The sequence below is a fragment of the Adonisia turfae CCMR0081 genome (assembly GCF_011009555.1).
Lineage (GTDB): Bacteria > Cyanobacteriota > Cyanobacteriia > Phormidesmidales > Phormidesmidaceae > Leptothoe > Leptothoe turfae.
In genome coordinates, this window is sequence record NZ_QXHD01000004.1 from 4,593,528 (window position 1) to 4,651,198 (window position 57,671).

General features: G+C 47.0%; 49 protein-coding genes and 5 pseudogenes (1 of these 54 only partly in view). 19 read left to right on the plus strand and 35 right to left on the minus strand.

Features of this window, described 5'->3' with window-relative positions; translation table 11 throughout:
- Window positions 1-577, minus strand: a 577-nt coding sequence (locus tag DXZ20_RS37730; RefSeq protein ID WP_250565897.1) for a hypothetical protein, incomplete at its 3' end; no start/stop codon positions are given.
- A gap of 112 nt (window positions 578-689) precedes the next feature.
- Window positions 690-1,601, minus strand: a complete 912-nt coding sequence (locus DXZ20_RS23745; RefSeq protein ID WP_163659271.1) for a polysaccharide pyruvyl transferase family protein — start codon at window positions 1,599-1,601, stop codon at window positions 690-692.
- Between the two features lie 676 nt (window positions 1,602-2,277).
- On the opposite strand from DXZ20_RS23745, the gene DXZ20_RS23750 reads away from it, so the two are divergent.
- From DXZ20_RS23750 to DXZ20_RS23770, 5 genes are all read left to right on the plus strand, one after another.
- Window positions 2,278-3,525, plus strand: coding sequence for a response regulator (locus DXZ20_RS23750; RefSeq protein ID WP_250565898.1), 1,248 nt, complete (start codon window positions 2,278-2,280; stop codon window positions 3,523-3,525).
- A gap of 21 nt (window positions 3,526-3,546) precedes the next feature.
- Window positions 3,547-4,647: a chemotaxis protein CheW gene (locus tag DXZ20_RS23755; RefSeq protein ID WP_250565899.1), complete on the plus strand. Its 1,101-nt coding sequence runs from the start codon at window positions 3,547-3,549 to the stop codon at window positions 4,645-4,647.
- Window positions 4,648-4,721: 74 nt separating this feature from the next.
- Entirely contained in the window at window positions 4,722-6,080 is a 1,359-nt protein-coding gene (locus tag DXZ20_RS23760; protein ID WP_163701323.1) for a methyl-accepting chemotaxis protein, read from the plus strand.
- A gap of 65 nt (window positions 6,081-6,145) precedes the next feature.
- A complete protein-coding gene (locus DXZ20_RS23765; protein ID WP_163701326.1) occupies window positions 6,146-8,665 on the plus strand; it encodes a hybrid sensor histidine kinase/response regulator in 2,520 nt (839 codons plus the stop codon).
- 2 nt (window positions 8,666-8,667) lie between these two features.
- Window positions 8,668-9,081: a response regulator gene (locus tag DXZ20_RS23770; RefSeq protein ID WP_163659268.1), complete on the plus strand. Its 414-nt coding sequence runs from the start codon at window positions 8,668-8,670 to the stop codon at window positions 9,079-9,081.
- Window positions 9,082-9,895: 814 nt separating this feature from the next.
- On the opposite strand, the gene DXZ20_RS23775 is transcribed toward DXZ20_RS23770, so the two are convergent.
- Window positions 9,896-10,273 (minus strand): hypothetical protein, encoded by a 378-nt coding sequence (locus DXZ20_RS23775; protein ID WP_163701328.1) that lies wholly within the window; start codon window positions 10,271-10,273, stop codon window positions 9,896-9,898.
- A gap of 362 nt (window positions 10,274-10,635) precedes the next feature.
- On the opposite strand from DXZ20_RS23775, the gene DXZ20_RS23780 reads away from it, so the two are divergent.
- On the plus strand, window positions 10,636-11,655 hold the full coding sequence (locus DXZ20_RS23780; protein ID WP_250565900.1) for a glycosyltransferase: 1,020 nt from the start codon (window positions 10,636-10,638) through the stop codon (window positions 11,653-11,655).
- 117 nt (window positions 11,656-11,772) lie between these two features.
- Here DXZ20_RS23780 and DXZ20_RS23785 read toward each other — a convergent pair whose 3' ends face one another.
- Window positions 11,773-11,850, minus strand: a complete 78-nt coding sequence (locus DXZ20_RS23785; protein WP_348918292.1) for a hypothetical protein — start codon at window positions 11,848-11,850, stop codon at window positions 11,773-11,775.
- A gap of 44 nt (window positions 11,851-11,894) precedes the next feature.
- Window positions 11,895-12,144 (minus strand): annotated as a pseudogene (locus DXZ20_RS23790) (type III glutamate--ammonia ligase); the annotation flags it as partial.
- Window positions 12,145-12,440: 296 nt separating this feature from the next.
- On the opposite strand from DXZ20_RS23790, the gene DXZ20_RS23795 reads away from it, so the two are divergent.
- A complete protein-coding gene (locus tag DXZ20_RS23795; protein WP_163701330.1) occupies window positions 12,441-13,154 on the plus strand; it encodes a type 1 glutamine amidotransferase in 714 nt (237 codons plus the stop codon).
- Window positions 13,155-13,159: 5 nt separating this feature from the next.
- Here the strand turns inward: DXZ20_RS23795 and DXZ20_RS23800 are convergent, their stop codons facing one another.
- Complete coding sequence (locus tag DXZ20_RS23800) at window positions 13,160-13,663, minus strand: anthrone oxygenase family protein (protein ID WP_163701333.1); 504 nt, start codon at window positions 13,661-13,663, stop codon at window positions 13,160-13,162.
- 60 nt (window positions 13,664-13,723) lie between these two features.
- Between DXZ20_RS23800 and DXZ20_RS23805 the strand changes: the two genes are divergently transcribed.
- Complete coding sequence (locus DXZ20_RS23805; RefSeq protein ID WP_163701336.1) at window positions 13,724-13,918, plus strand: hypothetical protein; 195 nt, start codon at window positions 13,724-13,726, stop codon at window positions 13,916-13,918.
- Here the strand turns inward: DXZ20_RS23805 and DXZ20_RS23810 are convergent.
- Window positions 13,915-14,169 (minus strand): annotated as a pseudogene (locus DXZ20_RS23810) (glutamine synthetase); the annotation flags it as partial. The gene DXZ20_RS23805 and the pseudogene DXZ20_RS23810 sit on opposite strands and share 4 nt — an antisense overlap.
- A 404-nt stretch (window positions 14,170-14,573) precedes the next feature.
- On the opposite strand from DXZ20_RS23810, the gene DXZ20_RS23815 reads away from it, so the two are divergent.
- On the plus strand, window positions 14,574-15,056 hold the full coding sequence (locus tag DXZ20_RS23815; RefSeq protein ID WP_163666664.1) for a DEP domain-containing protein: 483 nt from the start codon (window positions 14,574-14,576) through the stop codon (window positions 15,054-15,056).
- Between the two features lie 241 nt (window positions 15,057-15,297).
- Here the strand turns inward: DXZ20_RS23815 and DXZ20_RS23820 are convergent, their stop codons facing one another.
- The 12 genes and pseudogenes from DXZ20_RS23820 to DXZ20_RS23870 all read right to left on the minus strand — a co-directional run.
- Entirely contained in the window at window positions 15,298-16,155 is an 858-nt protein-coding gene (locus DXZ20_RS23820; RefSeq protein WP_163666662.1) for a TIM barrel protein, read from the minus strand.
- Between the two features lie 28 nt (window positions 16,156-16,183).
- The gene (locus tag DXZ20_RS23825) at window positions 16,184-17,449 is read right to left on the minus strand and encodes a M20 family metallo-hydrolase (RefSeq protein WP_163701338.1); all 1,266 of its coding nucleotides are present in this window, start codon (window positions 17,447-17,449) and stop codon (window positions 16,184-16,186) included.
- 166 nt (window positions 17,450-17,615) lie between these two features.
- The gene (locus tag DXZ20_RS23830) at window positions 17,616-18,221 is read right to left on the minus strand and encodes a heme-binding protein (RefSeq protein ID WP_163666657.1); all 606 of its coding nucleotides are present in this window, start codon (window positions 18,219-18,221) and stop codon (window positions 17,616-17,618) included.
- 30 nt (window positions 18,222-18,251) lie between these two features.
- Window positions 18,252-19,655: an AtzE family amidohydrolase gene (locus DXZ20_RS23835; RefSeq protein ID WP_163701341.1), complete on the minus strand. Its 1,404-nt coding sequence runs from the start codon at window positions 19,653-19,655 to the stop codon at window positions 18,252-18,254.
- Window positions 19,652-19,870, minus strand: a complete 219-nt coding sequence (locus DXZ20_RS23840; RefSeq protein ID WP_163701344.1) for a DUF4089 domain-containing protein — start codon at window positions 19,868-19,870, stop codon at window positions 19,652-19,654. Before DXZ20_RS23840 ends, DXZ20_RS23835 begins: the two co-directional genes overlap by 4 nt.
- 186 nt (window positions 19,871-20,056) lie before the next feature.
- Complete coding sequence (locus DXZ20_RS23845; protein ID WP_163701347.1) at window positions 20,057-22,240, minus strand: glycoside hydrolase family 9 protein; 2,184 nt, start codon at window positions 22,238-22,240, stop codon at window positions 20,057-20,059.
- A gap of 597 nt (window positions 22,241-22,837) precedes the next feature.
- Window positions 22,838-23,245: a sterol desaturase family protein gene (locus tag DXZ20_RS37735; protein ID WP_250565901.1), complete on the minus strand. Its 408-nt coding sequence runs from the start codon at window positions 23,243-23,245 to the stop codon at window positions 22,838-22,840.
- Window positions 23,242-23,697: a sterol desaturase family protein gene (locus DXZ20_RS37740; protein ID WP_250565902.1), complete on the minus strand. Its 456-nt coding sequence runs from the start codon at window positions 23,695-23,697 to the stop codon at window positions 23,242-23,244. Before DXZ20_RS37740 ends, DXZ20_RS37735 begins: the two co-directional genes overlap by 4 nt.
- A gap of 102 nt (window positions 23,698-23,799) precedes the next feature.
- Window positions 23,800-24,381: a TetR/AcrR family transcriptional regulator gene (locus tag DXZ20_RS23855; RefSeq protein ID WP_163666648.1), complete on the minus strand. Its 582-nt coding sequence runs from the start codon at window positions 24,379-24,381 to the stop codon at window positions 23,800-23,802.
- Window positions 24,382-24,566: 185 nt separating this feature from the next.
- On the minus strand, window positions 24,567-24,812 hold the full coding sequence (locus DXZ20_RS23860; RefSeq protein ID WP_163666646.1) for a hypothetical protein: 246 nt from the start codon (window positions 24,810-24,812) through the stop codon (window positions 24,567-24,569).
- 70 nt (window positions 24,813-24,882) lie between these two features.
- The gene (locus DXZ20_RS23865; protein ID WP_163666644.1) at window positions 24,883-25,062 is read right to left on the minus strand and encodes an NblA/ycf18 family protein; all 180 of its coding nucleotides are present in this window, start codon (window positions 25,060-25,062) and stop codon (window positions 24,883-24,885) included.
- A 725-nt stretch (window positions 25,063-25,787) separates the two neighbouring features.
- Window positions 25,788-26,363 (minus strand): annotated as a pseudogene (locus tag DXZ20_RS23870) (homogentisate 1,2-dioxygenase); the annotation flags it as partial.
- On the opposite strand from DXZ20_RS23870, the gene DXZ20_RS23875 reads away from it, so the two are divergent.
- The 4 genes and pseudogenes from DXZ20_RS23875 to DXZ20_RS23885 all read left to right on the plus strand — a co-directional run bounded on the left by DXZ20_RS23875 (window position 26,311) and on the right by DXZ20_RS23885 (window position 28,659).
- The gene (locus tag DXZ20_RS23875; RefSeq protein WP_250565903.1) at window positions 26,311-26,970 is read left to right on the plus strand and encodes a hypothetical protein; all 660 of its coding nucleotides are present in this window, start codon (window positions 26,311-26,313) and stop codon (window positions 26,968-26,970) included. The pseudogene DXZ20_RS23870 and the gene DXZ20_RS23875 overlap by 53 nt on opposite strands.
- 12 nt (window positions 26,971-26,982) lie before the next feature.
- Window positions 26,983-27,183 (plus strand): annotated as a pseudogene (locus DXZ20_RS37745) (fumarylacetoacetase); the annotation flags it as partial.
- Between the two features lie 66 nt (window positions 27,184-27,249).
- Window positions 27,250-27,393 carry a hypothetical protein gene (locus DXZ20_RS23880; protein ID WP_250565499.1) on the plus strand — a complete coding sequence of 48 codons (144 nt, stop codon included), beginning with the start codon at window positions 27,250-27,252 and terminating at the stop codon, window positions 27,391-27,393.
- A gap of 132 nt (window positions 27,394-27,525) precedes the next feature.
- The gene (locus DXZ20_RS23885) at window positions 27,526-28,659 is read left to right on the plus strand and encodes a Glu/Leu/Phe/Val family dehydrogenase (RefSeq protein WP_250565904.1); all 1,134 of its coding nucleotides are present in this window, start codon (window positions 27,526-27,528) and stop codon (window positions 28,657-28,659) included.
- Window positions 28,660-29,005: 346 nt separating this feature from the next.
- On the opposite strand, the pseudogene DXZ20_RS23890 reads toward DXZ20_RS23885, so the two are convergent.
- Window positions 29,006-29,794, minus strand: a pseudogene (locus DXZ20_RS23890) (aminotransferase class I/II-fold pyridoxal phosphate-dependent enzyme); the annotation flags it as partial.
- Window positions 29,795-30,111: 317 nt separating this feature from the next.
- Here DXZ20_RS23890 and DXZ20_RS23895 point away from each other — a divergent pair.
- Genes DXZ20_RS23895 through DXZ20_RS23910 form a run of 4 tightly spaced genes read left to right on the plus strand, consistent with a single transcriptional unit; the run spans window position 30,112 to window position 34,058 of the window.
- Window positions 30,112-30,771 (plus strand): thiamine pyrophosphate-binding protein, encoded by a 660-nt coding sequence (locus DXZ20_RS23895; RefSeq protein ID WP_163701350.1) that lies wholly within the window; start codon window positions 30,112-30,114, stop codon window positions 30,769-30,771.
- 41 nt (window positions 30,772-30,812) lie between these two features.
- Window positions 30,813-31,496: a 2OG-Fe dioxygenase family protein gene (locus tag DXZ20_RS23900; RefSeq protein ID WP_163666641.1), complete on the plus strand. Its 684-nt coding sequence runs from the start codon at window positions 30,813-30,815 to the stop codon at window positions 31,494-31,496.
- Between the two features lie 13 nt (window positions 31,497-31,509).
- Entirely contained in the window at window positions 31,510-32,793 is a 1,284-nt protein-coding gene (locus tag DXZ20_RS23905; RefSeq protein WP_163701352.1) for a cysteine desulfurase-like protein, read from the plus strand.
- 29 nt (window positions 32,794-32,822) lie between these two features.
- Window positions 32,823-34,058 (plus strand): threonine ammonia-lyase, encoded by a 1,236-nt coding sequence (locus DXZ20_RS23910; RefSeq protein ID WP_163701355.1) that lies wholly within the window; start codon window positions 32,823-32,825, stop codon window positions 34,056-34,058.
- Window positions 34,059-34,108: 50 nt separating this feature from the next.
- On the opposite strand, the gene DXZ20_RS23915 is transcribed toward DXZ20_RS23910, so the two are convergent.
- The 15 genes from DXZ20_RS23915 to DXZ20_RS23985 form a co-directional block, all read right to left on the minus strand.
- A complete protein-coding gene (locus DXZ20_RS23915) occupies window positions 34,109-34,732 on the minus strand; it encodes an RraA family protein (protein WP_163701359.1) in 624 nt (207 codons plus the stop codon).
- Window positions 34,733-34,829: 97 nt separating this feature from the next.
- Window positions 34,830-37,436 carry a CHAT domain-containing protein gene (locus tag DXZ20_RS23920; RefSeq protein WP_163701362.1) on the minus strand — a complete coding sequence of 869 codons (2,607 nt, stop codon included), beginning with the start codon at window positions 37,434-37,436 and terminating at the stop codon, window positions 34,830-34,832.
- A 25-nt stretch (window positions 37,437-37,461) separates the two neighbouring features.
- Window positions 37,462-40,083, minus strand: a complete 2,622-nt coding sequence (locus DXZ20_RS23925) for a two-partner secretion domain-containing protein (RefSeq protein WP_163701364.1) — start codon at window positions 40,081-40,083, stop codon at window positions 37,462-37,464.
- Window positions 40,084-40,231: 148 nt separating this feature from the next.
- The gene (gene cysK, locus DXZ20_RS23930; RefSeq protein ID WP_163701367.1) at window positions 40,232-41,230 is read right to left on the minus strand and encodes a cysteine synthase A; all 999 of its coding nucleotides are present in this window, start codon (window positions 41,228-41,230) and stop codon (window positions 40,232-40,234) included.
- A 354-nt stretch (window positions 41,231-41,584) separates the two neighbouring features.
- Window positions 41,585-42,100 carry a phenolic acid decarboxylase gene (locus tag DXZ20_RS23935; protein ID WP_163701369.1) on the minus strand — a complete coding sequence of 172 codons (516 nt, stop codon included), beginning with the start codon at window positions 42,098-42,100 and terminating at the stop codon, window positions 41,585-41,587.
- 39 nt (window positions 42,101-42,139) lie between these two features.
- On the minus strand, window positions 42,140-43,843 hold the full coding sequence (locus tag DXZ20_RS23940; RefSeq protein ID WP_163666627.1) for an HAL/PAL/TAL family ammonia-lyase: 1,704 nt from the start codon (window positions 43,841-43,843) through the stop codon (window positions 42,140-42,142).
- Between the two features lie 87 nt (window positions 43,844-43,930).
- On the minus strand, window positions 43,931-44,566 hold the full coding sequence (locus DXZ20_RS23945) for a peroxiredoxin (RefSeq protein WP_163666625.1): 636 nt from the start codon (window positions 44,564-44,566) through the stop codon (window positions 43,931-43,933).
- A 329-nt stretch (window positions 44,567-44,895) separates the two neighbouring features.
- A complete protein-coding gene (locus tag DXZ20_RS23950) occupies window positions 44,896-46,074 on the minus strand; it encodes an acyl-CoA dehydrogenase family protein (RefSeq protein ID WP_163701373.1) in 1,179 nt (392 codons plus the stop codon).
- A gap of 319 nt (window positions 46,075-46,393) precedes the next feature.
- On the minus strand, window positions 46,394-46,741 hold the full coding sequence (locus tag DXZ20_RS23955) for a peptidoglycan-binding domain-containing protein (RefSeq protein WP_163666621.1): 348 nt from the start codon (window positions 46,739-46,741) through the stop codon (window positions 46,394-46,396).
- A 438-nt stretch (window positions 46,742-47,179) separates the two neighbouring features.
- The gene (locus DXZ20_RS23960; protein ID WP_163701376.1) at window positions 47,180-47,917 is read right to left on the minus strand and encodes a DUF928 domain-containing protein; all 738 of its coding nucleotides are present in this window, start codon (window positions 47,915-47,917) and stop codon (window positions 47,180-47,182) included.
- Between the two features lie 80 nt (window positions 47,918-47,997).
- Window positions 47,998-50,418, minus strand: coding sequence for a CHASE2 domain-containing protein (locus tag DXZ20_RS23965; RefSeq protein ID WP_163701379.1), 2,421 nt, complete (start codon window positions 50,416-50,418; stop codon window positions 47,998-48,000).
- A 179-nt stretch (window positions 50,419-50,597) separates the two neighbouring features.
- Window positions 50,598-51,557, minus strand: coding sequence for a DUF1822 family protein (locus tag DXZ20_RS23970; protein ID WP_163701381.1), 960 nt, complete (start codon window positions 51,555-51,557; stop codon window positions 50,598-50,600).
- Window positions 51,558-51,621: 64 nt separating this feature from the next.
- Window positions 51,622-52,278 carry a sigma-70 family RNA polymerase sigma factor gene (locus DXZ20_RS23975; RefSeq protein ID WP_163701384.1) on the minus strand — a complete coding sequence of 219 codons (657 nt, stop codon included), beginning with the start codon at window positions 52,276-52,278 and terminating at the stop codon, window positions 51,622-51,624.
- A 303-nt stretch (window positions 52,279-52,581) separates the two neighbouring features.
- Window positions 52,582-52,938, minus strand: coding sequence for a response regulator (locus DXZ20_RS23980; protein WP_163701386.1), 357 nt, complete (start codon window positions 52,936-52,938; stop codon window positions 52,582-52,584).
- 995 nt (window positions 52,939-53,933) lie between these two features.
- The gene (locus tag DXZ20_RS23985; protein WP_163701389.1) at window positions 53,934-54,278 is read right to left on the minus strand and encodes a DUF1622 domain-containing protein; all 345 of its coding nucleotides are present in this window, start codon (window positions 54,276-54,278) and stop codon (window positions 53,934-53,936) included.
- A 70-nt stretch (window positions 54,279-54,348) separates the two neighbouring features.
- On the opposite strand from DXZ20_RS23985, the gene glgX reads away from it, so the two are divergent.
- The gene (gene glgX / locus DXZ20_RS23990; RefSeq protein ID WP_163701393.1) at window positions 54,349-56,439 is read left to right on the plus strand and encodes a glycogen debranching protein GlgX; all 2,091 of its coding nucleotides are present in this window, start codon (window positions 54,349-54,351) and stop codon (window positions 56,437-56,439) included.
- Window positions 56,440-56,532: 93 nt separating this feature from the next.
- Window positions 56,533-57,671 carry the 5' portion of a hypothetical protein gene (locus DXZ20_RS23995; RefSeq protein WP_163701395.1) on the plus strand. 355 nt of this gene lie beyond the right edge of the window, so the window shows 1,139 of its 1,494 coding nt (coding positions 1-1,139); the start codon lies at window positions 56,533-56,535; the stop codon falls past the right edge of the window.

Genomic DNA, 57,671 nt, shown 5'->3' on the forward strand with positions numbered 1-57,671 from the left:
CAGGCGCAAAGTTAGGACGCTGCCTCAGGAAAAATAGATCATTTGGAGCATTGTCCAGAATGAAATAGCGAAAGGTAACCGTCTGATTAGGATTTACAACGCCCCCCGTAAAGTTCACAAAGTCTCGCACATCCGTAACTTCATCAACCACTGAAAAGGCATTGGAGCGTGGCCTAACACTGGGAATACCTTGGGCAAAGGATAAACCATCTTCCTCAGGGCTAGGCACCCGAAACTGTTCCTGTAGCTCATGGTCAAAAAACACCCAAGGCGTGTTAGTGCGGTTGGTCACCACTGACTCTAGACGAAACCCGATCAACCCCTCCCTACGTAGTCCTTCAATGGATAAGAACAGATCTATATTAGGCCCCGTAACATCTTGAAAAATTCTTAAGGCATCAGACGTTCTTTCTCCCCTTGTAATTCTAAAATCACCTGTAACTTCCCTGAATGTTAGATTTTCTAAAACAAGGGTGGCGGCTTCGGCTGGAGCCGCCCACAGCCCTAACGTTACAAGCAGAGCAACCGTTAGCCCCCGCTTGCGCGGAACATACTGGGAAAAGGCGATGAGAGACATATTTTAAAGGGAAAATTCTGCTTTGCCTTTAGTCTAGCTAAACAGAATCAATTCATGTTGATTTTCCTGATGTCAGCCTTTCTTCCCTGTGTTAAGCAACCCGCCTAACAATTTACCAAGCTATAGGTTGCTTTAGAGAACTTAATGCTTCTTCTAATTTCATAGTCAATCGCTCAATGGTATTGTCCGTACTCAAAACCGGTCGACCATGTTTAATCACCCTGGCTAACGTATCTGCCGCAGACGGGGACAGAAGTTTTGTCGGCTGAGATGACAATATCTGCTGTCCCCACTTAGCCCGCAGCCATCCTGCCTGTAATGACGAGCGCAATCCCCTCGCATAGTTTGGATAGTCTGGAAGGGGTAACAATCTCTGGGGACGATAGGGCACAGCGATTGAGGCGCACCAGTCTTGCCATTTAAAACTCAGAATTCTGGGGCTGGTAATCATAGGAATCCAAGCCGTTCTGAGAGCATCGGCCACAATCGCCCCATGCATTGCTTCCGCTAGTAAAACATCAATACAGCTAATGGCCTCTAAGACCTGTTCTATGGGCCAACGAGGATCAATGTAACCAATACCCACCTCTTCACATCGGGATTTCCAGATGCCATCGGCAAAATTAGCATGGTGAATATGGGGCATAAACCCATGGGAAAACACTTTTTTGCCGATGGGAGAGAAGCAACGACGCACCAGGATGCCTCCATCTGTAATTGCTTTTTGGCGAGGTAGTTTTAGACGACGGGCCGATAACGGCCCCCGAACGCAGGCAATGTGCCAATGGGGCGGAATTTCGGTCAGAGGCTGTTCATAGCCTGCACCGCTACTAAATATAATCAGACGCTGTGCATGGGCCGTGCGCTCTGGCAATCGATGATTCAATAATGTCCCTGTACCAATAAATTGGGTGGATTCATCATCATCAAAAAAATTTGGTAGGAGTTGGGGCCACAACCACCTATTCAGCTCATCACCAAAATTAGGTTGGCCATCCCGTCGTTGGTAATAAAAGATTTTCATAGGCTATGGCTATTTTCGCATGCTTGATCCCTGTACACTCCCTTGGTTAAGTTTTTTTTAGGTTAAATTATCACACCTACTTTCCATGTTCATCTTTTAATTTAGTGGGCACTTTAACCATATCAAATCAACAATGAGATTAAACATTTTCATCTTAATCTTGTTGTTAACTAATAATTAATGTCAAGCTAAATTGATCGCTTGTTCGAATGCTTTACCATCTAAATCACTGCCAAAATGGTCGATATGTTCATCAGTTTGTTGGCAACATAAGATCATTTTTATCCTCTTCTAGATCCTAGGCGAGAGAAAATTAATGCGTTAGTTTGACGCTGATTAAGTCCTGCGCTTCACCCTTTATAAACCGTGAACAACACGTTTGATTTTTGGGGTTCGCCCCCATCTCCTAAAAGCTTTGGGGACGGGTCCAGTCTCCTCGGCTTAACTCCTCGAACCGAAATTTGAACGCTCGCCAAATGTCCAAAACCGGAAAAGAAACCCCAATGTCTGATAGCTAATGAGAACCCATTGCTTACTTGGACCGTGCGATTTTTAACTGGCCGCATTGATAGTTATCGTAGATTCACGTACGTAGAGACTCTGATTGCAGATCATGGCAATGGCTACGCCATAAAAAGATTTTAGAATCTTCCAAATTTTCCATAGGAGAGGATTGATGCTTCACTTTAAACCTAAACAGCTAGGCGATTCAATCTTAGAATTGCAACATAGTAATTTTAGTGGAGTTGCCTATGTAGAGCTACTGCCAAATGTTCTCCAGAAGAAACATCCTACTGTTTTAGTGTTGCATAATGGAGAACTTACGTATTGTGGGTTCTCACTACCTGATCCAACGAACTTTTCCAAAGCGCTGGGGCAACAGTTCGATTTAGAAATCATGGCAACGGCTTTACAGCTTGCCCAGAAAAGAATTGATGATCAGACCTCTATACGTAAATATCTAGAACTTTTTATTCGACTTAAGTTATTTGCCTGGGACGATATCGAAAGATATATGCGCAAGCAAGTCATCTTAACCCTAGAACAAATCTTTCCCTACGCTGGCAAGATCGTATTAAATAGGTCTGTTGCCGTGGATCTTACCTATGGAGACGATGGTCATGGATTTACGTGGGATCAGCTTGAACTGGAGTTCATGCAGCGACAACAGGTATGGGCGTCCCTAGCGGATGTAATTCCAGCAGCCAATGCCATTCCTTATCAGCTTAACCATAGTCGCCAAACGATCACCGATGATTGGGCCAAGCAACATGTACCCCAATGGATAGATGGTCAGCGCACGCTGTATGATATTGCCCACCACATCAATCTAGATCCCCTGGAACTTGCCCATAAGTATCGCAAACTTGTTCAAATGGACTGGATTACGTTTGAACAAGAGAAGTATCTGGCTGCGCTTCAAAAGCCTCAGAAAACAGTTATTAATCAACCTCCGACAACGAATGAGTCGCAGAAAGTTAATGTTAATTCTTTAGAAAAGAGTACACATAGTCCCGCCATTCCTACCGCTAACGCAGTCGCTGAGAATCGGCCTACGATTCTCAGTGTTGATGACAGCTTAGTGGTACAAACCATGATTAAACGGGCTATTGGCGAGCAATATAATGTGCTATTGGCGAGCAATGCCATGGATGCTCTTAGCCTATTAAATAAGGAAAAAATCGAACTAATGCTGTTGGATGTAACGATGCCTGACATTGATGGACTAGAACTTTGTCGAACCGTACGCAGCATTGGTCGATTTCGGGATCTGCCAATTGTGATGCTCACTGCTAAAGATGGAATGTTTAATAAAATCAGAGGGCAAATTGTTGGCTCAACCCATTATTTGACCAAACCAGTTGATCGTCCAAAACTGTTGGAGGTTTTGACAAAGTATGCTCCCATTACGGTGATGTCATAACACTTTTATCGTTAAATAGCTATGATGGACAACCAATCCTACTTGTTTTTTGAACTTGATGATTTGCAGTATGGCATTGAAACCTCTCAAGTTCGAGAGATTTTGAAACTTCCCGAATTAACACCGATTGCCGATGCGCCAGGCGATATTATTGGTATTCTGAATTTTCGAGGCAAAATTCTGCCGATTATGCATCTCGCGAAGCGCTTAGGGCAGGGCAGTCCCCTTTGTCAGCTTAGTGACAGTATTATTGTTATTGAGTGGCAAGGTTTGCAGGTTGGTATGGTGGTCAACCAGGTTTATGATGTTCAGTCTTTGTCGCCATCTATCATTGAAGCGGTTCCCACCTATGAGTTGAGGGAGCATGCCCATACGGCATTTGCTGCAGGTATTGCTAAGGTCAATGATAGTCTGATCACATTGTTGAACCCAGAGACATTAATTCGCCAAACGGATGCAGTAGAGACCATAGCCTTAGAGTCTAAACTGGATGATGTCGAGTCTGACGGTACGACGGCTTATCCAAATGAGCAGGTATTTGAAGCCCAACAGATGCCTATTATCACCAACTTTTTCTCACTGTATTGTCCGAATATTTCGTCAGAGGAACGGCAGATTTTTCGCCAGAGGGCCGATGCCCTCGTCCATTCCCTAGAAAGCTCTGGGGCTGATATTAATAAGTTGTTGCCTTTGGCCGTATTCAGATTAGAGGAGGAATACTTTGGCCTAGATCTGCAACGGGTGCGGGAATTTATTAATGTGCGCAATGTCAGGGCCATTCCCTGTTGCCCTCCCCACATTATGGGCAACATTAATTTGCGCGGAGAAGTGATGACCTTAATTGATATTCGAGGGGCGTTGAATATCTCTCAGGCAGTGGACGAAGTGCCTAAGGCTGTTGTGATTGAGGTTGATGATATTGCTGCTGGTATAACGGTTGATCAAGTGCTGGATGTAATCTATATTCCCCCATCAGACATTGCTTCTATGCCTGCAGCGTTACCTCAGCATTCTCAAGTATTTTTCCAAGGGGCCACACGCTACCGTGAGAAAAACTTGAGTATTCTTGACCTCCCTAAGCTCTTTTCGGATGGGGGGTTAATTGTTGATCAAGCAGCCTAGCAAGCCCCTGGTGCTACCGACCACTCTCAACGTTCTTGACCAATTTATTTGCAATCTAACTTAGGATCGATCCCATGAGAATTACTGCACAGCTCAAATACAGTATTATCGGACTGGCTGTTTTGACCGCAGGTGTAACCATCTTTGAAAATGTTCGAACTCAGGAGGGTGAGTTTGATGGTTCTATGGTAAACAAAGCAGGTATTGTTCGCGGAGCTAGCCAAAGACTTGTTAAACTGGAAATCCATGGCCAACCCAGTGATGAACTGATCACTAAAATCGATACTCATATTGATGGTCTGCTCAACGGTTCTGAAGAGCTGAAGCTGCATAAGCAGAAGGATAAGACGTTTGTCGATGCTATGGAAAAGGTTGATGCCAACTGGGAGGTATTAAAGGCAGATGTTCTTGAATATCGTAGAGATCCTAGTCAAAAGACTCAGTTGATCAAAGACAGTGAAACCTTCTTTGAAGACACTGATAAAGCTGTACAGGCAGCGGAGAACATTACGGTGGCGCACATTAAAGAAGTAGGTAACACGCAGTTGGCGTTTTTTATCTTTGACATTGCGGTACTGGGCTTTATTTTCTGGCTTGTTTTGCGGACAGCGAAACTACTGCAAACCTCGATTGCATCGGTGGCTAACAGTTCTTCAGATATTGCGGCAACGGTTGAAGCGCAGGAACAGGCTGTCACAGAACAGACCTCATCGGTAACCCAAACCACCTCTACCATTGAGGACCTGGGTGCGGCGTCACTCCAGGCGGCTCAAAAGGCGGATACCTCTGCTGACGGTGCCCGTGAAGCCCTGACCCTATCGGAAACTGGAAGCCAGGCGGTGGAAAACACGGTACAGGAGATTGAGGAGCTACAGTCTAAGGTGGGTGCGATCGCAGATCAGATTATGCAGCTGAGTGAACAAACCGACCAGATTTCGATCATTTCAAACCTGGTGGCGGACGTGGCAGACCAAACGAACATGTTAGCCCTAAATGCAGCGGTAGAGGCAGCCCGAGCCGGTGAACAAGGAAAGGGTTTCGCGGTGGTTGCGGGTGAAATTCGAAAGCTGGCAGACCAAAGTCGTGACTCAGCCAGTAAGATTGGTACCCTGGTAGAAGCGATTCAGTCCTCCATTAACAGCACGGTAATGGTGACAGACGAAGGGACGAAAACAGCAAAAGCAGGTATTGAAACCGCAAAAGATACCGCCAATGTCTTTAATCAGATTGCAGAAGCGATTAACGAAGTCTATAACAACTCTCAACAGATCGCCCAAACTGCAAAACGGCAGGCGGTTGGTGTACAGCAGGCTGTCTCTGCGATGAACACCATTAACTTGGGAGCAAAAGAGACCGTTAGTGCAGTGAGTAAAGTACAAGACTCCACCGAAACACTGAAAACGATTGCCAAAGAACTACAGGTCGCAATCTAACCTTCTGTTGTGGGGTAGAGAGATTAATCATCTCACCCCATCTACCCCATTCATCAAGAAATATCATGTTTATCGAAGATGAAGAACTGCGAACGCTCTATCGAGACGCAAGTAAAGACCATTTAGACAACTTAGAAGCTGGGTTTCTACATTTAGAAAAAAATCCAGATGATCTAAATAATCTAAAAAATCTATTGCGGGCTGCCCACTCGTTAAAGGGAGACTCCCGCATGTTAGGTGTCCAGGAAGCGGAAACTTTAACACATCAATTAGAGGAACTCTTAAGTGGTGTCGAAAAAGGGGAACGAGATGTCACACCTGCCTTCTGTGATTGTCTCTATCAGGGGTTAGACGCCATCCGCAAAATTGCCCATGAGGCCTTTACGGGGGAAGCGTCAAATGTCAGTGTGTTTCATGTGATGGCTCAGCTGATCAATGCTGGAGAAGCCTCTGAGCCAATCACCATTGCCCCTGCTGCTGAGGAGCGGGCCATGCTGGAATGGATGCCCACCAATGCGCCCCCACAGCCTGACTATAACGACTCTGTTGCCGTCATCACGCCTCCTGTCATAGAAGAGGAAGAGACGACCTTAGGCATGGGCGCTAATCTTGAGCACTCTGTCCTCAAACGACCTACTCCAGACGAAACCAGTGTTGTTATTCCCCCTCCGCCAACCATAGAAGAGGAGACAGCCTTAGAAGAGGAGACGGCCTTAGCCATAGGTGCTGACGCCCCCCCTATCTCCAGATCGCTAACTCCAGACGACCCCCAAGAAAGCACTCAGCAGCCATCTCAGTCTGAGACGATGTCACATGAGGGCTATCACATTGACACTATTCGGGTTGAAGCCACTAAGCTTGATACCTTAATGACCCAAGCCAGTGAGTTAGCTGTGACCAAACGACGGATTACTCGTCGGATGGATGATATTGATCAAGTGCTTCTGTTCTGGGAGAACTGGGTTCGTGATAGTTTAAAGCAAAAATTAACGTTGAATAGTCTGGAGAATGCACAATCAACAGACCAAGCCCTAAATTCGATACAGGCCTTACAACAAACCACAGACGAGCGTCTAGATCAACTAGGCGATCTCTTAAAGCAGCTCAGAAATACCTCCTATGAAGACTCTGCCCAGTTAGAGACCCTCTCTAATGATTTAGAATCAGGGATTCTCAAACTGCGCCAGGTGCCATTGTCCAGTATGTTTAACCTTTTCCCTCGTATGGTCAGGGATTTGGCAAGACAGCAGAGAAAGAGCATTAATTTAGTCATTGAGGGAGAAGATATTCAGGCAGATAAACGGATCTTAGAAGAGATGAAGGCACCGTTGAGCCATCTTATCCGTAATGCCATTGACCATGGAATTGAGGCTCCAAGCGAGCGCATTGCCATGGATAAGGTTTCTATGGCTACAATTTGCATCAAGGCTCGACAGCGAAATAATCGCCTTGAAATTGAAGTCATTGATGATGGTCGTGGTCTTAGTTTAGAAAGCATTAAACGTACAGCTCTGCGCCGGGGACTCTATACCGAAGCCCAGTTGGACAAGATGGGCGATGAGGAACTTCAATACTTGATCTTCACGCCTGGATTTTCCACTCGAACGGTTGTCACTGAAATTTCTGGTCGGGGTGTGGGATTAGATGTTGTACGGGTTAATGTGGAGCGCCTGAAGGGAACTATTCAAGTGGATTCCACCCCTGGTCAAGGCTGTACATTTCGATTCACCATCAACACCAGTTTAGCCACAGAATCGGCCTTGATTGTTGAAGCTAACCAGGCATCCTATGCCATTCCTGTTGAATCTATTGAAAACATGATGCGGGTTATCCCCCAGGATATCTTCACCCTTGATGGCAATCCGGCAATTACATTTCGAGAGAATCCATTGTCTGTTGCCTGGTTGACAGATCTGTTGGGATTGCCTGTATCAGTAGCTACCCAACCTCAGCTGAATAGCGTTAACCCATCAGTCCCCTGTGTTGTCCTTAAAGTTGGACCTAGCCAATTAGGCATATTTGTTGATAACCTAATCGATCAACAGGATATTGTGTTGAAGCCCCATAGCAAACTCCTTAAACAAGTACGCAATATTTCTGGCGCAACTATTTTGGGATCAGGGGAAGTCTGTATGGTACTCAGCCCCCAGGACCTGATTAAATCTTCCAGAGGTGAGAAAATCGGCGCTAAGGTTACTGATTGGGAGCCTATAGCGGTTAAACCGAAAGTCCTGCTAGTGGAAGACTCGATTCCGATTCGTACCCAGGTAAGACGGATTCTCGAAGGGGCGGGCTATCAGGTAACAACAGCGGTCGATGGTCTTGATGGCTTCAATAAACTACAAACAGGAGATTCCTATGATGCTGTGGTGTCTGATGTGGAAATGCCCAATCTCAGTGGCCTGGAATTAACGACCCGTATTCGTCAGGAGGCACAATATGAAAAATTGCCCATTATCTTAGTTACAACATTGGCTAAAGATGAAGATAAACAGCGTGGTGCTGACGCTGGAGCCAATGCCTACATCACCAAAGGTGATTTTGACCAAAGTCTACTTCTCACTACTCTTAGGAGTTTAATTTAACCATGGCTAACCCCATTAAAGTTGTTTTAGTTGAAGATTCTGCCATTGCCTTACAAATTCTACAGCGGTTAATCGATTCATCACCCGAGGTAGATGTTGTTGGTACCGCTCAAGATGGCTCTGATGGCTTGAAAGTAATTGCTCAAACAATGCCAGATGTTATCTGTACCGACCTACAGATGCCCAAAATGGATGGTCTAGAGTTTACGAAAAAAGTCATGTCTGAATTTCCTCGACCGATTCTGGTGGTAAGTAATACTGTACACCCAGGCGATGTAGACAATATCTATAACTTAATGCAGGCAGGAGCACTAGACTTTTTTCCAAAGCCCACTTCCGGATCAGCCACAGACTATGAAAGACTTAAAAATTCGTTGATTACTAAAATCAAAGTCTTAGCAAGTAAGAGAGTGTAATCTTGGCTCTGGGTGTTTAGTTTCAGCCTGGTCCCCTGGTTCTTCTGTTGGGAAGAATCAGGGGACCAGGCGATTCTAGTCTATGTTCTCTTCCAGAGGACTGTTGTTGTGGCAATGTGCAATATAATGTACACACATCTCGGCAGAGAGTTCAGAATCCTGCATTACCCCCCTAAAGCCCTCCGGGCATGGGCTAAAGCTAAGGTAAGGGGTGAAACTCCAGTCCTCCCCCTTACCAAGCAGGGTCGTTTCATGTTCACCAGAGAAAATCTGTAAGGCTTATTACTTCGTTCATACTGAATCGAAATATGATCGGAGGGAGCCAAAACCGGTTGCTTGGGGTCCCTCCGAGTTCCCCAAACCCCCATGGTTAGGGCCGGGAGGCCGCCCTAAGACCCAGCCGCCTAGGTTGTCCTCAATGGCATTAACTTAAGGGTTACGGCGGGGTCGATTAATCAGGTTATCGCATTGTTGTTTGGCCCACTTCCAAGTAGGGCATGTCTTTCCTCAAATGAGCTTTCAATACCTTCAAATTTTCCGTCTAGACAATGAAATAGCCCTGCCCTTACCAAGGGGGAGTTAGAGGGGGTGAGGCAACCACGAATGCTAGTTTCCAGTACTTGTAGGGAAGGTTTAATCTGAAAAATGCTGGCTTCGGACAAGTCTGTTGGATCGATGCATTCCCTAGATCAGCAACAGCAAAAATCCAGAACGATTGACAGCCGTTCTGGACATAAACTAATGGAGAGCTATCTGACGCTATGGGAGTTAGGAGCAACCTAATGTAATTTATTTTGCTACCTAGCTTTGATTACTAAACTTGTAGGGCTTGCTCAATCTGGCGTAGCTTAATACGAGCTAGACCTAAATTTGCTTTTTCTCGATCCATCACCATGTAAAAGAAGACACCTTCAAGGGCTTCACAAATGCGAATTAAGTGATACTGATTCTTCAAGCTGATGAGAATATCTTCGATGGGTGATGTGATTCCTAGACCCTCACGGGCTCTGTTTTTAGCCTTAATCACTTCAGAGTTGAGGGCAATTGCTTGCTCTAGCTGCATTGAGGAGAATGTAGCTTCATCTTTACTAACCTGACCTAGGGAAAATCCTGTAGACCAATCTCCAATAGCAGCTCCGATCGCACCATCGACAGATAGTGAGCTTTGAATAGACTCTTTGACGTTATTCATTTTAACCAACAACCTTAGTAACAATAATGTTGATGTTGTACAAGCTGAACATGCTTGAGCTGACCCTAAGATTCCCGAACAAGGCTTAGGTGTTTCATTTGTCTTAGATCTTGCACTCATGTTGGTGATGGGACAATAACCCACGCTGGGTTCAAAACCCAGCGCTAATCAAGGGCTGTCTGCTGAAGCGACAACTTGGCTGTGGGGCTCTGGATATAGACCTTTTACCGATCACTCAACCCCTACTCTTCGAGAAGTCTTACGCCTATAGTGGATTTTGATGGGATTAGCCGTGCGACTTTGAGTCCACAGTGGGCTAACTGATAAAATTATCGTAACCATTTACAAATTCCTGGGGAAGTTTGAAGAATTCTGCGTCTGTTGATATTTGCTTTTACATTCCGACGACATTTTGGCCTACTCAGTTACCCTTCTCAAGTGCTGAGAACTGGTCGGGATTTGGGTTAGGGATTTATGCCTGGACTGTACAGACGTATCTCAAACTACGGGAAGCAGGGGTTGCCTGTCGGCTAACTGATCAACTGCCTGAGGAGGGCATTGTTCTCTTTCATGCCAATGCCACTCGGGGAGGGAATATTCGCCCCGGTGCCCATCGGTTGCTTATTTGTTTGAAGGCAGAGGCAACGTTATGCGCTCAGGCCCAATTCCATGTGGTACAAAATCCTTGTGAGGCAGTTGGATGGTTAGGTTGTTATTTCATACCCCATTGGCCGCAACCTGGACTACAGCCTCGTTTGGCAGAGCGAAAAAATCGGTTTGAAACTATTGCATTTTTAGGACATCGCAACAGTTTAGCTGCTGAGCTCATGGAACCAGAGTGGGAGAAACAGCTACAGCAGCGCGGCCTGAACTGGCTACCTGTAATTAATACTAATGTGTGGGATAGCCATCAAGCCGTGGATACTCGCTGGAATGATTATCGAAACATTGATGCGATTGTGGCGGTGCGTCAGTTTAATCTGAAGCGTCCTGGCTATCGTCGTAAGCCTGCCACTAAACTTTATAATGCCTGGTTAGCGGGTGTTCCAGCCATAGTGGGTCGAGAGCTGGCCTACCAAACGGTGGGTACTGCTGGTGTGAACTATTTAGAAGCTAACTCTATGGCAGAACTGTTGTCTTGTTTAGATAGACTGCGACAAGATAGCTTACTGCGGGCAAGGATTGTCAAAAAAGGACAAATCCGCTCCATTCACTATACTCCAGAAGTGATTACTCAGCGATGGCAACAGTTTTTGAATGAGGTGGCGATACCAGCTTACCAGGCCTGGTGTAGCTGTTCTGACTGGCGACGTCAGGTGCAATATGGGCAGGCTAGGTTAAGGAATTATGGCGATCGCATCACCCGTCGTCTAAATCTCTAACCAGTCATTTTCTATACCTTCCTCAAATGCCAGCCGCGGGGTTGTAGAAAGTTAGCGATGCCCAGGGTGGAAAGTGTAGAGCCGAACCCATGACCGTCATCCCATGGGTAACATTAGTTAACACCGTAGGGGCAAAATACCAACCAGGGCAATGGCCTTGGCCACATCCATGGGTGCACCGCCACCCACCGCCACAATGCTGTCAGCTTGATGGTGGTGATAGGTCTCCAGCCCAGCTATTCCATGTAGTTCACCAACGTAGAAATCAGATCAAACTGGCGCATAAGATTGATCTGATCGTAGCAAGGACGTTCTGCAACATCCTTCTCATCGGCAATCACACTTTTCTACGGAAGCGATCTGGGTAGCTGGCACCAGCTTTGCCCGGGTACCGCCCAACAGGTCAGTATATGAAACCAGAAAAAATTTAATGCCCAGCTCTTTTGCTTTTTCGACCAGTGTTTGCGTCTGCGTCTGCGTTCCTACCATAATCTGAGGATCCATAGGCTATGCTCCCTCAGTAAAACAGCAGTAATAGGCAGCTTTTGTAGCTGTGGCTACCATCTGATGAAGCATCACACTTAATCAAGCTGCTTGACCTATAAATCATAGCGATTACAAGAGTTCAGCCTTGATAAATAGCTGTCGCTTATCATAACAAATGTAACAATAGTGACTATTCATTTAGTCAACTTGAGGACAGTTTGATATGGGTAATATCGCTAGCATGGCTTTTAGCTAACCGCCTGTTGGCATCAAACTATAGGTTGAAGATTGCGATCGCAATGAAAATTCTAGTTATTCAAAACAGTGTTCGAGATCCCATTGGCATTTTAGGAGACCATTTAATCTATCAGGGTGCTGAACTGACCACCTGGTTCCCAGAACAGCAACCCAACTTACCTGAAGGAGCGTTTTCAGGGCTAATTATCCTGGGGGGACATATGAATGCCCATGAGGATGACAAGTATCCTCATTTACAGCAGGTGGTTACTCTGATTCATCAATTTCACGCTGAGAACAAGCCCACCATGGGTGTGTGTCTGGGGTCTCAGTTAATTGCCCGAGCCTTTGGTTCTCAGGTATATCCCCACAGTACACCAGAATTGGGATTTTCTCCGTTGGCGGTGGTGACAGATGCCGTCACAGAGCCCTGGCTAAAAAATTGCCCTGTCAATCTGCACATTATGCAGTGGCACTTCGACACATTTGATCTGCCAGGGCCAGCAACATTGTTAATGACCAACGATATTTGTAAGCATCAAGCCTATCGCATCGGCACCAATATCTATGGGTTTCAGTTTCACCTGGAAGTTACCCCAGAGATTATTGTGGATTGGCTAACGGCGAAAAGTGACTGGATTGATACCCACTATCCCAATCTAGACCAGCAAATACAGAAACAGATAAACATCCATACTGACAATGCTGCCACCTTTGCAGAACAGGTTGCTTACCATTGGCTTACACTGTTTCCTGATGCTGTTTCCAAATGGTGAAGGGTTCAAAGTTGAAAGAGGACAACCATCAACAAGATTGAAGTCAGGCTCGCTAATAGGGTTCGGCTTACGTTCCATTGATTCCAACGAGGTTCAAAGTGCAGACGGGCGGTTCTGAGCGCCGTTCCCTCCATGGCATCGATCTGTAGCATTTGGAGTTTGTTATTTAGCGGGACGTTAATTGTGAATGTGGGTAATTGGACGCCAAGGATATAGAGCAGCGGAGTTACAAGCAACAGCATACTCTGCATGCCATCCAGTTGCCCAATACCCAATCCGGCAGCGGCCAACAACGCTACGATTGAACCAACCCAGGTGGCGACAAATATCGGCTGGTTATTTTGGATAACTCCGTCGATCACTTGAAAAGCCCGGATAAACTCCCGATCATTTAACGTTTTAATTCCTGGCATAACGACTGAGGCAAACGCAAAAAGGAAGCCTGCCACGAGAGAACATAACAATGTTGCCAAGAGTAAGATAATTTGGAAGCTAGCTGTGGTTGACATGGGTTGAGTCTCCTAATTTGAGGGGTCGCTATAGTGATATTTCGGAAACTATATAGGGAGATGAAATCGCAACAGAGTAAAAAATTTTTGATAGATGATGCGATCGCGCCACTCCCAGAAATTTCCTCGACAGTTTCAGCTTATGGAAACTGCCGAGGTGGGGCTGTCTATTTCTTGCGGGACTATCACAATCTTGCGGCGGATGGCCAACATCCTTTGGAGGGCCAGCATATTAGTTTACGAACCCACTCTTAAGGTAGGCAGTAAAGATAGTTTTCTACATCCCAATCACTGGTGGTAGCCAGGAAGCGTATCCACTCATCTCGTTTGTATTCGTCAAAGAGACGATACATTTCACCGGGCAATGCCGACTTAATGACCTCATCATCGGCAAGCCGTTCTAAGGCCTCCCCAAAACACATGGGTAGCTTCTTCAGATAAGGATTCACCATCGAATCCACTGCCCGATATTCAAACCGTCCCGGTGCAGAAACTCTCAGACAACAGGGGGAAAACGGCTTCCAGAGAATCCACTTTCATCTGATTTTGTTGGGCAGTTGGTGAGTCGTTTAAGTCCCCTGTTTCATGGAGAATTTGAAACAGGCATCTACCCCGATGAGTGGTATTAGCTTTCGAGGCTGAGTCTACCCGATGTAACGCGGGAAATGTGTAACGCATGGAAATGAGATCGCACCACCCGCCGTCTCAACCTCTAAAGCTTCCACCAAACCATGGCCCACTCCCCTGATCGGCATCACCCAAGTCACTCAGCTACTCTCAGAAAAGTCTTATGAAAAATTCAGTTTTTGGTCAGATGGCACTCAGCCGCTGGCGACATGTTTGTAATCGGGGGGCAACAGTTTTCAGTCTCAGAAACTGTCACTAGATTAATTTTTATAGATTTCCAATTATGACGAGGCCTGATCACATGGTGATAGATAGGAAAGTTGAAGTTGTTGCTGTGGCATACTTGAATCTCAACATTCGCTATAGTGAAGCTGAAGCATTAGTCTCAGCATGGCATAAACAATATCCTCAATATGATTACCAGACATTAGTTCAATGGATTTTGGCTGGGGATGTCACTTATGTTGATGGGCAACTTAAGTTGGCCGCCTACGCAACGTCAGAAGATTTAAAACAACTCGTTATTCAGATGCGAAGTGCGGCTGGAGTTAGTATTAAAGACCGTCGGCATAACCTCACGACGTATCGAAAGTGTTTTGTTGGGTCTGAAGCTGTCCAATGGTTAATGGGTAACTTGGGTCTGACTCTCGATGAAGCTGTACGTGTAGGACAGCGCTTGTTAAAGCGCGGCATTATTCATCACGTTGTCGATGAGCAAGACTTCAAGAACGACTATTTGTTTTATCGCTTTTATGCAGATGAGTAATACTGATGCTTAAGGAAGCACACCCCTAGCGGCTGCACCATGACCACCCTAGTTTCCCTGTTTTTGAGCAATCACTGCAATTGGGCCATCACCTGATGGTCCTTCATTTCACCGGATGGGGATGCCTCTGCCTTAGCAAAAATATTAACGATAGAGCCAGTTGAATTTCCTCGTGTTGAAATAGAAAATGCTCCTGGTTGGTCTCAAAATGAATTGAGTGTTAGTCTTTAATAGGTGCTTATCACTGCCAATTTGCAAACCGCTGTCGTTGTCGTTGTGCCATCCAACAGGTGATTTCCCACACATCGGCAACGGGCATGTTCGTATACGGTAAGGTCTGCATGTAACCGTCGTAGAGAAACTCTGGCATCATTGTCGTTTGTGCCATACCTCTTATCCGTTGTTTCTCCCAGATTAAACTCCACCATCGTTCATGGGCCGTAAGCGCTTCTTGGTATTCTGGTGCGCGAGGATCAGAAACCTGGGCATGTTGAGGATAACCAACCCGACACTGGATATGCTGCGCCCGTTCAGCACACAGTTCCAAAATAGACCATTCTGTATCAATCAGGCGTTCACAAACAACACACCAGTGGCTAAAGTCACAGGTGAGCTTCATTGAAGGATATTCTTTTAACAGGTCGCGAGTCGTCCAAGGATTGTACAGTGAACGACTGCGATGGGTTTCAAAACTGACGATACAGCCAGAAGTGTGCTCTAATTCCAGGGCACGTCCAAAAAAGTCTACATTTTGCTGCCAGGACCAGGCATCATAACCACACATGGTGGAGACAAACAGCGCTCCCATATCCTGGGCATGGTCAATCACCCATTTCAAGTCACCCAGATGATCGTCGATGCTGCGGTCGGGGCGAGGTATCCACCAGTCTTTGGGGTCGTTCGAATCGCTCCCCGTGGTAGCTTCTGCGATAAAAACCAAATCATTATCCTGAAGCAGCTGCCGGAGTTGTTGTTGTTGCTGCTTGTCTTGTGGAATAGGTCCTTCGATACCGTCAAAGCCGTCGTTGAGGGTTTGTTGCACCAGTAGGTCTAGGTCAGTTGGCCCGGTCCACCATGAGCGTAAGATGAGAAGTTTCACAACAGTCTTGTGTTAAAAAAAGAGATATTTATATCGCCAGCTGTAACAACACTTGCAATAACACATTTGCCCCATTCTCTAAATCTTTAGGAGCTGTGTATTCTTTTACATTATGGCTAATGCCATGGGCGCTAGGAACAAAAATCATAGCCGTAGGAGCCATGGGCGCAATTAACCCGGCATCATGACCGGCTCCACTGGGCATGGATTTGACCGATAGTCCTAATCCCTCAGCTGTTTTTGTTACTAGGTCAATTATGCCAGCGTCAAAGACAACGGGTTCAAAGCAAGCTAAAGAACGACTGGTAATTTTCAGCCCCTCTGCCTTGGCGATGGCAGCGATTTTAGTATTCATTCGGGCTTCAGCGTCTTTTAAACAGGTTTCATCGGTGTTGCGCAAATCAACGGTGAGGCTAGCTTCTTGGGCAATTACATTGATCAAGCCAGGTTTTACTTGCATGGAACCGACAGTAGCCACTTGATTACCCCCCATGTCCAGGGCAAGATTGCGGGCAGCGATTGCGATCGCACTTGCCCCATAGCCTGCATCATGGCGCAAATGCATCGGCGTAGTACCGGCATGGTTCGACACACCCTTCACGGTGTACTCTTTCCAGGACATCCCCTGAACACCAGTCACTGCACCAATCTGGAAACCTTCTAATTCCAGTACTGGCCCCTGCTCGATGTGCAATTCCACAAATGCTTTTACCGGTTGACTACCGCAGGGCACTGTTCCGACATAGCCAATCCGTTCTAAATTTTCGCCAACGGTAGTACCGTCAACTCCCACTGAGGTCAGAGCGTTTTCTACCGGGAAGCCACCGCTAAATACCCAGCTACCCATCATATCGGGCTGAAATCGGGCTCCTTCTTCATTGGTAAAAAAGGCCACTGCGATCGGATGACGGGTTAGAATGTTGTTTTCATTCAGGGTGGCGATGATTTCTAACCCAGCCAGTACCCCAAAATTGCCATCGTAACGGCCCCCCGTTGCCACCGTATCGATGTGGGAGCCGGTCATCACTGGAGGGCCAGCTTCTAGACCGGCACGGGTGGCGACAACGTTGCCGATCTGGTCAATGGTGATGGTCAGTCCTAGCTCTCTCATCCAGCTAACAACCAGGTCTCGACCAGCTTTGTCTTCGTCGGTGAGAGCAAGACGACAGACACCGCCATCTGAGATCGCACCAATTTGAGCTAGCTGATCTAACCGTTGGAGAAGACGCTCCTTGTTGATACGTAAATCAGCGAGGGAGAATGAACTTGTAAGAGAAGAGAGCTGAGAAACCATTGTATAAGCTTAGTCCTGACGAATGATCAACATTACTAAATTTGCCTAAATCTTATCGAAGAATTATGGTTATTCAACTTATTGAAGGGGATCTGGAATAACAACCGTAAACTGCTAATCTGGTTTCTGAAAATCTTCAGTTACCTCATTGCCTAAAGCCAGCTCTCTAATTCCGCTCTACCGGAATCTGAATATCACTCCGCTTTAACCCATCTGGAATAAACGGTCCATCATAGAAAAACCGTCGCGGCGGCCCCACCACCTCATACTCCGGATGCGCCGTCAGCCAATCCTGTAACTGCTGTACACCCCGCGTATACACCCCATAGCCATAACCACCCCGCAATCCAATACTTACCACCGTCATCGGCAATATATCCTCCACCCGCACATTCTGCGCCACCTCTTTCGGTACCACATCCAAACTGCGATACAAAAACGAAACTGCCGCATCTCCGTCTGAAATAGTGCCTGTCTGTAGCGTCGCCGTCGGATACCGCGTCTCCACCGGAGCTGTCATCGAAATATCATTGTCGCTAATGTGACGAAATAACGGCGAAAACCCACGAGATGCCGCCTTACCTAAGTCGCCCCGCACCTGCACCGTCGCCGCTCGGTAGGCCGGATACTGCTTAATTTCAATCTCACCCTTCGCCGTAGGGGGTGGAAACCCCTCTGGCAAAGGCGCAGATGCGGCCCGATAGCCCCAGACAAACAGCGCTCCTAAGCCAACGATTATCCCAACAATTAGCAGTCCCTGACTTGGTTTCATAATATTGGGGCTAATAACTGAATCAAAGAACTACTCTAGCGCAGATGTCATCGCCAGGGGAGCTTGAGTGATGCCAGCCTGTTCCAGGGCCACCGCTGCTGTAAAGAGAGACTGCTCATCATAGGGACGGGCAATCAGCTGCACACCCACGGGTAACTCTCCAGGTAGGTGAACGGGAACGGAAAGGACTGGTAAACCAATAAATGATAAAGGCTGAGTATAAAATCCTAGATGGGGGCGTACCAAGACCGTCTCACCGTCTAGCTCCATGGTGGTTTGCTCAATGAGAGGAGCCGGGCAGGGTGTTGTTGGTGCTACAATCAGGTCCACGGTTTTGAATAGTTCACGGACCTGGTCTCGATACCAACGCCGAAAACGTTGGGCTTGAATATACCAGCTACTGGGGATTAATGCCCCTGCTAAAAAGCGATCGCACGTCGCTGAATCAAAGTCTTGTGGCTGAGTTTGTAAGCGAGATAAATGCAGCTGACTCCCTTCGCTGGCGGTAATCAAATAGGCTGCAGCTCTGGCTCGTGCGGCTTCTGGGATCGTCACAGTACGGGTGACATTGAGGGCCGTGACGACCTTGTCTAAGGCCTGGGCAACGGTGGGGGCCATGCCTTTGGCAAAGTGATCGGTTGCGATCGCAACCCGCATTCCAGCCATATCGCCTGACAAATCAGGGATAATCTCCGGACGATCCGTACAAATAGGGTCTCGTGCATCTGGGCCTTGCAATATTTGAAAGGCATTGGCAACATCTGCAACAGAACGGCCAAACGGGCCAATATGATCGAGACTGCTAGAGAACAAAAAAGCCCCTGCCCGCGATAACCGACCATAGGTGGGCTTCAGGCCATATACACCACATAAAGCCGCAGGCACCCGAATGGAACCATTCGTGTCAGACCCTAGGGTTAACGGCACTAAACCGGCAGCGACAGCAGCAGCAGATCCACCCGATGACCCGCCCGAGATGCGCGTCAAGTCATGGGGATTTGGGGTGGCATCATAGTGCTCGTTGACCGTGACAAATCCATAGGCGTACTCATCCATATTGAGGGCTCCCACCAGAATTGCCCCTGCCGCTTTGAGGCGAGCAACAGCGGTTGCATCCTGGGTGGCTGGTAAATTGGCCTGATTAATTTTGGAACCAGCTAAGGTAACAGTGCCAGCAATGTCAAAGAGATTTTTAACCGCAAAGGGAACACCGGCTAAGGGACCTACCGGTTCTCCTGTTGCCTGTTTACGATCTAGTGTAGCGGCAGCCTCTAATGCTGACGATGCTAGGACTGTCGTAAAACAATTCAAGCGTTCATTCTGGGTTTGAATACGCTCCAGGGTAGCTGTTACCACCTCTTGGGCTGTGATTACTCCCCGTTGGAAATGGGCAGTAATTTCTGCGGCGGTTGATGTGATTGCTGATGGGGTCATGGTTCAAACCTTGGCGCAGACTCAAGATTATCAGGTAATGGAAAGTCTAAGACGGGCTGCGCAATAGTGTGAACACGCTCAAAGTTTTCGACCACACTAGCCATCTGTTCTGGCGGAATAGCTAAATTTAACAGCTGTGCTGATTGTCGCACGTAGGTGGCTGCATCAAAAGGACTGTTGAATTGATCGGTTGCTTCTGGAGAGGGTGTGGCCATGGGGGCTGAACAAAAATCATATGTCACCTATTATCTCTTAAATTATACATGGCAACTCTTATGAATGTTCCATGATACGGAACCAATGCTTTCTCATACGTTTTATCCACAATCAGACTAATCCTTGAGAGACCTTTCTATAGAAAGGTCTCTCAAGGAAAAGAGACTTTTGAATTGTTAATCGATCTAACCAATCATTACTTCTGGCAAAGCAGCGAGTGCCGTATCATTGAGCGGCTCACCACCGTATAGGCTGTATGACCGAGCCACTGCCCCCGTAAATCCAGCATTGTAATCAAGGGCAACTTCATTAGTAATATAATTTGTCCGTTCATCAATGTAGCTGTAGTCATTGGGTGAACTGGGTCCGCCGACTAATGCGCCATACAAGATATGTTCGTTAGGAGCGCTACTATTGATGTCAGTTGTGCCTGAAGCACCTCGGTGGTGGGGGTTCAGGGCAAAATCATCACCAAAGCCAACTTGATAGCTGAAGTTGTTGGGATTATTACCTAAAATATAGTCAACCTGCCCTTGCGCAAAATTGCTGTAACGGTTGTCATAGTCATTGACGGTGTCACTATAAATTCCGGCTAAAAAGGCCGTGTTGGCACTATACCGTAGTGAACCCCATTGATCGAGCCAGGCAAGCCCTCCCTCTGTATAGGTAATTCCATTCCCATTCCGATTACTCCAGTAGTCAAGCCATGTCTCAGCATCGTTGCGATATTGGCTATTTCCGGTCTCCTGTGCTAGTAAAACAGCTGTCCCGTAAGATTTATTATCCCAACTTTGGGTCCATTGTTTATTCACTCCTTTGTAAGAGTCTTTGGCTTTAGATAAATACCCCGATTCGCCAGCTTTTACCAACCAGGCGGCACCCCAGGCAAGTTCATCTTCATAGCCACTCCAGGAATTGTAGTAGTTTGCGGCATCGGGAATAGAGTCAGAGTATTTGCCACGATAGGTATCAGCAAAGTCATAAAGTTGTTTTGCGTTGGTTAACAACTTATCTGCATAGTTAGCATTGGTGGACTTAAAGACGATTGATGCAGCAGCTAAGGCTGCGGCTGTCTCCCCAGCCAAATCAGATCCAGGATTGTTACTATCAACTTTGTAAGCTGGACGCTCCATCGTCATAGATTCTGCTGAACCCCAGTAGGCATGGTCAGTTCCACCATTACCCACCTGTCCCCATAGAGCTGTTGTTCCATTACTGTTGGTCTCATGTGCTTTCAGAAAATAGTCAGTTCCCCATTTAATGGCAGCAAGAACCTCATCCAGTTGACCACTTTTCTCATAAGCCTCACGATATTCAATGACTCCCCAGCTTAGAAGCGTTATTGAAGATGCCATGGGCAATCCAAATTTTACATGGTCTCCTGCATCATAATAGCCACCTGAGAGATCCACTCCAACATCTGCACCATCATTGAGAGCCGAGTCATCTCGCCATGCAATGCGATTCTCTTTTGGTAAATCGCCAGAGCGTTGAGCCTCAATAAACAACAGAGATTTCTGTAAGGATTCACCATAGTTATAATCTCCGCCGTTATCAGGTGGTGAAAGATTCGGGGGGCTAGGTGGAGTTGGAGTTACCTCAGGTATGTCTGGATCAGACTCTGGTGGAGTAACATTCTCATTGTTATCCTCATCGAAAATTGTATCCTCATTCAGGACAAAGTTTGAGGGATCCTTTGGGGAACCGTTTGCATTGAAGCCAATAAAAATTGGCTCACCTGTTGCTATTGTGCTGTTGTAGTCAACATTCTCTATTGTGTAGAGATTACCGTTTTGGCTGATGACCTTACCACCCCAAATATTAGTGATATCGAAATCTGCTTCAAACTCAAGTTGCCAACCATCAATTGCCGTTGATTCTAAATTTGTTATCTCAAAACCACCTGTAAATCCACTTCCCCAATTGTTTGCAACGGTGAAGTCAATGTCTGCTGGAGCAGAATTTGTAAGAGGTGGGGTGGGTTGAGGGTCGGGAGTCGGCGCAGATTCAGGGGTAGGTATCGGTGTAGATTCGGGAGTTGGCATAGGAACAGAAACTAATGCAATACTTGAATCATTGAGCTGAACGTTGCTAATGCTTAGATCAACATCACTGGCAGCGTTTGCACTAAACCCAATACTTATGCTGTTGTTTGAGGTTACTTGTTTATTCCAATCTAATGCGCGAACGACATATTTTGAGTCTTTGTGACTAACAATTTCTGCATTCCAAAAATTAGAGATCTCAAAATTGCTTTCAAACTCCAATGTCCAACCATCTAGGGGCGTATCACTTGGGTTGCCAATCGTAATGGAACCATTGAAACCGCTATTCCAGCGATCATTCTCTAGGAACTCAACAGAATACATAATTATGAGGGGTTAGATATTGCTACGGCAAAACAGAGTCGTTTCTGACCTATGGGCATGCAAAAACATCAGCCAAGCAGGAGTGTCGACTGGTGAAAAATACATGCGAATATTTTTGAAAGAACCAACCTTACAGGGAGTCAGTAATGTCTCAACCTTGTGCTGACGAGTATTTTAATTATTCAATAAATAGCCAAGAGAACACGTGGCTTGAAAAACTTGTCAAAACGTACTGCCACTACAATGCGCAACGTTAGTTTCAATCCATCGGCAAGTTGATACACAGGAACAGGCCACACGAGAAGCAAGTGGCGATGCTATAACTCAGCTCTCAAGCGTTTACGTTAAGCCTTATGGAAGATGAGCCTTTGAAATTGTGGACATATCCCACAAACCTATTAACCCTGATTAAATAAAGTGTCAAGCTTTTCTGTTGTTAACGTCAATTTAACATAAATTTTTCAAGGTTGCAAGAATTTCATCCAAATTCTCTTATTCCGGATAGCTTAGGATTTCGATGAGAATTGAAGGTGTTGTCGTTTTTTTGATCACACGAAAATGAATGGAATACCTTATTCTCGCTAGTTACCTATAGTGTTATTTTTTACCATTGGGTTGCCAACCTGGTTTACCAAAGATGTACTTTAAAGCACAGGAAAATCGCTTGCTATGCCTAACATCTTTGATGATTTGCCATAACTCATAGAAGTTAATGACAATTGGATTGACCGACCCGATCTGTTTGGTAAGGCCATAGGTGATTTTCTCAGTCTCAGCTTGGTAAGTGTCAAATAGGTGATCCCAGATAATCAAGATTCCGTCATAGTTTTTGTCAATACACCTCGGACCTACCCCATGATGAACACGATGAACTGATGGTGTATTAAAGATGTTATCTAACCAACCCAGCTTTCCGATTCTTTCAGTGTGAATCCAGGTTTGATAAACAACAACTATCACTAAGGCAATCAGTGTTTGAATAACATCAAAGCCTATTAAAATCATCGGAATGAAAATATCCACTCAATTAGACTTTCAACCCAGGCTAACCGCAGGGATGTGGTGAGATTATACTCAGGGGATGAATGGTGAACGCTGTGATACGACCACAAAATGCGTACCTCATGCTCCCAACGGTGCATCCAATAATACGTGAAATCTGCCAGAATAAGGGCCATTCCCCAAGTCCACCAGGTTAAGGGTAGCCTCCAGGGAATAAAATATTCAACAGCAAATAGACCTAACACAAAGACCAGTCCGTAAAAGGTGCGATCTAACAGCAGACCCACAAAAGCAATGCCGGAGTTCGCAAAAGTCTCTCCCTGAGCCCGACGACGCACAAAAACAATATCCCATACAGCTTCAAGAATGATAGCCACAAAAAAGATGAGATCGATTAATTCCAGAGCTTCAAATATTTCCATAAATCCATCAAAACGGGTGAAATCAATGTCCATTTGGGCTTATCCTCCTTACTCTCTTTAGTTTTTATATCGAGCGCTTGGTTTATTTTGACCACAAAAAGTTTCTATGGCGCGATGCAACTTATAACGACATATTTACTGTCTACTGGGAGAATGCTTCTCGAAATAGGCAAGCAGCATCTGTGTTAATAGATGAATTTGTTCCTTAAATGAGAAACTGCTATCGTCCTCTAATTGCTCAATCAAAATGCCATTAATGAGGGTCCAAATAAATCGAGCGAGCTTCAGATCGGTGAGGTCTAAAAATTCAGATATCTCCTGCTGACTTCTCTGATCAATTTTTTGAAAGACAGGATTGTCATTAATTTCCGCTATGTCGTGATGTTGATAAAAATCCACCCAAATTGCGGCTTGTTTAATAAAGTGATCCTCATTCTCTACTAAAAGCGTCTCCAGCGCTTGCATGCGATCCAAAAGCGTATGTCCACGCGTGGCTGCTTTAAATAACTGAAACTCCTGCATACTCACTTCTTCCACTAGCTGCTCAAATAAAGCCTGCTTACTAGGGAAATAGTGATACATTGCCCCGGTTGAGATACCTAGCTCCTTGGATAGCTTTCTTGTTGTGACATTGGCATACCCTTCCTCTGCAAACAAATTAAAACATTTGTACAGAATTTCTTTTCGGTATTGCTCAGAGTCAACTATCTTAGGCATGATTTTATATCGAGCGCTCGCTCTATTATATTCACTTCAAAATTTTAGTGTCAAGTGGTGACGTCGAAATTGAATTGGTCTGATCATGTGTCATTTCTAGTTCAATGTACAGGGACACCAGATATTTGAATATCTGGTGTCCCTGTAATCAGAGATCGATATCAAGATAAAGTATCCGTCAGCTTCTAGGCTGGTTCTGGACCATTAAATAGCGACAGTTGGCTAGCCTGATCGCTAGCAATAAGTTCCCAACCTTCACGCAACAGTTTTTGAAACGTGGAAAACCCGCGTGAACCGATGGCCATATGGTCAGGGCTTATAAACTGAGGGAACATCGTGTAAGGACGCCAGGATGTTCCCTGCTCGATGCGCAGATGTAGAATCTTTTCTTGCCCGTTATCCTGGGGTAGCCAGGCCATTTGTTTAATCATGGTAACCTCCTTAACCCAAGGGCTGATCGAGTCACTCGATCAGCCCACTTACACTCCTTTGAGCATGGCTTTATAGCTTCAAGTAACATTCTTTGAACGTGTGCCTGATCCAATTATCTTTCAGCATGAGCTGACGCATGGCTTCAAGCAAATACTCTTGAGCTTGATCGGGGGCAAGGTTTTCAACCTGTTCCCTGAGGACTTTAAGTTGAAATTCTTGCTCTAATGATAGTGTTCCAGGTGTACTCATAAGATCCTCCTTGGGCTCTGCAAAAGCCCACGTATACCAGCTATTAGTGACTGATTCACATGGTATGGTGTAGAGTCCTTTACAGGAATGTCCCAAAGAATACCTCTCTTAACTAGCGGAGCTGACCTGTTGAAGTTTAACGACTCAGGCTATGTCCAACAGCTGTTAGCGCTCTACGACAAGTGTGAATAGTACTGCCTCAATAGCTATCCAATTTTCAAGGTGACACACTCAAAACGAACGACCCTGAAGCGAAATGAGTATGTTGGCTATCGGGACACGTAGCAGAATCAGAGGTAGGTCAGTCTTTTTTCGTTTCAATATAAATGTTGTAAGACTTTCTATCTCCAAGAAAGAGCAAGCCTGGACAGTGTTTGGGGATTATTTTGATAGACAATGGGTGTCAAGCTTGTGTTTTCTTATATTCATTATAGCAAACATAATTTCCCTACTTTCGCAACAGTACTTTACAGTTGTTGTTGCAGCAACAGGTTGATTTTGAGGCTAAGGGAGCTGCGGCCAAATGATGCACTCGCTCAACCCGGTTTTGACTTCGCTCAACCGTCCAGCTTTGAGAGTTGAGGCTTTGATGGTGAGCTCAGCCGAACCGCGAAGTTGAAACTCGCTCTACGGGTATTTCATTTTCGACCCATCCCCTAAGGCTAAGATGAGGTCTTTTTACGTTATAGGTTTCTGGTTCTCATACTGTCAATGACGTGCTCCCCAACAAAGTTAGGTCCTGCAAACGTTTGATGCACAGATGGAGGTTGATGGATCCGTCCAGTAATGGGTTCAAAGTCTTTGATATTAAAAGCGTAGGGCCATACACTGCCATCCCATCCCACCACGTCTAGGGGATGATGGGTGTAACAATATTGGGTGAGGCTGCTCCTGGCTTTCACTCGCACTTCAAAAACCCCCATTTCATCATGGGTCAATAGTTTCTCCGGTGGTCGAATATCGCGCTCACAGTAGGGAGCTTGTTCTAAAAATTGTCCCTGGGGACTGAGGTATTGCTGCGGTGGCTGGATATGCCCCGAGGCTTCTAGAGATAGATGGATTTGCTCCACTCCCCTTTCTGGTATCAGCCGCCAAAGCACACCCGCTGGAATTATTAGATAGTCTCCTGACCGATAGTGCAGTTCTCCCAGCTGACTTTCCAAACACCCTTTGCCCTGGTGAATAAACAAGAGTTCATCCCCATGGGCAAAGCGATACCAGTAGGTCATGGGCTCGTTAGGATGGGCAATGGCAAGGGTAACATCAGCATTAGAGAGTAAGGGTAGGAGAGATGCGATCGCACCTCTCCTACCCCACTTACCTTCCCACAGCACTCTCTTTTTTGAAATTCCTCTGGATGCTACACTCACTGACTACATTTCTGCTCTCCAGGGCACTCGAGCAGCTGTCAAGGTCCGTACGGGAGGGCTAACCGCAGCTGATTTTCCCACCGTTGAAGCCCTAGCCCAGTTTCTTGTCACCTGCGCTGCGGCCCGACTTCCCTTTAAAGCGACTGCCGGGCTACACCATCCGTTACGCAGTTGGCAACCCTTGCCCAACGGTGATTCGGTTCAGATGCATGGCTTGCTTAACCTAGTGATCGCAGCCGCTTTTGCCTATGGCTATGGGGCCACTGCAGCCGAGATTGCCAGCATTTTACAAATCGATACCCTTAATGATCTAATTTTCTCGGAACACGAGATTATTTGCCATAGCCCCCTCTGGTCACAGGAATCGGAACTATCCACAATAGCGGGACATTTACCATTAGACAGCCTTGCCCGTATACGCAGTCGTTATTTCCTAGGAATTGGTTCCTGTTCTTTCCAAGAACCCTTGGCCGAGCTTTACCGTTTGAAGCTGTTCAACGATCCTGCGTCGGTAACGTCCTATGTCCTCTCTACCTGACACCACCCATGACCCACATCGGACACCTGGGGGTTCCTCTTAGAAATTACCCACCAGGGCAAAAAGCCCATCCAGTTATCCACGGGAGAACAGCGTTTTTTCTTAGCTGACGGTGACGAAATCAGTCTGCGAGGATATTGTGAGACACCAGGTTACAAAAAAATTGGGTTTGGCGAATGTCGGGGACACGTTCTCGCTGCGATCACTCAATAATATTTGCTAGAATAAAAGTACATATGCACTATCTGGAGTTTTTATGATGCAAATTCCCTCTTTTTAGTGAGATCCCTGTTTCTAATTGCGACAGAGGTTTTTCTAACCTTTGTTCAGCTCGACGATTTAGCTGATTACAGCGAGTATGTCTTTAAGGTTAAAGAATCTCGCATGTTGGCCCTGTGGGCACTGGTGAAATATGAAGTCTAAGGATTTCTGCTAAGACATTATGTTTTTTGTCAAAATCAACACAGTATTAAATATTTTCTTCACACTATAGGTATCTCCTAATGTGCTCCGAATACCTTGGCAGTGAAATGTCACTTCGGAGGAAATCTGATAATGAAACGTATATTTGAGTTTGGTGACTCTCTAGGGCCAGACAAAGTTGTTCATATTTATGACCACCATAGCGGATTAAAAGCTATTCTCGTGGTAGATAATGTTGCTTGTGGTCCTGCCATGGGAGGTGTTCGCATGGCTCCCGATGTCACTACGGAAGAAGTCTTTCGACTGGCACGAGCCATGACATTTAAGAATGCAGTGGCCAATCTTCCCTATGGTGGTGGGAAAGCGGCCATTCTTGCTAACCCAAAAGTACCTGCAGCCAAAAAAGAAACCTTGATGAGAGCGTTTGGGGTAGCGATCAAAGAAATAACTAGCTACATTCCTGGTCCTGACATGGGCACAGATGAAGCCTGTATGGCCTGGGTGCAGGAGGAAACCGGTAGAGCCATTGGTTTACCATCAGCAGTCGGTGGTATTCCCTTAGATGAAATTGGAGTCACTGGCTATGGCCTTAGCGTTGTTGCCGATGTGGCCAGCGAATTTTGTTCTATTGATCTGAGCACAGCCAAGTTTGTGGTTCAAGGGGCTGGTTCAGTAGGGCTGCATACAGCCAGTTTTCTAGCAGCTAGGGGAGCCCTTCTGATCGGCGTAACCGATTCCCAGGGCACCTTGTTTAATCCTGATGGTATCGACATTGATCAACTGACTGAATTAAAACGTCAAGGCAAGAGTGTGCTTGATTATGCTGACGGAGGCAAACTGTCTCGTGATGCTGTCATTGATATTCCTTGTGATATCTGGATTCCTGCGGCTAGACCCGATGTCATTGACGCTGACAACGTCAATCGGCTAAAGACTAAACTGGTTATTCAAGGAGCCAACATTCCATTTACGGCTAAGGCAGAACAAATCTGTCATGACCGCAATATCCTGGTCATCCCTGACTTTATTGCCAATGTGGGTGGTGTGATTTGTGGTGCCGTAGAATATGGCGGCGGTACCAAGGAGATCGCGTTTCAAACCATTGAGGAAAAAATTCGCAAGAACACAACTCTAATGTTGGAAAACGTTGCAAGTACGGGTAAGCTACCTCGACAAATTGCAATTGAGATAGCTGAACAGCGCATACGCAGAGCTACAGCTTATCGCAGTAAGCGCCATGGCCCTGGGTTACAGCTGATTGCGTAGATAACGTTTGGGAAGGGTGTCTTGGGTTTGTTGCAGAATAACGAGTAACGAGTAACGAGTAACAAGTAACAAGTAACGAGTAACAAGCGAGGCCAGTTGCTAAGATATCCTACAGTTACACTAAGGTCGGTTGTGAAGCATTAACCCACGTTGGGTTCAAAACCCAACGCTAATTGAGGGCTGTCCACTCAAGGGACAAGATTGGCTGGGCAGCTCTAAATAGAGAGCTTTTAGGGAGTCTTTAACCGCTTGAGCGGTTTTGAGCCAGTTAGCCTTGCGACTTTGAGTCCAAGGTGGGTTAATGCTTCTTTGCCAGGTGCAAAATCTCAGATATCCTACAGTTACACTAGATTAAGCCAATTTGTTTGCCTATCTTGGTAAATGCGGCAATGCACTGGTCCAGATGCTCACGGCTATGGGCTGCGGAAATCTGCACCCGAATGCGGGCCTTACCCTTAGGTACCACTGGATAGCTAAAACCAATCACATAGATGCCCTCTTTCAGAAGTTCTGCTGCCATAGTTTGAGCTAGATGGGCGTCATAGAGCATGATTGGCACAATGGGATGGGTGCCAGGTGCAATGGCAAATCCCTGTGCTGACATGCACTGCCGAAAATAGCGCGTATTTTCATTTAATCGTTCCCTGAGATTATGGCTCTGTTCAATTAAATCCAGAGCTTTGAGACTGGTGTAGACAATGACCGGGGCTAGGGTATTTGAGAATAGATACGGTCGCGATCGCTGCCTTAAAAGCTCCACCACAGATCTACACCCGGCTGTAAACCCGCCAGAGGCTCCTCCCAGGGCTTTACCCAGAGTGCTGGTGACGATATCCACTCGCCCTATGACACCACAATGCTCAATGGTACCGCGCCCAGTGGGGCCAAAGAATCCGGTAGCATGGCTGTCATCCACCATCACCATGGCATCGTAGCGATCGGCCAGGTTGCAAATCTCCCTGAGCTTAGCCACATCACCATCCATGCTAAACACTCCGTCCGTGGCGATCAGCCGTCGTTTTGCTGCCTGGGAGGTTTGCAGCGCAGTCTCAAGGTCTTTCATGTCACTGTGACCATAGCGATAGCGCTGGGCCTTGCTGAGGCGAATACCATCAATAATGCTGGCATGATTCAGATATCAAGGGTTCTGGTATCTCTTGTAACATGGTCACCACAGTTTTTTATGGGTACCCCTTAATCTTAAAAATCCGATGTAGGAAGAATCCAAAAATCAGAAGATAGAAGTCGGAATATAGTCACCGATTGACTTCTGACTTCTGAGCCCTGAATTCTATACCTGGAAAAACGTTTGCTTTCAACGAGTCCTCCATCATATTTTTTTTCTTAACAAAATCCACACATTCTAGTTTGGTTCGTCCATGATCTACATAGAAAAGAGATTAGGATCGACTTAATTCTTTAAATTAAAGTCAAGCCTTTGGGGGAAGTAAGATGCCTCAGTTGGCACCACATATTTTTAATATGTTGCATCAGCAAGGGGTGCAACATGCGTTTGGCATTCCTGGAGATTTTGCCTTAACGCTCTGCGATGCGTTGGCTGAGAGTGAGATTCAACCTATTGTGATGACCCATGAACCCTCGGCTGGCTTTGCAGCTGATGCCTATTCACGCATTCGAGGTTTAGGGCTGGCCGTTGTCATCTATGGTGTGGGTGGTTTGAACATGGTGAACCCCGTGGCGGGAGCCTATGCCGAAAAGTCACCGTTGGTCGTGGGCACGTTTTTGACTGATATTAACTTGGGTCTGTTTAGCGCTCACTTAGAGCCAGCCTATGCCATTTCTGCGACCTCAGAGCATATCTCGGTGAAGCATCACCAATATCCCAATGACGGTGCCTATGCGTCATTGCGGATGATGGCCCATCAAACGGCGGACTTTGTGAAGATTCCTCGTTTGGATTATGCCCAGCTAGCTGAGTTGATGGGCGGTAGGGGGTTTGTGATCAAAACGGGTGAACAACTCTGCCAGGCGTTTAATCAGGCGCGTACATCTGAGTCTTTCTGCGTCTTTGATGTGCATCTCGCAGCCGACGATGTTTCTCCAGCCTCGCAACAAATTGCCTCTCTATTCGCCAAAACATTAAAGGGATAAGAATTTTCAAATCACATCCGCACCTGTGCCAGGAACGACCTATGATTACTCAAACGATATCAAATAGAAAACAATTTAGCTGTCTGAGTAGCTACGCGATTGAAACCATTAGCGATCGCAATCTCAAGACTATCCAACCCTTTTTTGAGAGATTACCAGCCGATCCCTATTTGGAAGGGCATTACCGGTTTCGGCGGTTTTCTCATTTTCAAGAAACAAACAAGCAAATGATGCAGTTGTCCCATGCATTTTTCTATCAGAGCAAGACCTACAATCCACTATTGGGTAATGTTAAGCGAGACTATGAAGAACTGTCTGGTTCACTGGTTCAATCTGATGCGTTTCAGCAAACCCTGCTCACATTTTTTGAGTTCTGCAGACAATGTTCACCGTTTCATGAAGTGGGCGTACATCAGATTCGCGTGACCGCAGACCAGAGCGAGACGGGTAATCCTGCCCCCGAGGGCATTCACCATGACGGTGTCGATCTGGTTGGGATTCTTTGCATCGCTCGCCATGGCGTATCAGGCGCTGAAACCCAACTGTCTATTTTAAAAGGATCTGACCCCGTTTTCCGTAAAGTACTTAATCCTGGAGAGCTGCTCGTATTTAATGACCACCAGTTTTTCCACTACACCACCCCAATTGTGCCTGTAGAAGACAGCGGTTACCGCGATGTCTTTGTCTTCACCTGTCCAGATCTTCCCTTTAATCTCCCTGAGTAGAGGAGTATTTCCAGTGTCTCAATCTGTTGTTGTTCCCGCTTCTGACACCGCCACTTTACCCCTAGACTGGATTCGTCCCCAGTTTCCCGCCCTGGCTCAGGCAATGAATGGTAGTCCGATCGCCTTTCTCGATGGTCCCGGTGGCACCCAGGTGCCCCAACGGGTGATGGATGCCATGACAGATTATCTCATCCACAGCAATGCCAATGCCCATGGAGCGTTCGCCACCAGTCAGCGTACCGATGAGGTTATAGCAGCGGCCCGTGGGGCCATGGCTGATTTTTTGGGATGTAACCCTAACGAAATTGTTTTCGGTCCCAACATGACCACCCTCACCTTTGCCATCAGCCGTGCCATCGGTCATGAGCTACTGCCAGGAGATGAGATTTTGGTCACCTGTCTGGACCATGATGCCAATGTTGCCCCATGGTTAGCCTTAAGAGAACAGGGTATGATCGTTCACACGGTGGATATGCATCCTGAAGACTGCACCCTGGATCTCGAAGACTTGACCAGCAAGCTCAGTCTTCGTACCCGTCTGTTGGCCATTACCTATGCATCCAATGCGGTGGGCACCCTCAATGATTTGCCAACAATTATTCAACTCGCCCATGATGTTGGAGCCTGGGTTTATGTGGATGCAGTCCACTATGCCGCCCATGGACCCATCGATGTCCAGCAGCTCGATTGTGACTTTTTAGTCTGTTCTCCCTACAAATTTTTTGGTCCCCATATGGGGGTTTTATATGGCAAACGAGAACACCTGGAGCGGTTGCACCCCTATAAGGTGAGACCAGCCTCAGATGTGATTCCCGATCGATGGGAGACCGGTACCCAGAACCATGAAGGATTAGCCGGTGTGACTGCTGCTATAGAATACCTAGCAGACTTAGGACGGCTTGTGTCTCCCCAAGTGAGCAATCGTCGTGGGGCTGTATTCGCAGCGATGACGGCAATTCGTCACTCTGGAGAAAAACTTTGTCAGGTATTGATCGAGGGACTGTTACAGCTGCCAGGGATAACAGTGTATGGCATTACTGCACCAGAACAGATACTGTGGCGTTTGCCAACAGTGGCAATTCGCATGACAAAGCATCCCCCAGCAGCTATGGCAAAAATATTAGGAGAACAAGGAATTTTTACGTGGCATGGCAATTTTTATGCGCTAAATTTGACACAACGACTGGGAGTTGAAGATCAGGGTGGACTGTTACGGATTGGTCTAGTGCATTACAACACATTAGCTGAGATCAATCGTCTGTTGGCAGCACTGGCAGACATGGACCTCACTCGATAGTCTTGCCGTCGCTATTGTAGGAACTGCCGATGACCATTACCCTCGATCAAATTCGCCAGGCTGCTCAGCAAATCCACTCAGGCATTGTCCATACTCCTTGTGTCTACTCCACCAAACTCTCACAGCTGACCAATACAAGAGTGGCATTAAAATTTGAAAATCTTCAGTTTACTGGTTCTTTCAAAGATCGTGGTTCCCTCTACAAACTGCTGTCGCTGTCGACCACACAGCAGCAGCAAGGTGTCGTAGCCATGTCAGCAGGCAACCATGGCCAGGCAGTTGCTTACCATGCCCAACGGTTAGGCATTCCAGCCGTAATTGTCATGCCTCAATTCACTCCTAGTGTCAAAGTTGAACGCACCCAAAGCTTTGGTGCAGAGATACATCTGTATGGCGACACCCTGGATGCAGCTAAAACCCTGGCCCAACAACTGGCTCAGGAACGTCAGCTTACCTTAATTCATCCCTACGATGATTCGTTTATTATTGCCGGGCAGGGGACTGTTGCCATAGAGATGTTCAAGGATTGTCCTGACCTTGACAGCATCATTGTCCCCATTGGCGGCGGTGGCTTAATTGCTGGGATTGCCATTGCGGCTAAACAGATGCGTCCCAGTATCCACATCATTGGTGTGCAAACTACTCGCTATCCATCCATGTATCAGGCAATTGCTGGCAAACAGCCTTGTTTTGGCTACAGCACCATTGCTGAGGGGATTGCCGTCAAAACCCCAGGTGGTTTGACATTACCCATCGTTCAGAATCTGGTGGATGATATTGTCCTGGTGGAAGAAACAGACATTGAACAGGCGGTTCGACTGCTTTTAGAAGTTGAGAAAACCGTGGTTGAAGGGGCTGGTGCGGTGGGGTTAGCGGCCCTGCTAAAGAGGCATAAAAAATTCTCTGGGAAGACAGTGGGTATTGTTCTCAGTGGAGGCAATATTGATTTACTGATTCTTGCTTCAATTTTGCAACGTAGTTTAGTAAGAGATCAGCGTCTAGTGCGGCTACAGGTGAATATTCGCGATATTCCTGGCGCTTTGGCAGCTGTATCTCAAATCATTGCTGAAACCCAGGCCAATATTGTTGGGGTAGAGCACCATCGGATGTTTACCGGTCTACCGGTACAATCTGCAATTTTAGAATTTTCCCTACTGATCCGAGGGCATCAACATCTTGAGCAGATTCTCAATAAGCTAAAATTAGCTGGACATGATGCCCATAGCATTCCCCTGGATGTTGATCTTGCGACTTGTCACGCCTAAAATCTATCACGCTTTAGGACGGTTGAGCTGTGTTCTTTAGTCACATGCAATCACCCCTTAAATCCGATCTCTTGCAAGATTCTCTCAACCTTAGCGCGGTGATTTTTCTCCCATTCTTCTAAAGATTGGGTTGCATCTTTCTCTGCCCGTCGCTTAGCCATATCCCAGATAGTCTCTTGTTGTTTAGCTGGGATAACTGCAATTCCTTCTTCATCAGCAACAACAATATCTCCTGTATCGACCTGTACACCACCGCAAATGATTGTGCTTTGTAAGGAGCCTGACCCTTGTTTTTTACCTGGGATTGGCATTGCCCCGCGAGCAAACACCGGAAACCGTAGCTCACGGACTTCTGCCACATCACGAATCACACCATCAATAACAAAACCAACGATACCTCTTTTTTGAGCTGTGGCATAAACATTACCACCGGACATAGCATAGTCTATGTCTCCGGCTTTTACGACAATTATGGAACCTGGTTCTGCTCGATAGATGGCTGCATGGAGCATCAGGTTATCGCCTGGAGCACAGCTGACAGTATACGCTGGCCCGGCAATTCGGGGGATATGGGGCCACATTTCCCTGATCCCCATATCCATAAACTGTTCACGTCCTAGAAGGGCATCAGCATAGGTTGTTGGAGACAGTTCACTGAATTTTGAAGGGGCCATGGGTTAGATCTGGATAACGATAACTATGTGCTAGGTTTCTAACACATAGTCGTCACAGTCGACGACCTTGAGGGCATTGAGCCTAAGGTATGGAATGTCACAACCAACTACCAATGAGCAGGTAATTGGCCCAAATATAGGGGGTTGTGTATCCGTAGTCGTGAATTAAGGACAACTGTGCCTGACGTACGGCATTAGCAATTGACATTCCTGGTTGAGTCAATAATTCGTAGAAACGGATCATGAATTGGGTGTTGGGTGTATCTTGGGCAATCCATAGGGTTGATAGGACGCTACGGGTGCCTGTTCTAGCCGCTAGGCCAGCCAATCCTAGGACTGCTCGTTTATCCCCCTGGGCGGTTTCACAGGCACTCAGCACAACAAGTTCAAGGGGGTGGACACCGCCTCGACTGCCTAGCCAAATCAGATTGTTTAGGTCTTGGGCTGAAATCTGTTCTTCGTAGGCGACGACATAGGTTTCATCTGGATCAGAGCTAAAAACACCGTGGGTTTTCCAATGGATGGCGGAAAAATTACCTGTTTCTAACTGCTGCTGCAGATTTTGATGGGTAAAAGATTCATTGAGCAACACATTGCTGCTATCTACATATTGGGAAATACCGTCTAGCTCTTCTCTCACCTTAGCAATGGCAGGAAACTGGGTTTGTTTAATTTCCTGAGATAGCTCCATACCCCCCATGAGAACCCGCAGTGATGGATTGGCAGTCTCGGGTGTGAATATCTGGAGTCGGGGTGCGATCGCAACCGCATAACCCTTTTCAATCAAATACTGTTCGCCATCGTAGAGCACCGCCATGGGAATATTTCGTAAGGGCCCATCCAACACAAATACAAGGGTTTGGATGGACGCCTGGTTCAGGTCCGTTGCCAAGGGCCGAATCAGCCAGTCATAGACGGTCTGGGCATCGGTCAATACTTCAGGTGTTTTACTGGGATTTGCTAAGTTTGCCTGCAAAGCTAGCAGGGTGGTGTCCGCTGTTTCTTTAGCAATCAGTGTCTCCCGGTACAGAGTTTTGCCAGGTAACTGGGCAATCATGGCGATGCGATCGCTCAAAATGATTGGATACAGAATGGCAGTCTGGTCATCCTGCACTTGATCCACAGTTCTAGCATCAAGGGTGCAGCCCAGATAGTTTTCCAACTCCGCCAGCTGTAGCTGATCAACTGTCTGGATTGCCTCCTCTAAGGGCTGCGTCTGTTCGTCATGGTCTGAGAGCAACAGCTCAATATATTCACGATAAACGGGCTCCACATGATCGCGAAAGGAGAACTGCACATTTGTATTGACGCTCAGCAAGTTGTTACGAACCTGCTGCAAGCTTCTGATAGCCGATTTATAGCCCTGAATTGCCCCTTGGCGATCGGTTTGCTGTTGTCGTAATCTGCCCAGTTGCCACTCCCAACGGTAGCGAATCTCAGGGGCATCTACGGTTTCTAATGTGAGCAATGCTTGCTGTGTTAGATGCTGGGCATCGGCCCATTGCTGCATGTGTTCATACAGAGTCCCTAACTGCCCCAAGGCATAGGCTTCTGCCCGTTGATCCTTCAGGATACGAGCCTGCTGAATAGCTTTGGATAACAGCTTGGCAATTTCTTTTGGCTGTAGAGTTGTATGAATAACCGAGCTAGAACTCTCTGTGAGAGATGATTGTACTTTCATCAAGCTCTCAGCCAGGTGAATATGGGCATGGATTGCAGACCTGCTAGCAGGTAATTGTCCAATGGCCCGCTGCACCTGGGGTAATAGCTGCATTGCCTGGGCTATTTGGTTACGCTCAACCCATAACCGAAACAAATTCAATTGAGCCAATGGAGAGTCATTGGTATTGATGGCTTGTTGATAGGCTGCTTGGGCAGACTGACTATGTTGCTCTGCCTCTGCCTGACGCCCAATGGTTCCATCGCGATGGGCCAGCAACCATTCTGTATTCCCTAACTCTAAAAAGAGATTACTTGTCTGACTGGGCTGGGTGTTTAATGAGATTCCCTCTTGCAGTAAGCTGAGAGCCGTGTCTAAGTCACCAATTTGTCGCAGCACACTACTTAAGTTGTATAGCCCTGCCGCTTTTAGATCATTGTTGGGCTGTTGTTGAATGCCTTGATAAACAGTTTCTAACAGTGTTTTGGCCTGGTGGTTGAGGCCCAGGTATTGTAATACGCGAGCCTGATTGATTTGTGCGATCGCGACCCCTGCTTCATCTCCTGCTTGTCTATAGGTTTGGGCTGCTGATCGCCAATGGGCTAAAGCAACATCGGCATCTCCTTGCAGCCACCGTAGTTTGCCTTGGGTATTAAGAACCTTGGCATAAATCACAGCCTGAGATGCTGAGATTGTCCGTAAATCAACCGGATCAATTAGGCTCAGGCTATCCTGTAAGCTTTGACTAGCCTCATCTAACAGACCCAACTGCTGCTGAGCTAGAGAGAGATAGCTGAGGATAAGGGCCTGTCCCCAAGGATCGGTTTTGAAGGATAGGTTTGCTTGCTGCCACTGTTGAATTGCTTGGGCATAGTGTTCAATCTCATAATAGGCTAACCCTTTTTTTAGTAATTCTTGAGGAGACGCAGCTGCTAACGAGACATTTGTACGTCCCAGAGCAACATCCATAGCTGTTGGCATAACAGCTGGTGTCACCAAAGTAATCGCAAGGCTTATTAAGCCAATCAATAAACACCATCTCATGTCGTTTTCCCGAGCTTTATGCTTGTTACTTTTGTCTCCAACAGTTGCTATGGGATAGTCCAGGCGGTGACGTAGTTAAGATAACATCACCCGTATCGTTCACCAACCAACTCTCTGCTTCTGTAATCGCAGTAGACTCGGTCCAAGGATAGGGGAATCGTAAATCGTCCAATACCTCAGCATCACTCAGAACATTGCTTCCTAAAGGCGTAATCCCACCTCGACCCGATGTGTAAAACTCTCCTTGGGCGGCGATTGCTGTGGGATCGCAACCCTGGGCAATTAGCTGAGAAGAATCTAACAAACCAGCTGGCAATGAGGTGACTCCCTGCTCAGGTTCAACACTAAGATTGTTGATCTCAATCGTACCACTAATGCCAAATTCGGAGCTTGCTGTAATATCACTCAACGGTGTCCGTCTCGGACGAGGCCTGATGCCAAAAATATTTTGCGCCGTGATATCGACATTTCCTCCCCGTCCTTGAAATGCATTTGCCGTGATGTCGCTGTTTTCTTCAGAGATCGCAATAATAAAGCCTTCTGGGGCATTAATAGAGATGTTGCCGCCATCACCGATTCCGTCTTCTATCCCTGCATTGGTAGAAATCAAACTGCCATTCCGTAAGAGCAGAAAATCTTCAATCTGTAAATTAATATTTCCCCCTGTATTGCCGTTAGTTGCTGCAGAGATTTCGCTACCATCTTTCAGAATTGCCGTATTAGCCGTGACTTGAATATCACCCCCCTCGCCCTCGCCCTGACTATCAACGCTAATAGTGCCACCGTCTAGAATTTGCAGAGAATCAGTGATCACTCTGATACTGCCTCCTTCTCCTCTACCGGTATCATTGACAGCGCTAAAGATCCCGCTGAGAGAGCCACCCGCAGATTCACCCTGAATCATCAGGTCATTGGTTTGAACAGTAATCCGACCAGCATCACCAATGCCGGCGGTACTGGCTCGAACAATGGCCCCATCCATGATGGTCAAGGTATCGCTGATCAGAGTGATATCTCCACCTTGACCTTCCGCAGGAGGGGCATTTGGAAACAGGGTTGAACGCTGCACGTCGGCCAGAATACCTCCAACTCGCTCATTATCTCCTGGAAAGTCTTTTATAAAGGTGTCTGAGCCATCCAATACAATATCCTGCGCTTCAATGGTGAGCGTTCCAGCATCGCCAAAGCCTGCAGTTGCTACTGAAATATTAGCTCCATTACGGACAGCTACCGTTTCTGCAATAATGGTGAGATTGCCACCGCGCCCCCTGGCTCCAACTTGCAGAGTACTGCCAATAGCACTAGGGAAACCTAGCTCATTCACTCCATCCACAATGACAGCATCACTAACCTGAATATTAATGTCCCCGGCAATGCCGTCACCCACAACAGTGGCACTGTTTGACGCACCATCATTGATGATTAGAGAACCGTTCCTAACAGTAATATCGACACCTCCTGACTCTCCTACTCCTCCTTGGCGAACGACACTATTAAAACCGCTGGGTAAAGGAACGCCGTTGCTATCTCTGCCTACACCAGAAACCAAAATCAAGTTTTGGATATCCAATGTGATTTTGCCAGTATTGCCTGCACTAAAGGATGTTGCAACAAGTTGTCCACCATTGATGAGGTGCAGTTCTTGACCCATAATGGTGATATTGCCACCATTACCCGTAGCACCCTGCAAAATCTCGTTGAATAGCTTTCCTTGATCAAGTGTGACCCTGCCGGTAGCATCAATGACAATATCCCCCGCCTGACTGTCTGAGGTACCCGAGAAGAAATCGATGCCAGCCAATAGTCCTGTTCTAACTCCTATCAGGCTGACATCATGACCAGATACAACAATGTCACCGCCATTGTCAGCAGTCACATCAACCCTAGCATCGTTATTCATCGACACATTGCCGCGATCCACTTGACTTGGAAACGTCAGACGAATTTCCTCGTTATCTATGGCTAGTCCAAGGGTCCCAAGACCTGCTAAACCTCCTAGCTCAACCCGTCCTCCTACAGCTGATAATTGTCCCTCTGTGAGAGCAATGTCACCGCCAGCTAAAATAAGGCTTTGAGATGGGTCAACTGCAACAGTCGCAGCACTTGTAATCGGTTGTGGGGTGTCAGTCCAATACGCTAACCCCACTGGCATACTGACGGTTAATAGAGGAAAGTCTCCAGGGTTTGTTGCACTAAAGATTCGCTGATCGTCAAATTCAATCGCGTCAGCCGTTGTTGCTAAAAAGGAGCCGCCGATCTCCAGCTGTGCACTGGGTCCCAAAATAATGCCATTGGGATTGAGTAGAAAAAGATTAGCAGTACCGTTGGCTTGAATCAAACCATCAATATTAGATATAGAATCTCCCGTAACCCTGCCCAAAATAGTCTCTATTTGTAAACCATTATTAAAAATAGCTTGTCCGCCAGTTGGCACAGAAAACTCGCGGAAACTGTGAAATAAATTAGTCCCCCTAACGGTGCCGCCATTAATCGTACAGACATTACAATTTTCGGGTACGTTAGAGGGGATCGGCAATGTAGTATCGGGGGTAACTTGGGCAAGGGTTTGAGGCCCAAACTGCCCTACTAGCAATGGCACAATCGCCACACCACCAACAAGAACCTTTATTATTAAACGATGCATCATGCAAACGCTTACCCCCATCCATTTCATAGTGCACTCAGGGTTGTAACAAAGAGTACAAAAGACAGATTCCAGCTCGAATATTTCTACCCACACAATACACTAAGGACTTAAAGTCCGTAAATTAACAGTATGTGCTTATAGATAAATGTTACGGGCAAGATACGGCTACTGGATTAGTCTTTAATGACACCGGCAATCTTTTTTCAACATGATTAAGGTCCATAAACAAATCGGTGCGTAGATATCTTTCACCAAAACTGGACTGAAGAATAACAATTAACTTGCCAGCATTTTCAGGGCGCTTAGCGACTTGGATTGCTGCTGAGAGCACAGCACCTGTGGCAATGCCCGAGAGTAAACCTTCTTCATGGGCAAGGCGACGACCATATGCGATCGCATCTTCATCTGATACCGTTATCACCTCATCGATCAGGTCGGTGCGCAAGATTGTAGGAATAAAGCCAGCCCCCAGCCCTTGAATTTTGTGGAGACCGGGTTTTCCACCCGATAGCACTGGACTGCGCTCAGGTTCAACGGCGATGGCCTGGAAGCAGGGTTTGCGAGCTTTCATCACTTCGGCGATACCCGAAATCGTCCCCCCTGTTCCTACACCAGCCACGAGGATGTCAACCTGCCCTTCCGTATCTCGCCAAATCTCTTCAGCGGTGGTTGCCCGATGAATCCTGGGGTTAGCAAAATTTTGAAATTGATTTAATAAAAATGCATCTGGCAAGGTTTTCACCAGCACCTGGGCCTGGGCAATGGCCCCCCTCATACCCTCTTCTCTAGGGGTGAGTATAATTTCTGCACCATAGGCCTGCACTAGGGTAAGCCGGTCTAGACTCATGGTTTCTGGCATGGTCAGCATCAGTCGATAACCCTTGGCCGCCGCTACCATGGCCAGGGCGATTCCAGTATTGCCTGCGGTGGGTTCCACCAAAACAGTTTTTCCGGGTTGAATCTGATCTGCGGCTTCCGCCGCCTGAATCATACTCAAGCCTACCCGATCCTTTACGGAACTGGTAGGGTTCATACCTTCTAGTTTCATCACAATCTGGCCCCAACAGTTTTCTGCCTGGGGAATGGTGTTGAGGTTTACTAGGGGGGTATTACCAATCAGTTGAGTAATATTCTTTGCAATTTTCATGATCAAAAATGTCTGATAGGGCGCATTTATATTCCTTGTTTAGGGTTAGCGTTAATAATCGACTGTGTGCCGATATACCTTGAGAAGTTGGCTCAAAGCAGAACCGGTTGCTTGGGGTCCCTCCGAGTTCCCTTTCCGGAAATAGTCAAGTTCTCTCAGCTAGGCAACCTGGGGTTTCCCCATGGGCATGGCGGGATGCCGCCCTACAACCCTCATACTAGGTTATTCCTAATCGCACTAAGTTGGGGTTACGGAAGGGGCGATTATAGATATCCTGGACTGCTTACTGCAACAAATTTAGAGGATAAAATCTAAATCATGAAATTGTTGCTTGATGGTTTCTAAGTGTCATGTTTAAGCCACACTTTTAACCTGTGGAAAACTGGCTGGCAGCTCACTGGGTGGACAGTTGATCACATCGTCACGGTCAGGGCCACAGTTTTCTAAAAAGAAAATCTTGGCAAATTCACAAATAATCATTTTGGGATAGGTGGGTCCCTGCTTACGATAGTGATACATGCGTTCAAGGTGTTCATTTTGATAACAAACGGTTTTTTGGGGATCCTGTTCTATCCACTGGGGTAAGAAAATAGCACCGTGTAATTCTTTTTGGGCGAGATTAATGGTGACGCAAACAATGGTACCGGTGGGTTCATCCCAGGAGATTTTAAAGGTGTGCTCGGCAATTTTGACAATATCTGCCTGCTGGTCGGTTACCCAGCGACCGGCCACAATGCCGCTATGGATGCGATAAGCAAAGGTGTTTTTATTTTTGACATAAATCTCATACTGCCAGCCATTGTCGTAGGTATAGACCAGATGTTTGCCCACAAGTTCATGGGGCTGATGCATAGATTGATGCAACGTCATGGGTGACCTCCATCGGTATGGTTATAAATTAAAAGAGAGCTAATTTAAACTAGAGATTGTTGGGCCAATGGCAGCTACAATGTGCCCCTCAGCGGCGATGTCAGCGGCAATCAGAGCAATATGTTCATCTAAGGCCTGTTCGTCGTCATTCCAGATGTAAGGATGATCGGCGGAGAGAGATTTACCAACAACTGTGTGGATAGCTGAATACAGGTGTTGCGATGCAGGGGATAGGTGTTGGGATGCATCATAATGACCCGCAAGCTGATGGGTTCGTAAATCCGCGGCTTGCACTCCAAAAATGAGTGCGATCGCAATATACTGTTGAAAAATCTCAATGGACTGACAGGTCAGATAGGCCGAGCCAAACCCCTGACTATTGAGATTTTGGTTAAATTGTTCAGCATGGGTGGGAAACCGATCAGCCAGAGAATTTCCATAGAAAGTCAACAGGGGCATCATGGAATTTCCAGTGATTTGCAGCCCCTTTAACCCCATATTCACGGGTCGTTGCGGATTGCCCACTAAAGATGCCGGTAGACCATTATTAAATTCTGGCATGGCCAGCATGGCAATTTGTACATCTAAATGCTTAGCCAGCAAACCCAGGTAATAGCGCAGGCTATCCATGGCCGTGCCAATGTATTGGCCCAGAAAATTACCGCCGTGATAGCTTGCTTGCTGGGCCACATCAATTAAAGGATTATCCGTAGCAGAATTAATCTCGGTTTCAATCTGTTCCGTAATCCGTTGAATGCCATCTACAATCGGGCCGGTGTACTGGGGCAAACACCGTAACGAATAACGATCCTGAATCGGTTGTTCCCCACGGTAGTCATGCACACCATCAAGCTCATTCAGAATAAGATCGGACCCTGACAGCAGATCAAGCATATGCTGAGCGGCCCATAGCTGCCCGGTGTGGGGCTTATGGCGATGGATAAAGGGATGAAATGACTGATTGGTCCCTTGTAACCCTTGAATTGCCAGGGCATGCATGCCCATGGATAGGGCCAACAGAATTTTGGCATCATAGGCACAGTTGGCGGCGATGCCCGTCATCATGGCCGTCCCATTCATCATGGCCAATCCCTCTTTGGGCTGCAGATCTAATGGGGGTAGGCCCAATCGTTTAAGGGCTTCAGGCGCTGGCATCGTTTCTCCCTGGAAGTCAACCCTATACTGTTCACTTAACCCGACGAGAGAACCCGCCACATAGGCCAGGGGCGTCAAATCACCGCTAGCCCCAATGGAGCCAAACTCTCTGACATGGGGGGTGACATTGGTATTGAGGAATGTTTCAATGCGCTTGATCAACTCTAAGCGAATGCCAGAGGCTCCATAGAGATGGGAGTTTGCCCTCAGCAACATACCAGCACGCACGTGGGTCTTGGGTAGATTCTGCCCAGCCCCAACCTTATGAAATCTCATCAGATTGTTTTGTAGATCTTGGGCTTGCTTAGGGGAAATGACCACATTGGCCATGCCACCAAAACCGCTGGTGACCCCATAGACCGGTTGTCCAGAACTAACGGCCTGGGCGATATATTCAGCCGAGCCATGTACTCCCTGTAAAACCTGCTCATTATGGCTAATTTGAACTTTGGTATGGTGACGAGCGACCTGTATAACCTGGCGAATGGTCAAAGGCCGTTCGCCGATCACAATTGCTTGTCGGTTAGAGTTGAGCGTTGAACATTCATTAGGATAAGCATGGGGGGGAGCTGTTGGTGTTAGTGTCATAATTAGAGGCCAATATAAAAAATGTGGATAATCGGCCCAATGCTGTTTAAGGGGTTTCTCAACAGTATTGGACCGGTGTTCTAGGGACTATTTGTTGGGTTGGGGCGTCATGCGCAGATAGGGCTTAATCTCAGTAACGCCTTTGGGAAACGTCTGCTTGGCAGCCTCGGTAGAGATTGCAGGAGACACAACCACATCCTCACCACTCTCCCAATCCACAGGTGTGGCAACACTGTAGTTATCAGTGAGTTGTAAGGAGTCAAGCACCCGCAGAATTTCGTTGAAATTGCGACCAGTGCTAGGAGGATATGTCAGAGTCAGTCTCAGGGTTTTGTTGGGATCAATGATAAACACAGTCCGTACGGTCACTTTGGCATTAGCCTTAGGGTGGATCATGCCATAGAGATCGGAAACGCTTTTATCCTCATCGGCAATGATGGGATAGTTAATGGTTGTGTTTTGGGTTTCATTGATGTCGCTAATCCAGCCCTGGTGAGAGGCAACCCCATCAACGCTGAGGGCAATCACCTTGGCCCCACGTTGGGCAAAGTCAGGCTTGAGTGTGGCCACTCGGCCCAATTCCGTTGTGCAAACTGGGGTGTAGTCCGCTGGGTGAGAGAATAAGATTACCCAGTTGTTGCCTGCCCAGTCGTAGAAGTTGATTTCACCTTCGGTGGTTTGTTGGGTGAAGTTCGGAACGGTATCGCCAAGTTGTAAAGACATAATAGTAGGCTCCTTAAATGATTTAGAAAGTTGTTGGAAGATAATATGGTTGGCATTTTCAGAAACGGTTAAAAGCTTCTGCTGCTAAGGAGGTGGTCTGGCTAAGATATGAGGCATCTATATATCTAATCGGTGTGCGGGTAAATAACCTACTGTTTTGAGAGGCTTAGCGATATCTGGTTCCCCTTGGTAAGGGGAACCGTCAGGGAGGGGTTTGGATAACTGGCGCAAACGATCGAGACCCCTCCGCCTACGGCACCTCCCCTTGCTAAGGGGAGGACTCTTGTAGACACTATTGCTTGACTGGGATTTTATTTATGTGCAATTGTCTAACCCCAGCGGGGTTGTTCATCTAAGTTGATGCCCAAGCCAATTTTGGCAACAATTTCGTGGGTGAGAGCCGAATTGGCTGGGTGGAACCGTCCAGCTCGGGCATCTCGAAAGAGACGTTCGAGTTCGCTCTTTTTGAACATGCCAAAGCCGCCGGAGAGATCAAGGGCTCGATCCACAATCTGCCAGGAACTTTCGACGGCATGATATTTGGCGGAGACTAACTTTTCTGGCCACTGGCCTCCATGATCTACGCCATTGGACCAATCTTCAGCAATTTTTTCGATGTGGGGGCCAATGGTGTCTAATTCTAGAATCATATCGGCAATACCATGTTGAATCTCGGCATGGTGAGACATGGGATGTTGTAGAGCAATAGACGTTTTCTTCTTGGCGGCTTCCAGTGTGAGGTCTAAGGCGCGCTGTGCGATCGCATAGTACACATTGGCAAAGCCCATCAAGGCCCAGGCAAAAACGCACAGCACAAAATAGTCAGCACCACCAAAACCAGCTGGCACCACCCTAGAGACATAATTATCTGGAATAAACACATCCTCTAGAATAGTGTCATCGCTGCGGGTGGCCCTCATCCCCAACACATCCCAGGTCTGTTTGATGTGGTAGCCAGCAGTGTCACGATGCATAAAAGCATGAACAATTTTGGGATGATCAGGATCGCTGGCATCCATGCCATGAATGCCCAGCCAATCCCAAACCGGTGTCAGACTGCCAAAGGATTTCCGTCCCTGGAATCGGTAGCCACCCTTAACGTGAGTAGCTGTTGTTGTGGAGTAGAGCAGCGGAATATCATTGCCACTTTCCGCATGCCCGGCGGCAAAGACATCACCCTGCGCCGCTCGCTCTAAAATCCAATCGGTTGAATGGTCACCAGACCGATACAAATCAGCCGCTAACCCAACCCAATAGTGGTGCATATTCAAACAGACCGCTGTAGCAGGGGCATGGTAAGCAAGACGGCGGGTTTCCTTAGCCATTTCAGCCAGGGTTAACCCTTTGCCACCAAACTCGGGAGGGACTGTCAGTAACAAATAACCTGCGGCTTTTAACTCATCAAAATCTTCTTGACAAAATCGGTTCTCACGATCGTAGGTGGCAGCTCGTTCAGCGCAGCGATTCAGCAGTTCATCATTTAATCGAGGAACAGTTAATGTTGACATGATTAATTCTCCTATTTTCAATTTTTGATTTATCTTTGCCACTTGTTAAACCGTGGCATACTCAAAGGCATCACCTTAAGCAAGCATAGCCAAGCAACCTGAACCTAAGTAATACAATGCTTTCAAGGTTCAGAGAAGCAATTTACGATTGCTAATTTAAGAGATGAGCTGATCTAGACCCTTATTATTTGATGATGTCTGATAGCTAAAGCCATCTGGAGGAGCAGCAATACCAAATTTTGGGGATTATGAGATTTTGGCAAACTTACTTTGCCAGCAGTGTTAGTTTGTCTGCATAGGTGGAGACAGTGTGTCTAACTTACTTTGCCAGCAGTGTTAGTTTGTCTGCATAGGTGGAGACAGTATATCTAACTCTGTAGAAAAACTGTTTTAAGGCCTCAGGAAAAAGCTGAATGTCAGTTTCCTGACTCCAAAAGGTGAGGGCATACCAGGTTTTAGGGCCCATAAAACCTGTTTCAATGACGCCATATTGATCTTGAAAAGCAATTAAAGCTTGCTGAGTTTGGTCGTCAAATTGACCTGTTAATCTGCCGTTATATAAACCCAGTTCGTGCAGCTTCCCTTGCAGTTGAATCACCATGGGTCCCTGGTCACCTACATACAGCGTTTCAAGCGGCAGGTCAATGTTCTTACCACCTGCTTTCATAGGTTAGAAACTCCTTCAGTCTCCTGTAATAACAATCTTGTGGGTGATAACGTCATTGCCCAATAAAGCACAGGGCAAAGCAGAATTATACATAGGGCCATCGTTGTAATGGGTCGCAGCCCCTGAGTTTGTTCAAGCAACATTGTAAATTTCTCCAGAAGCGAATGTGCGGTTAAACTAGTGTGTGTTTGGACGCTAGCGCATTGTATTTCAAATGCAGATTGCTTTTGTGTTGTCCATAGGGGTCTCAAGAAATGAGAAGGGGAAATCTGCAAATATCTAAACTGTTTACATAAGTTTATGAATAAGTTGTGATGTCCTTGGGTGGGCACACGATAACGCCCCTATAGAATTGTTTGATTAATTGCATGCCATATCCCAGGGCGTGCACAAGGCAACGCCCCTACAGGGTTATGCATTTTGGTTCGGGATTTTGTATCAGTTTTCTAAGGTGATGACTGGGCCTGAAAAGGGTGCGGTAGAGAGTTCTGTAGCATCGATAGACTGCAATAGCATATTCCAGTTTTCTTGGATTTGTGGGTCTTGGGGAGACTCTTGTAACTGCTCAGCCACTCTCGCTAGGGTGTCGTACCAAATGTTCGGGGCATCTACCTGAATTTGTTGGTCTCGCTCAGGGGTGCTGGCAACTCGTTGCACCGAACCTGTAATCGTTAAGTCGGGTTGGGCATTAATATTGTCGTGGCAATATAGCTGAAAATACCAACGATAGGGCTGATCTTCTGTTAAGGCATGCTCCGGTAGTGAGGGCACCGTCACGCTGACAATTCCGGGAGACTCAGGTAAGGTAAAACGAACATGGTAATGACGCTGCTGTTCTCCAGGCCATAGGAGTAAGGAAAATTCTCCATACTTTACCTGGTCTGCTGCAAACGGATTAAAAAATAAAAACGTGGGCTGGGCAGCTGTGGTCAAAACAGGATTTTCAACAGGAATAAGCGCCCGTAGGTCCTCATTAAAAGCATGACATGAGGATGCCAGTGGATTTAAGCCACCCCCTGGTGTTGTGCGATTGGGGGGTAGGGGGGTAGAGGGCGGTTCCGGAGGTCGCTGGCTAACGGTTGTCTGATTGATTGATTGAGCTAGGGCCGCTGTTATGGGAAAGTTCCAACTCCCTATTAACAGGCTAGATACGATAACGAGTTTCCAAACAGTCATCTTAAATTCCGGGGGCAACAGAACAGATATAGGCGTATTTCAATTAAATTGCCAGAATCATCTATGGGTTGAAATTCTGATCAGCGATGTTTTTTTGATAGTTCCATCATGAAGGCTACACAGCAGATGGCCAAAAATACGGAAAAAATGGCAGACATAAAGGGGAGCCATAAACCCTGGGTAATCGCTGTCACGGACACTCGTTCTAAGCCCCAGTATAGAGAGATGAGGCCAAAGGTCAATCCTAGGGGGATGATGAGTTTGAACGATAATGGGGGTCGGTTATATAACCAGCTGGTAAATAGGCTGCCAAGGAGGGACCATCCTAAAATCCAAAGACCATCTAAGCAGGGTAGATTTTGCCAATGGGGTAGTTTACCGATCAGCGGTCGTTGGTCTAGAGCGGCACTAAGCAGCTGACTGACCATGTGGCTGTGGACCCAAACACCGGGCATTTCTCCATAGGGAGTATTAACGTTATCCTTGGCGACCGCAGCGGTATAGCCGACTAATACTAGGCGATCGCGCACCATATCTGGGTTCAGCTGTCCTGTTAATACTGAATCGAGGGAGACTGCTTGCCCTGGTTGAGCCGCCCTGTAGTTCAGCATGAGTTGGCTACTGAGACCGTCCAGGTTTTGATAAGCGGCAAATCGACGGGACAGGGGGCGAAGAGTAATGGCACCAAATTGCCAGTGGTTATTCTCGTTAGTTTTTAGTGGTGTAACACCTGCTTGGGATAGGTACCGGTAGGCGAGCTGAAAACTCAAACTATAGGGTGTAGCACAACTGGGGCGGGTGGAAACTAAGGTTGGCGAATAGGAAATCAGATGGCGGCGAACCACATTATTGACTTGTTGCAATGTCAGGGCAGTGGCTACTGCGTTGGGTTGGCCCTGGGAGATTTGTAAAGGAGAGTCCAACAGAAAATCACTAAACCCCACCTGGGAAATCTGCTGCTCGTCTGAGAACTCAGGGGGTGAACCATAATCCTGTCCAGGCATATCGTAGGCGCAGACAGTGAATAGATTAGAATGCTGGCGAAACTGATCGATCAATGCCTGTCGGCCTGTTCCCCTGGGGCGAAATCGATGCATATCAAATGCGATCGCAACCGGCTCAAATTCCTGTAGTACATCCACCGTTTGGGCTAGTACCGCATCTGAGAGGGGATATCCTCCTAATTCATCCAAATCTGTCTCGTTGACCTCCACCAATAAAATGCGAGAATCAATGGTTTCAGCGGGTCGCGATCGCAACAAATGATCGTACGCTGCCAGCTCATAGGGTTGCAACCAACCCAAATGCTGCACAATCAAGACCATGATTGTCACCACCAAACTAAGCCAAACCGGTTGCAACCAGTTAAATCGGTGGGATGCAGTGGGTGCCGCCGGTAGGGCAGCGGGTTTACCCTGCAGCGTATGCCAGTCAGGGGGAGGGGTGAGAAAGTTTTGATAGATGACCGGCAACCAACTGGCACAGGGATACTGATGCTCCAGCCCCTGTAGTCGTTCCCTTGCCTGGCGCGCCGACAAATACAGCGATTCTCCATGGGCAAAGGCTTCTAAAAAGTATTTGAGAAACGCCTCTGCCACCTGATCGATCACAGGTTCTCGCATGACGATCATTTGGGGAATCGATAGCTGCTGCAACGCCTGCACCAGCCCCAATCCATCACAGGAATTAAAAATTGCTAGCTGCAAGCCTTGATCAATGGCTTTGCGCAAGCCATAGCGTAGCTCCGACAGGGTAAGGCTATCGGTGGGGTTAATAAAAATCCGTCCCTGGTCCCGATAGGTCTCGCTATGGCCAGCAAAGAATAAAATATCCCAGGGCGTTTCCCAAAGACGATCGTTTAACTGTTGGCGATCAGGCTCCACTAAAAATGAGACGTCTGCCTGGGGTAGTCCAGCCAGTAAACGCTGATCGGCTTCTATATTAATACCGTGGCTATGGCCCAAAATAGCCAAGATTCTGACCGGATGAGATACGGTTGACTTAACAGAAGGACGTACGGCCTCATATTCGGGGGTGCTCAGGGCCATTTCCGCATAGGGATAGCGATCAAAGAAATCCCATTCATGCCAGGGCAGTTTCTGAACATCAACATTCTGAGTGCGAATCAACAATCGAATGGTGTCATCCCGGCTCAGTTCTTCTCGCAAACGCCGATCAATGGGTTGAAAAGACTCAGAATTTAACCACGTTTGAAACCAGTCACATAGTACCTGGGCTGACTGTTGACAATCCACCAGACGCTGATTGATAAATCCTTTGTGAATAATCTTGTGGCCTTTGATCCGTAACGGCATACCCAAGGGGCGATAGGCATCCTGCCAGTGGCGGTGCAGGTGGGCCAACATCCCTGGATTGGGGGGTAAAAATCCTTTTACTTTTAAGGCATGCGGTTCATTTTCAGCCTGAATTTCCAGGGTTGTCCGAAACCCTGAGGTAGCCAAATCTCCATCTAACTCTAGAACTACCCACCGTCCAGCCATAGTCTTTTGGGCACCACTGACCTCTAATATAATGGGTCAGTCAAATTCAACCGTGATTGTGCCACGTACATATAAGATTCTTGCCATTGCTGATGTAGGGGATACATCGATCTGGTAGTATCGCTCTAAATCAGTATCTTTCAGATTACATCCTGCCGAGACTCAGCAATGGCAGATTTTTAAATGGCAAATTGCTCGGTCAGTATTGACTGGTCAAGACTAATTTGGACGGCAAAATTTTCACCCGGTTCAGCACTAAATTGAAACTCTAACCCTTCACTTTGGCGACCTTCTGCTTGCAAAACCGGTGTTTTGGCCTGATCCATCACCATCAAATGTAGAGACGGCGGTAAATGGGCCTGTTGCCCTGCTGGATAAAGCTCCACGGTAATGTCAAAGGCAACACTGTCATCAGCCGGGGCAATACCCACCAAAAATAAGACCTGAGTGCCTGGCGTAAAGGTTAAAAATTTACCTCGTTTAACACCTTTGGCCACTTGCTCCATTAATTCTTGATGCGCCAACGAATTTCTAAAACTATAGGCGGGCATCTGGGTTTGCCAGTCAGCAAAAATCTGTTCGAGGCTGGCCCAGCCCTCATCGACTACATTGTCTAACCACTGTAGCAATGCGGATGGCTGCTCCTTTGGAGCTGTCTGCTTCACTACATTTTGAGCCAGGTAAGCGGGGAACTGATCCATGGGCTGTAGTTGCTGGGTTGTTACAGGTGTCTCTGACGGTTGAGTCAGAAATCCCAGCAGTGTAGCCTCCGTTAACTCACTATCCAGCTGAACAAAGACATAGCCCGCGCGATCTGTCCACACATCTTCCGAGATAGTCCAGGCAGTTTGTTCGGGTAACACTGGGCAACACTCTAAACGACCGACCCCAGTTACCCACAAATCTGTAGCATTACTGAGCACCTGTAATGTAGGATTCCAGCTTATACTTTGCTCTAGGTCAGTCTCTATACCAAGACAGGTCAGATAAAATCTCACGGTTTGTAAACTCAGGGTGTTGAGATAAACCTGTTTTGCCTTTTGAGGATCGCTGTGATGCTGATAAAATTGCTGGGCTATTTGGTGAAAACGGTCAGTCAGCGGCATCCTAAATTTTGTTGGCTGGCAGTGAGTGGTCATTGTTCTAGGGTTGAGTAGGGGTGATCGCACAGTGGTTGAAAGAAACGGAGAGTGGGGAGTGGGGCTAGTTGGCGTGGGTGGTTAAGTACTCTTTAAATTTGGGGGCAAATTTGGTTAGACAACGTAAGTAGAAGGAGCTGAGGGTGACGACTTTAACCCCTAGTTCATCGGAGATTTCTTTCCAGGAATAGCCACCTAAAAATCTGAGGGCGAGATGCTGAAAGTTGGCTGCGGGTTTGTTGCGGATATGGGTTTCCTTAAACAAACCATCGCGGTCGTCACGAATGCACTGGAGCACTTCTTCAGATAGGGATGGGTTGGATTGCGATCGCAACTCCAGCGACTCCTGTTTATCCAAAGCATCTAAAGTAATGCGCTTGACTTGAGAACGATCCATTCCTTTAGGCGCAACCGGCATAAAATCACGACTCGCCTCAATAAAGAATCGCTTTCTCATCAGAAAATTGGCCCATTGCAGCACTTCTAACTCTGGGTTATAACGGCTAATATCCTCACATAGATAGAGAAACAATTGCTGTTGCGCCTCCGCATAAATATCCTCATACAGGCCATAAAACTGACCTGAATAGGGACGCACTAACTTCTTTGAGCGATATATAGTATCGACCAAACGAGCCAATGCACACTGCCGTTCGGGGGTTTGGGGAGGATGCTGCTGCGCCTCTATAGCCAATTGTTTAAGCTGTTGATCTAAATCCATGCGTCCTATAAGCCCAGAGGATTAGGGAGTAAGACCGACCAAACAAAGCCCTCAGGCCAATGTATCGCCTAGCCTACCTAAAGGCATCTCAAAAATAAAGGCGCTAAATTTTATCGATTTCGAATTATGTTACGAATATTTACATTCGTGCATCCAGGGTGCCCAGATCTGTAGAGAGCGATCGCACCTTTCAGGTGTTCACAATACCTCAAGTTCTTATTGGGTTTGAGAGGTTGAGATCACGCCTTCTATAAGATGGGGTCGTTCATGAATCTGGATATCAGATGCTCCTCATTCGCCACACTACCGTGTGTGAGAACGAACACAAGTCAATAGACTGTTAAACCGGAAAGGCTTGGCAATGAATGCTTGAGCCCCTAAGGAGAGAATTTCTTCTCGAACTTCGTCATTGTCAAGAGCTGTCACAACAATCACAGGAATCTGCACTGCTTGCGCACGGATTTCCTTTAAAACTTCCCTGCCATTTATTTCAGGTAGTCCTAAATCTAGCAATATAAGGTCGAATTTTCCTGATAAAGCTGAAGGTAGAGCTTGATTTCCATCTGATGCTATCTGGGTTTGATAACCTGCTTTTTTCAATCCTTTTGATACAAAGGCTGCGATTCGGGGGTCATCTTCAACAATTAGAATAGTTGCCACAGTACAAACTTTAATTCAGGCCGTCAACCCTGAAGGTTAAAGGCTTTTTTGGTAAAAAGATGTAGGTATAGACTCAGAATTTGCGGAAAAGTGCCAATTATTCGTTTAATAGGACATCTTAGCTGCTGAATGCAACCACTTATAGCACTGCACGTCCGTTCACTCCCTAACCAAGGCTGACGCTGTCCCTTTTCCACAGCCCTGTGGGATACTTGGGGATAAACTGTATAAAATACAATACTTGATCAACATGCATTAAATAACCCCCGATGTACTGAGCACTGGGGGCTACTTTGTTATAGGAATTTGAATAGGCAGTATGCCTGCCATCTATGGCTACAGTACCTAGGGCTAAATTCCTGACACTTACCGACCCAGCCGATGGACACAGGTTTGCCATGGACGGATCTTAGCAACGCAGGGCGGAAAATATTGAGGCAAGTGGCATAGCCAAAGAGAGCCATAGAGCTCATGTTTGTCGTTGAGGACAGATGCCAGGCATGTGCCATATCACAGCATATTGGGCAATGGATCACACAATCCCATCAGACCTGAACAAACCTGAACATTTACCTGAATAAACCTGAACTTTCCGGTATGTTCGCTGCCCTTGAGATTCGCCATAGTAGGGACATCGGCCCGCTAATGTACGCCATTGAACTATTAGCGGGTTTTCCTATGTGTAACATTGGCATTGTCATGCACCCGTCACGTAGGACAACAAGGGAGTAACGTTAGTGGCGACTGCTATGTATTCAATTCATTAAACTTCCAATTTATAAGCTTGAGCTTGAGCCTGCTCTAAACCCTTAGGGTTGGCAGGGGCTCCAGTGGGGATATATCGCTGCTTCAAGTTTTGAGCTAACCACTAGCTAAGTTTTGAGCTAAATGCAGAGCTATTGCCTATGATTCAGCCGAAAAAAGCAACGTGATTAGCGCGGCAGCAAAAACATTCAAAATGCCATCAGCACTAGCTTTGTTGATATATATAAGCTTTAGCCTTTGATCTTGACCTCAGCTTCAATCTCTTTGCTAAGAAAGAAATTTAGGAATGTACGAATCACCGCAATCACGGCTAGCTGGCCCAGGGCCTCAAAGGAGGGAGCAATTGTTGTACCCAGGATATCGGCTCCCAGCTGAAATTCTAACCCCAGGGCTAGCCAGGACCCCAAAGTCAGTCGAATATCGATAAACGGTGGAGTATACAATCGTTTGGGTTGAACGAGCACCAGTCTGAGGCAGGCAATTAGCCCTAGTAAAATGCACAATACTGAAATAGCTTCAAAACCCAATTGAAGTACCCTAACAATTGCGGCCAGTCCAACTTCCAACAGTTCCATAAATTACCCATGATTCTTCTGACGTTTTCCATACCGTACCGCACGCTGCTGATTTAGGTCTGTCATCACCATGGAACTTTATTTCTCACCAGGGCAGAGTTACCCTTTAGGCGCAACGGTTCAACCTGACGGTGTGAACTTTAGTCTTTTCTCCAAAAGTGCTCGCTCTGTAGAGTTGTTGCTATTTGATCATGCCAACGACCCACAGCCAGCCCATATCATTTGCCTTGACCCACAACACAATCGAACCTTTTTCTACTGGCATATTTTTGTAGCAAATATCGGTGCTGGGCAAATCTATGCTTACCGAGTCCATGGGCCGTTTGAGCCACAGCGAGGATTGCGCTTTGACGGTCGTAAGGTTTTGCTTGATCCCTATGCCCTAGCCTTGGTGGGTGAAGAGAGGTATAACCGTTCTGCTGCCATTGGCCCTGGAGATAATTGCGCCCATGCCCTTAAGGGAGTGGTGGCCGATCTGACCACCTACGATTGGGAAAATGACGTCCACCCTTGCACCCCCTACTCTGCCACTGTTATTTATGAACTCCATGTGGGAGGCTTTACCCGCAATCCAAATTCCGGAGTCGCTCCCGAAAAGCGTGGCACCTACGCTGGCCTGATGGAAAAAATACCCTACCTCAAGTCCTTAGGTATCACAGCGGTGGAACTGTTACCTATTCATTACTTTGATGCTGAGGATGCTAAACCGGGGCTCACCAACTACTGGGGATACAGCACCCTTGGTTTTTTTGCCCCTCACCGTAGCTACAGTTCTCGTCGCGATCCGCTAGGGCCATTGGATGAGTTTCGCGATATGGTCAAAGCGCTGCACCGAGAAGGCATTGAGGTGATTTTAGATGTTGTCTTTAACCATACGGCGGAGGGGAATCATACAGGACCCACCTTATCATTTCGAGGGTTGGAAAATTCTGTTTACTACATGTTAGAAGAGTCTCCTGAGTATTATCGTAATTACAGTGGTTGCGGTAATACGTTTAAAGGTAATCATCCCATTAGTGGCAGATTGATTTTAGATTGTTTACGCTACTGGGTTGCCAAAATGCATGTGGATGGCTTTCGCTTTGATCTAGCCTCCATATTGACGCGGGATCATATTGGACAACCCCCCGCGGGTGACATCTCATCTACCAATATTTTATGGGTGATTGAATCTGATCCGGCTTTAGCGGGGACAAAGCTGATTGCTGAAGCCTGGGATGCGGCTGGACTTTACCATGTTGGCGAATTTGTAGGCCTGGCAGACTGGTTTGCAGAATGGAATGGGCCATTTCGAGATGATATTCGCCGGTTTGTTAAAAGCGATAATGCAACCGTCAAGCTGTTGGCCGATCGCATTTTAGCCAGTCCCGATATTTACAGCAGACAGGGGATTGATATTAATCGCAGTGTGAATTTTGTCACCTGTCATGATGGATTCACCCTGAATGATTTGGTGTCTTATAACCATAAGCATAATGAAGCCAACGGTGAGAATAACCAGGACGGTGCTAACGATAACCATAGTTGGAACTGTGGTGAGGAAGGACCCACGCAAAACCCACATATAGAGGCATTGCGGATACGGCAGATTAAAAACTTGTTTACCCTCTTGTTACTGTCCCAAGGGACTCCAATGGTGTTAATGGGCGACGAAGTGCGCCGCAGCCAGCTGGGTAACAACAACGCTTACTGTCAGGACAATGGTCTCAGCTGGTTTGATTGGGATGCCGTGGAAAAAGAAGCGGCTTTACTGCGATTTGTCACAGGACTGATTGACTTTATCCAAACCACTGAGATTTTTAAGCAGGAACAACTGTTAGAGGTGACCTACGGTAGTCAGTCTCCCCATATTGTTTGGCATGGTGTGCGTTTGGGGCAGCCTGATTGGGACGACAATTCCCACAGTTTGGCATTTACGCTACGCCACCCCCAGCACGATGAACATCTATATGTGGCGTTCAATGCCTATTGGCAGCCCCTGAGTTTTGAGCTACCGCCCTTAGACAATAACGATTATTGGCACCGCATTATCGATACAGCACTGCCGTCTCCAGAAGATTTTTGTCCCCTGGATGCTGCCCCTATGGTGAAGGATAAAACCTATCGAGTCGAGGCCAGATCTACCATCGTTTTAAGGGTAAAAAATAACGTTGCCATGTAGGGGGGGACTGCGGTACACCCTCCAAGATGTAGGGCAATTCCCTGATTTTATATCCCTGGATTACAGTAATGGATAAGTCGTTAGTCACAACCCATGCAAGAAATCTGGTGGATTTTAATGTTTCGGCTGAGGGCGCAGCTGGCCTTAATCCAGCTGGCTGCGGTTGAACCCTATGGCAGCATTGCCTATGAGTATGAAAAGAATTCATACCCGCTGGCCATGGCCGATGTGCTGTGGGGACAACAATCATCAGGTCTAGCCTTTTTGCAGCAAATTGACGAGCAGGCTACGGAAACCCAGGGTATCGACCTGCTTTCAGGGTTTACCCTCAAAGGTCAGATGCGCAAGTATTTTTACTTTGGTGACCAGCTGGACCCGGCCTATCGACAGCGCATGTGGGATGCCATGTATGAATTCACCCTAACTGACCCGCTGACGCGCACAGCTGACCCACCGCGAAAATTTTGGTCCCGTTCTAAGGATGACTGCAAAACACCGGTTGATTGTCGCAACACTGACAATTTAAGGGCCATGAGAGAAACCTCGGTGTACCTGATGGCGGAGGAAACCGGCAATGACGCCACCCGGTTGATTTATAAACAACACCTGGACCGCTACGTTTCTACACTGCTGGATATTGGCATGGGGGAATGGGACAGTCCGGTTTACCACGGGTATACCACGGCGGCCTATCTCAACCTGTATGACTTTGCTAAGGACCCTGAGGTTAAACAGCTGGCTAACGATGCCCTAGACTGGCTCTATCGTTCAGCGGCCATTAAGTACTGGCGCGGTAGCTGGAATGGGCCATCTAAACGCACCTATGGCGACAGTGCTGCCCGATTTTTCTGGCTGTATTTTGGCCATGGCCCCGTGCCCGATGAGCTTGAGCGGGACTGGATCTATGGGCTGACCAGTGATTACTTGCCGCCGGATGATGTGGTTGCGATCGCACAGCGTCGATTCTTCAAACCCATTGAACTACAGCGCACCCACCCCCACTACGAAAACTGGAAGCCGGAGCGTTATGGACCTGCCTTCTACGAAACCATCTACATCGGCCACAGCTACCAGCTAGGCAGTTTAGCCAGGGGCACCGGCGGCGATTGGAATGGCTTTAGCTTACGGGTGGCTAAGGGCAGCAGCAAGACTGACGAATTTACCGTTAACACCAACCGCCCCCATAGCATTGCCCAATATGAAAACCTGCTGATCTGGCATGGCGCAGAAGC

Bases quoted from the DNA above. Each gene is read 5' to 3' on its own strand.
- DXZ20_RS23845 (WP_163701347.1), bottom strand. From the start codon at position 22,240: ATGTATTCTGTTGAGTTCCTAGAGAATGATCGCTGGAATAGCGGTTTC.
- DXZ20_RS23805 (WP_163701336.1), top strand. From the start codon at position 13,724: ATGAAATCGCAACAGAGTAAAAAATTTTTGATAGATGATGCGATCGCG.
- cysK (WP_163701367.1), bottom strand. From the start codon at position 41,230: ATGAAAATTGCAAAGAATATTACTCAACTGATTGGTAATACCCCCCTA.
- DXZ20_RS23830 (WP_163666657.1), bottom strand. From the start codon at position 18,221: ATGAAACCAAGTCAGGGACTGCTAATTGTTGGGATAATCGTTGGCTTA.
- DXZ20_RS23800 (WP_163701333.1), bottom strand. From the start codon at position 13,663: ATGTCAACCACAGCTAGCTTCCAAATTATCTTACTCTTGGCAACATTG.
- DXZ20_RS37740 (WP_250565902.1), bottom strand. From the start codon at position 23,697: ATGGACATTGATTTCACCCGTTTTGATGGATTTATGGAAATATTTGAA.
- DXZ20_RS23970 (WP_163701381.1), bottom strand. From the start codon at position 51,557: ATGACCACTCACTGCCAGCCAACAAAATTTAGGATGCCGCTGACTGAC.
- DXZ20_RS23825 (WP_163701338.1), bottom strand. From the start codon at position 17,449: ATGGTTTCTCAGCTCTCTTCTCTTACAAGTTCATTCTCCCTCGCTGAT.
- DXZ20_RS23895 (WP_163701350.1), top strand. From the start codon at position 30,112: ATGCCTCAGTTGGCACCACATATTTTTAATATGTTGCATCAGCAAGGG.
- DXZ20_RS23855 (WP_163666648.1), bottom strand. From the start codon at position 24,381: ATGCCTAAGATAGTTGACTCTGAGCAATACCGAAAAGAAATTCTGTAC.
- DXZ20_RS23795 (WP_163701330.1), top strand. From the start codon at position 12,441: ATGAAAATTCTAGTTATTCAAAACAGTGTTCGAGATCCCATTGGCATT.
- DXZ20_RS37735 (WP_250565901.1), bottom strand. From the start codon at position 23,245: ATGATTTTAATAGGCTTTGATGTTATTCAAACACTGATTGCCTTAGTG.
- DXZ20_RS23910 (WP_163701355.1), top strand. From the start codon at position 32,823: ATGACCATTACCCTCGATCAAATTCGCCAGGCTGCTCAGCAAATCCAC.
- DXZ20_RS23765 (WP_163701326.1), top strand. From the start codon at position 6,146: ATGTTTATCGAAGATGAAGAACTGCGAACGCTCTATCGAGACGCAAGT.
- DXZ20_RS23755 (WP_250565899.1), top strand. From the start codon at position 3,547: ATGATGGACAACCAATCCTACTTGTTTTTTGAACTTGATGATTTGCAG.
- DXZ20_RS23985 (WP_163701389.1), bottom strand. From the start codon at position 54,278: ATGGAACTGTTGGAAGTTGGACTGGCCGCAATTGTTAGGGTACTTCAA.
- DXZ20_RS23835 (WP_163701341.1), bottom strand. From the start codon at position 19,655: ATGACCCCATCAGCAATCACATCAACCGCCGCAGAAATTACTGCCCAT.
- DXZ20_RS23915 (WP_163701359.1), bottom strand. From the start codon at position 34,732: ATGGCCCCTTCAAAATTCAGTGAACTGTCTCCAACAACCTATGCTGAT.
- DXZ20_RS23865 (WP_163666644.1), bottom strand. From the start codon at position 25,062: ATGAGTACACCTGGAACACTATCATTAGAGCAAGAATTTCAACTTAAA.
- DXZ20_RS23745 (WP_163659271.1), bottom strand. From the start codon at position 1,601: ATGAAAATCTTTTATTACCAACGACGGGATGGCCAACCTAATTTTGGT.
- DXZ20_RS23750 (WP_250565898.1), top strand. From the start codon at position 2,278: ATGCTTCACTTTAAACCTAAACAGCTAGGCGATTCAATCTTAGAATTG.
- DXZ20_RS23875 (WP_250565903.1), top strand. From the start codon at position 26,311: ATGGCAAGGGTAACATCAGCATTAGAGAGTAAGGGTAGGAGAGATGCG.
- DXZ20_RS23965 (WP_163701379.1), bottom strand. From the start codon at position 50,418: ATGGCTGGACGGTGGGTAGTTCTAGAGTTAGATGGAGATTTGGCTACC.
- DXZ20_RS23760 (WP_163701323.1), top strand. From the start codon at position 4,722: ATGAGAATTACTGCACAGCTCAAATACAGTATTATCGGACTGGCTGTT.
- DXZ20_RS23885 (WP_250565904.1), top strand. From the start codon at position 27,526: ATGAAACGTATATTTGAGTTTGGTGACTCTCTAGGGCCAGACAAAGTT.
- DXZ20_RS23955 (WP_163666621.1), bottom strand. From the start codon at position 46,741: ATGAAAGCAGGTGGTAAGAACATTGACCTGCCGCTTGAAACGCTGTAT.
- DXZ20_RS23960 (WP_163701376.1), bottom strand. From the start codon at position 47,917: ATGACTGTTTGGAAACTCGTTATCGTATCTAGCCTGTTAATAGGGAGT.
- DXZ20_RS23945 (WP_163666625.1), bottom strand. From the start codon at position 44,566: ATGTCTTTACAACTTGGCGATACCGTTCCGAACTTCACCCAACAAACC.
- DXZ20_RS23925 (WP_163701364.1), bottom strand. From the start codon at position 40,083: ATGATGCATCGTTTAATAATAAAGGTTCTTGTTGGTGGTGTGGCGATT.
- DXZ20_RS23920 (WP_163701362.1), bottom strand. From the start codon at position 37,436: ATGAGATGGTGTTTATTGATTGGCTTAATAAGCCTTGCGATTACTTTG.
- DXZ20_RS23860 (WP_163666646.1), bottom strand. From the start codon at position 24,812: ATGATTAAACAAATGGCCTGGCTACCCCAGGATAACGGGCAAGAAAAG.
- DXZ20_RS23940 (WP_163666627.1), bottom strand. From the start codon at position 43,843: ATGACACTAACACCAACAGCTCCCCCCCATGCTTATCCTAATGAATGT.
- DXZ20_RS23935 (WP_163701369.1), bottom strand. From the start codon at position 42,100: ATGACGTTGCATCAATCTATGCATCAGCCCCATGAACTTGTGGGCAAA.
- DXZ20_RS23840 (WP_163701344.1), bottom strand. From the start codon at position 19,870: ATGGCCACACCCTCTCCAGAAGCAACCGATCAATTCAACAGTCCTTTT.
- DXZ20_RS23975 (WP_163701384.1), bottom strand. From the start codon at position 52,278: ATGGATTTAGATCAACAGCTTAAACAATTGGCTATAGAGGCGCAGCAG.
- DXZ20_RS23815 (WP_163666664.1), top strand. From the start codon at position 14,574: ATGACGAGGCCTGATCACATGGTGATAGATAGGAAAGTTGAAGTTGTT.
- DXZ20_RS23775 (WP_163701328.1), bottom strand. From the start codon at position 10,273: ATGAATAACGTCAAAGAGTCTATTCAAAGCTCACTATCTGTCGATGGT.
- DXZ20_RS23900 (WP_163666641.1), top strand. From the start codon at position 30,813: ATGATTACTCAAACGATATCAAATAGAAAACAATTTAGCTGTCTGAGT.
- DXZ20_RS23770 (WP_163659268.1), top strand. From the start codon at position 8,668: ATGGCTAACCCCATTAAAGTTGTTTTAGTTGAAGATTCTGCCATTGCC.
- glgX (WP_163701393.1), top strand. From the start codon at position 54,349: ATGGAACTTTATTTCTCACCAGGGCAGAGTTACCCTTTAGGCGCAACG.
- DXZ20_RS23950 (WP_163701373.1), bottom strand. From the start codon at position 46,074: ATGTCAACATTAACTGTTCCTCGATTAAATGATGAACTGCTGAATCGC.